General features: G+C 62.6%; 34 protein-coding genes (2 of these 34 cut by a window edge). 7 read left to right on the top strand and 27 right to left on the bottom strand.

The window, feature by feature from the left end; genetic code table 11:
* Together dinB and ACILSR_RS04445 are read left to right on the top strand one after the other, a co-directional pair.
* On the top strand, positions 1-959 hold the 3' portion of the coding sequence (dinB, locus tag ACILSR_RS04450; RefSeq protein WP_395748519.1) for a DNA polymerase IV. It extends 127 nt beyond the left edge of the window; the window shows 959 of its 1,086 coding nt (coding positions 128-1,086); its start codon lies off the left edge, out of view; its stop codon occupies positions 957-959.
* A gap of 248 nt (positions 960-1,207) precedes the next feature.
* Positions 1,208-1,927, top strand: coding sequence for a choice-of-anchor R domain-containing protein (locus ACILSR_RS04445; protein WP_395748518.1), 720 nt, complete (start codon positions 1,208-1,210; stop codon positions 1,925-1,927).
* Between the two features lie 532 nt (positions 1,928-2,459).
* Here the strand turns inward: ACILSR_RS04445 and ACILSR_RS04440 are convergent.
* The 7 genes from ACILSR_RS04440 to ACILSR_RS04410 form a co-directional block, all read right to left on the bottom strand.
* Complete coding sequence (locus tag ACILSR_RS04440; protein WP_395748517.1) at positions 2,460-2,882, bottom strand: ExbD/TolR family protein; 423 nt, start codon at positions 2,880-2,882, stop codon at positions 2,460-2,462.
* Positions 2,883-2,934: 52 nt separating this feature from the next.
* The gene (locus ACILSR_RS04435) at positions 2,935-3,690 is read right to left on the bottom strand and encodes a MotA/TolQ/ExbB proton channel family protein (protein ID WP_395748516.1); all 756 of its coding nucleotides are present in this window, start codon (positions 3,688-3,690) and stop codon (positions 2,935-2,937) included.
* Positions 3,691-3,699: 9 nt separating this feature from the next.
* On the bottom strand, positions 3,700-3,978 hold the full coding sequence (locus tag ACILSR_RS04430) for a hypothetical protein (protein WP_395748515.1): 279 nt from the start codon (positions 3,976-3,978) through the stop codon (positions 3,700-3,702).
* Positions 3,962-5,239 (bottom strand): hypothetical protein, encoded by a 1,278-nt coding sequence (locus tag ACILSR_RS04425; RefSeq protein WP_395748514.1) that lies wholly within the window; start codon positions 5,237-5,239, stop codon positions 3,962-3,964. The genes ACILSR_RS04430 and ACILSR_RS04425 overlap by 17 nt, the downstream gene beginning before the upstream one ends.
* 400 nt (positions 5,240-5,639) lie before the next feature.
* Positions 5,640-7,703: a sodium-translocating pyrophosphatase gene (locus ACILSR_RS04420; protein ID WP_395748513.1), complete on the bottom strand. Its 2,064-nt coding sequence runs from the start codon at positions 7,701-7,703 to the stop codon at positions 5,640-5,642.
* 380 nt (positions 7,704-8,083) lie between these two features.
* On the bottom strand, positions 8,084-8,536 hold the full coding sequence (tnpA, locus tag ACILSR_RS04415; RefSeq protein WP_395748512.1) for an IS200/IS605 family transposase: 453 nt from the start codon (positions 8,534-8,536) through the stop codon (positions 8,084-8,086).
* 936 nt (positions 8,537-9,472) lie between these two features.
* Entirely contained in the window at positions 9,473-10,912 is a 1,440-nt protein-coding gene (locus ACILSR_RS04410) for a DUF1080 domain-containing protein (RefSeq protein WP_395748511.1), read from the bottom strand.
* A gap of 118 nt (positions 10,913-11,030) precedes the next feature.
* Between ACILSR_RS04410 and ACILSR_RS04405 the strand changes: the two genes are divergently transcribed.
* The 3 genes from ACILSR_RS04405 to ACILSR_RS04395 all read left to right on the top strand — a co-directional run bounded on the left by ACILSR_RS04405 (position 11,031) and on the right by ACILSR_RS04395 (position 14,167).
* Entirely contained in the window at positions 11,031-11,978 is a 948-nt protein-coding gene (locus ACILSR_RS04405; protein ID WP_395748510.1) for a TlpA family protein disulfide reductase, read from the top strand.
* Between the two features lie 228 nt (positions 11,979-12,206).
* Entirely contained in the window at positions 12,207-12,740 is a 534-nt protein-coding gene (locus tag ACILSR_RS04400) for a sigma-70 family RNA polymerase sigma factor (RefSeq protein WP_395748509.1), read from the top strand.
* Complete coding sequence (locus tag ACILSR_RS04395) at positions 12,737-14,167, top strand: DNRLRE domain-containing protein (RefSeq protein ID WP_395748508.1); 1,431 nt, start codon at positions 12,737-12,739, stop codon at positions 14,165-14,167. The genes ACILSR_RS04400 and ACILSR_RS04395 overlap by 4 nt, the downstream gene beginning before the upstream one ends.
* A gap of 78 nt (positions 14,168-14,245) precedes the next feature.
* Here the strand turns inward: ACILSR_RS04395 and ACILSR_RS04390 are convergent, their stop codons facing one another.
* Complete coding sequence (locus tag ACILSR_RS04390) at positions 14,246-15,499, bottom strand: NAD(P)/FAD-dependent oxidoreductase (protein ID WP_395748507.1); 1,254 nt, start codon at positions 15,497-15,499, stop codon at positions 14,246-14,248.
* A gap of 134 nt (positions 15,500-15,633) precedes the next feature.
* Here ACILSR_RS04390 and ACILSR_RS04385 point away from each other — a divergent pair, with 134 nt between their 5' ends.
* Entirely contained in the window at positions 15,634-16,101 is a 468-nt protein-coding gene (locus ACILSR_RS04385) for a hypothetical protein (RefSeq protein ID WP_395748506.1), read from the top strand.
* A 205-nt stretch (positions 16,102-16,306) separates the two neighbouring features.
* Here ACILSR_RS04385 and vccD read toward each other — a convergent pair whose 3' ends face one another.
* The 5 genes from vccD to ACILSR_RS04360 form a co-directional block, all read right to left on the bottom strand.
* The gene (gene vccD / locus ACILSR_RS04380) at positions 16,307-16,975 is read right to left on the bottom strand and encodes a Verru_Chthon cassette protein D (RefSeq protein ID WP_395748505.1); all 669 of its coding nucleotides are present in this window, start codon (positions 16,973-16,975) and stop codon (positions 16,307-16,309) included.
* Complete coding sequence (gene vccC, locus ACILSR_RS04375; RefSeq protein WP_395748504.1) at positions 16,972-18,039, bottom strand: Verru_Chthon cassette protein C; 1,068 nt, start codon at positions 18,037-18,039, stop codon at positions 16,972-16,974. Before vccC ends, vccD begins: the two co-directional genes overlap by 4 nt.
* 33 nt (positions 18,040-18,072) lie before the next feature.
* Positions 18,073-18,621: a Verru_Chthon cassette protein B gene (gene vccB / locus ACILSR_RS04370; protein WP_395748503.1), complete on the bottom strand. Its 549-nt coding sequence runs from the start codon at positions 18,619-18,621 to the stop codon at positions 18,073-18,075.
* Positions 18,622-18,645: 24 nt separating this feature from the next.
* Complete coding sequence (gene vccA / locus ACILSR_RS04365; RefSeq protein ID WP_395748502.1) at positions 18,646-23,211, bottom strand: Verru_Chthon cassette protein A; 4,566 nt, start codon at positions 23,209-23,211, stop codon at positions 18,646-18,648.
* Between the two features lie 301 nt (positions 23,212-23,512).
* Complete coding sequence (locus ACILSR_RS04360) at positions 23,513-41,014, bottom strand: autotransporter-associated beta strand repeat-containing protein (protein ID WP_395748501.1); 17,502 nt, start codon at positions 41,012-41,014, stop codon at positions 23,513-23,515.
* 376 nt (positions 41,015-41,390) lie between these two features.
* Here ACILSR_RS04360 and ACILSR_RS04355 point away from each other — a divergent pair, with 376 nt between their 5' ends.
* A complete protein-coding gene (locus tag ACILSR_RS04355; protein ID WP_395748500.1) occupies positions 41,391-42,575 on the top strand; it encodes a hypothetical protein in 1,185 nt (394 codons plus the stop codon).
* A gap of 7 nt (positions 42,576-42,582) precedes the next feature.
* Here ACILSR_RS04355 and ACILSR_RS04350 read toward each other — a convergent pair whose 3' ends face one another.
* The 14 genes from ACILSR_RS04350 to ACILSR_RS04285 all read right to left on the bottom strand — a co-directional run.
* On the bottom strand, positions 42,583-43,275 hold the full coding sequence (locus ACILSR_RS04350; protein WP_395748499.1) for a response regulator: 693 nt from the start codon (positions 43,273-43,275) through the stop codon (positions 42,583-42,585).
* Positions 43,276-43,298: 23 nt separating this feature from the next.
* A complete protein-coding gene (locus tag ACILSR_RS04345; protein ID WP_395748498.1) occupies positions 43,299-45,047 on the bottom strand; it encodes a histidine kinase in 1,749 nt (582 codons plus the stop codon).
* Complete coding sequence (locus tag ACILSR_RS04340; protein WP_395748497.1) at positions 45,044-46,024, bottom strand: ABC transporter substrate-binding protein; 981 nt, start codon at positions 46,022-46,024, stop codon at positions 45,044-45,046. The genes ACILSR_RS04345 and ACILSR_RS04340 overlap by 4 nt, the downstream gene beginning before the upstream one ends.
* Before the next feature lie 227 nt (positions 46,025-46,251).
* Positions 46,252-48,666 (bottom strand): phosphoenolpyruvate synthase, encoded by a 2,415-nt coding sequence (gene ppsA, locus ACILSR_RS04335; protein WP_395748496.1) that lies wholly within the window; start codon positions 48,664-48,666, stop codon positions 46,252-46,254.
* 91 nt (positions 48,667-48,757) lie between these two features.
* Positions 48,758-50,077 (bottom strand): universal stress protein, encoded by a 1,320-nt coding sequence (locus tag ACILSR_RS04330; RefSeq protein WP_395748495.1) that lies wholly within the window; start codon positions 50,075-50,077, stop codon positions 48,758-48,760.
* Positions 50,078-50,134: 57 nt separating this feature from the next.
* Positions 50,135-50,257 carry a hypothetical protein gene (locus tag ACILSR_RS04325; protein ID WP_395748494.1) on the bottom strand — a complete coding sequence of 41 codons (123 nt, stop codon included), beginning with the start codon at positions 50,255-50,257 and terminating at the stop codon, positions 50,135-50,137.
* Between the two features lie 900 nt (positions 50,258-51,157).
* Positions 51,158-51,859 carry a dienelactone hydrolase family protein gene (locus ACILSR_RS04320; protein WP_395748493.1) on the bottom strand — a complete coding sequence of 234 codons (702 nt, stop codon included), beginning with the start codon at positions 51,857-51,859 and terminating at the stop codon, positions 51,158-51,160.
* 159 nt (positions 51,860-52,018) lie between these two features.
* Complete coding sequence (locus ACILSR_RS04315) at positions 52,019-52,471, bottom strand: Hsp20/alpha crystallin family protein (protein ID WP_395748492.1); 453 nt, start codon at positions 52,469-52,471, stop codon at positions 52,019-52,021.
* An 87-nt stretch (positions 52,472-52,558) separates the two neighbouring features.
* On the bottom strand, positions 52,559-52,882 hold the full coding sequence (locus ACILSR_RS04310; protein WP_395748491.1) for a DUF2934 domain-containing protein: 324 nt from the start codon (positions 52,880-52,882) through the stop codon (positions 52,559-52,561).
* 42 nt (positions 52,883-52,924) lie between these two features.
* The gene (locus ACILSR_RS04305; RefSeq protein ID WP_395748490.1) at positions 52,925-53,512 is read right to left on the bottom strand and encodes a hypothetical protein; all 588 of its coding nucleotides are present in this window, start codon (positions 53,510-53,512) and stop codon (positions 52,925-52,927) included.
* Positions 53,513-53,570: 58 nt separating this feature from the next.
* On the bottom strand, positions 53,571-53,744 hold the full coding sequence (locus ACILSR_RS04300; protein ID WP_395748489.1) for a hypothetical protein: 174 nt from the start codon (positions 53,742-53,744) through the stop codon (positions 53,571-53,573).
* A 290-nt stretch (positions 53,745-54,034) separates the two neighbouring features.
* Positions 54,035-54,766, bottom strand: a complete 732-nt coding sequence (locus ACILSR_RS04295) for a L,D-transpeptidase (RefSeq protein ID WP_395748488.1) — start codon at positions 54,764-54,766, stop codon at positions 54,035-54,037.
* A gap of 17 nt (positions 54,767-54,783) precedes the next feature.
* Positions 54,784-55,455, bottom strand: a complete 672-nt coding sequence (locus tag ACILSR_RS04290; RefSeq protein WP_395748487.1) for a response regulator — start codon at positions 55,453-55,455, stop codon at positions 54,784-54,786.
* Positions 55,448-57,671, bottom strand: the 3' portion of a protein-coding gene (locus tag ACILSR_RS04285) for a PAS domain S-box protein (protein WP_395748486.1). 311 nt of this gene lie beyond the right edge of the window; only the last 2,224 of its 2,535 coding nucleotides appear in the window; its start codon lies beyond the right edge, outside the window — the gene reads right to left on this strand; its stop codon occupies positions 55,448-55,450. Before ACILSR_RS04285 ends, ACILSR_RS04290 begins: the two co-directional genes overlap by 8 nt.

Below are 57,671 nucleotides of genomic sequence, written 5' to 3'. Positions count from 1 at the left end.
GCGCCGCCAGTTATGAGGCCCGCAAGTTCAAAGTCCGCTCCGCCATGCCCTCCCGCACCGCCGGCAGGCTCTGTCCCGAGGGCATCTTCGTCCGCCCGCGCATGGACGTTTATCGTGCGGAATCCGCCCGCATCATGGCCATCCTGCACGAGTTCACCCCGCTCATCGAGCGCGTCTCCGTGGACGAGGCCTACCTCGATGTCAGCTCCCACTTCGAAGCCTGCGCCGATGCCGACTCCGCCATCGAAGCCGCCCGCCCCATGGCCGCCGAAATCAAGCGCCGCATCCGCCACGAGATCCAGCTCACCGCCAGCGTCGGCATCAGCTCCAACAAATTCCTCGCCAAGCTCGCCAGCGACTTCGAAAAGCCCGACGGCCTCACCGCCATTAAAGACAGCGCCAAGATCGCCTTCCTCCGTCCCCTCCCCGTCGGTGCCATCCACGGCGTCGGCCCCGTCACCGCCCAGGGGCTCCAGGCCCTCGGCCTCATGACCATCGGCGATCTCCAGGACGCCCCCAGCGCCCAATCCCTCGAAGCCGTCGCCGGCTCCTTCGCCACCCGCCTGCGCGAGCGCGCCTTCGGCAATGACGACCGCCCCGTCGATACCAGCGACGAGCGCAAAAGCATCAGCGCCGAAAACACCTTCCTCAACGACACCGACTCCCGCCCCATCCTCCGCGCCGCCCTCAAGGAAATGGCCCTCGATGTTTCCCAAACCCTCGCCAAGCACGGCCTCGGCGCCCTCACCGTCCAGGTCAAAGTCCGCTACAGCGACTTCACCACCCTCACCCGCCAGATCCGCGTCGAGGAGCCCGTCACCACAGAGCAGGACATCTACCGCCTCGCCTGCTTCCTCCTCGCCCGCCACCGCCTCGTCACCGGCCCCCTCCGCCTCATCGGCATCGGCCTCTCCACCCTCGTCGATCCCCTCCAAAAACAGCTCCGGCTCCCCATCTGACCCCGAATGGGGCCTCTGCCTAGTTTTGAACTTGGTCCGTTTTTTCGAACGTCACATTTTGTCCCTGTTTGGTTTACGCGGATAAATCATGTCCCTGCTCTGGATGTTTATCCAAACGAATGACGGAGCCATCAGCGCCAAGTTGGATGAATTAACAGAAAGAGCCTTACTAGACATGGTAAGAAAAAGTTTGATTTCATTGGAAATTCAGTCCAAAAATCCCGTGTAATTGGTGTCCTCTCAAAGGCATGCATTGGCTTGCATCATCTAAAAAACATCACGCCATGAATTCTTCTGTGCTCAAAACCATCTTTCTGGGCTCCTGGCTGGCCATCTGTGGCGCATCTTCCGCCGCCACCACTTATTTCAGTAATCTGGGGCAGGCTTCGGACGGCATAGGCTGGGCTCAGTTTGGCAACATCCCTGACTACAATGCTTCGGACTTCCTCACTGGAGCTTCGGCGGTCACCATCACCAGCGCGACATTTCCACTCTCCAATTGGGATGCCGTCGCACATGTGCTGACGCCTATGATTTACACCAACAGCGGGGGCACTCCTGGCACCCTGGTCGGAAGTTTTTCAGACATCACCATCAACGCTGATCCGGGCGGTCCTGGAGCAGGCACATACAGCAATTACTCCGCGACCGCAGCCGGTATCAACCTCGCAGCTAACACGACTTACTGGATGGTGCTAAAGAACGGAACAGCGCCGGACCTGCCTTTTCCCGTGCTCTGGAACACCACGGCCAGCAACACTATGGACGGTGGCAGCACCTTCTCGGAAGTGGCCGCCACAAAGTTGAAATACAGCACCGACGCAGCTTCATGGGCTGATGCCACCGCTAACACCGCTAACGCCATGTTTTCATTGTCCGGGAACTTGGCAGCGGCTCCAGAGCCTTCGCGTGTCTTGCTTTTGTTCGCTGGCGCAGCCGGCTTCCTTTTGCGCCGTCGTCGTATCTGACGCGGGCGTGTCAAACACGCGCGGCTTTGCTCACTGGAAAATCAGATCCATCGATTGAAAGCACTCGATGCCGTGGCTCCGACACTGGCAACCGAGCACCCCGCCTGGGAAACCAGTCGAAACGCCGGAACTCACGACCGGGCAATTTTTTCGCCTGGGGTCAGGCCGCTTTGATTCTAGACCAGTTCTCGAAAAGATTGTCATATTGAACCGGCGAGCACAGCGGCCCCAGTGGCAAGGCGGGAGCGCCGTCTGCTATTTGAAAATAACAGGCAAGCGACCAACGCATCCAATGGGGCCGCTCCGCCGCCCGGGCAATGTGACAAGATTTTTGAGAGTTGGTCTAAAATGCTCTAAACCACAGACGCAGCGCACACCCAGGACTGGTAGGGATGCGCTGCGCGCGTCCCTGGAATCCCTCGTCCCAGAGTTGCCTGCCACCCAACCATGCTCCCCCATTCCCAAAACTCCCGCCACCCAACGCCTCCCGCCTCCCGCCACCCGCCTCAGCATCCAGCCCCCAGCCCGCACCTCACGGCGCCGCCCGCTGAATCCTCGTCGGCATGTCGCTGATGTTGTACCCCGCCTCCCTTAGCGCATCATACACCTTCACCAGCACCCCCAGCGCCGCCGTCGTGTCCGCCTGCAGCTCCAGCTTCACACCGGGGTCCTTCTGCTTCAGCGCACCGATCGCCGCCGCCATCTTCTCCAGCTCCACCGGCTTCCCATCCAGAAAGATGTTCTGCTTCTCGTCGATGCTGATCGCCACGCGCGTGTCCGCCGCCGACGCCGAGCCGCCCAGGGACTTCGACTCAGGCAGCTTGATCTTCATCTGCGTCTTGTCCTTTTTAAACGTCGTCGTCGCCACAAAGAAGATCAGCAAAATCACCATGATGTCGATCAGCGACACGATGGGGATCATCGGTACCGGGCGGCGTTTCGGGCGTAGATTCATGGCCATGGCGTGCAGTGGGGTGAGGGATCTCTCGTCGTCGCTTCACACACACTCACGCCGCCGGGCGCTGCACCTCAAAGTGCTGGTAGAAATGCTGGATCGTCTCCTGCATGATCGACTCCACCCGCACCGCCAGCGCATCCAGCCGGCGCGTAAAATACGTGTGCGCCAGCACCGACGGCACCGCCACAAACAAACCCGCGATCGTACACCGCAGCGCCACGCCGATCTCCATGGCCACCTTCGCCGTGTCCGGCCCGCCTTCACCCACGCCAAACTCCGAGAACATCCCCACCAGGCCCACCGTCGTCCCCAGCAGCCCCAGCAGCGGCGCCACCGAGATCATCACCTCCAGCAGCGGGATCCCGCTCTCCAGCCGGTGGATCTCCTCCCGCGCCTTGATCGCGCACGCGTCATGGCACTCCTGCTTGCTCGTGAACGCACCGCTGATCGCCATGCTCCCCAGGCGCGAGAGCATCGAGCCGTCCGTGTTTAAAAAATCCTGCAGCGGCCGGATGTCTCCCCGCAGCGCGTAGTTCGGGATGGACCTCAGCTGGCTGATCACCGCGTTCGGCATGATCACATGCGCCCGCAGGTTCAGCCACGCCATGATCGCCGCGCCGATCGCCGCCATCGAGCAGATGACGATCAGCCCCATCGTAAACCCGCCCGTGGAAAGAAAGTTATACAGCAGCTGGCCGGCGGAAGGCGCCGTCTTGGTGGCAGCGGCGGGAGCAGCAGCCGCTGCTTCAGCTAGCAGGGGCGAAACGGCGGCGGAGGCGAGGAGGTCGGTAAACGATGGCATCATAGTCAAATTTTAGGAGCTGCGGGTCAATTCTTTGGGCGCAAAGGGGAGCACGGCAGCAGGCACCCGTGGTATTTCAGCATCCACGGCAGCCTGCAAGGCAAATGCCGCGGGCAAAGAGGGAGAGCGCGCCGCATTCTCGCTCCGCAGGTCCGTCACCCGGCACTTCCTGCTGGCGTAAAAGGACACCCGCCTCACGCGCCGCTCCGTTCCCGGCGCAGTTAATGCGCCCGGCAGACTGAGCCCCGTCAGGAAGCCCCCACTGGCGGTCAGGTCAGTAAATGAGGACATCGTATTCCACTTTCAGGCGCTCCTGGTCGTTCATCGGGAGAGACGGGATCACTTCTTTCGGCATCGGCGGGATCTCCGCGTCCTTGATCGCCTGCAGCGTGATCGCCGTGAGCACCGGATTGGACTCCTTGTCGTTCACCACACGCAGGCTTTCCACCTTGCCCTTTTTGTTCACGTAAAAGACGATCTTCAGGCTTCCATACGTCACCCCGTCACCGCGCAGCGTGCGGTAGATGTGCCATTTCTTTTCCACCTGGCCCGTCACCTGCCGGATGTAGCGCCCCTTCGGCGTCTCCTCCGCATCCACAGAGGCCTCCGTGCCACGGTTGGCGATCGTTCCCTTCGTCTGCGTCGTCCGCGTGAACGGCGTGAACGCATTCGGGTCCTGGTTCCGCGTCGTTTTGGTGATCGGTTCGTCCTCCATCACCGGCAGCGCCTTCGGCACGGGCTGCTCCGGCTTTGCCTCCGGAGGCGTGGCCACGGCCATCTCCGGTTTCGGCGTCGCGTTGTCCGGCGTCGGCTCCTTCGGCAGAGTCTTCGGCGGCGCTTCCGCTTCATCCTTCACCTTCTCCGGCTTCTTCACCTCCAGCGGCAGCCGGTTCTTGTCCACCTTGGCCAGCTCCTTGTCCGCCTCCTCCATCATCTTCGTCAGCGGCGTGGACTCAGCCACGGCCTTCGCCACATTCTGCTGCGGCGGCACCACCGGGGTCGGCGGCGGCGCGTTCTTCACCGGCGGCAGCATTGAGGGTGGGGTGGGCGGCACTGGCGGCTGCGGCTGCATCATCGCCAGGTCCTTCGGCGGCGTCTTCGGCCGTGCATCATCCTTCAGTTCGCCATTCCTGTAATCCCGGTCCGCCAGCTCCATCGTGGGAATCTTCAGCCCGTCCGTCGTCGGCAGCGGCTCCGTCGCGTCTGGAGACGGCGCCTTCACCGTCGCCGCATTCGTGTTCCGGTCCGCAATGAACTTCGGATCCTTCGGCGCGTTTTCCACCGCCTGATTCTGCGAGGTGCGGATGTACACCTCCCGCTTCGGCGGCGGGGGTGGCAGCGGCTTCGGCGGTGGCGGCGGCATGATCTGGTCTGGAAACAGCAGCGTCACCTCCTTCTCTGGCGGCGGCGGCCTGTGCGTCTCGTCCCACAGCCTGCGCGCAGCATCCACCATGGACATCCACACCAGCAGCACCAGCAGCAGCGCGTGCACCACCACCGTGCCGGTGATGGCGATCCCCAGGTTGTTGTTGCTTTGCGTTTGAGCAGTCACGTGCTGAATCAATTACCCCCTTATAGTGCTTCCCCCCACCCACAGAATCAAATGCTCATTCACCCTCAATCCCTCCCACTCCTCGTCACCTCATAATCCCCCCGCCTACCCTCACCCTCCCCGGACTCGCCGCACCCCGATGCCCCCCCCACCTCTGCAAACCCACACCACCCCGCTCTCCTCACACCCTCTGCCTCCTCTGAAGAAAACCATCAGCCACTTCCCACTCACACCCTTCCTCCAGCATCATCCCTCGCCATCCCACCACCAATCCTCGCCCCCTCTTCAAAAATCATAAATCATAAATCATAAATCATAACCCCCCCCTCTCCCCACACGCAAAAAGGCCCCCGGTCACCCGGGGGCCTCTTCCAAAAAAACTCTCAGCTCACTCAGCAGCTCACTTCACCGCCGCCTTGAACACGATCGGGATGATCAAAATCGCCAGAATGTTCACCACCTTGATCATCGGGTTCACCGCCGGGCCCGCCGTGTCCTTATACGGATCGCCCACGGTATCGCCCGTCACAGCCGCCTGGTGCGCAAAGCTGCCCTTGCCGCCGTGGCTGCCTTCTTCGATGAACTTCTTCGCATTGTCCCACGCACCGCCCGCGCTCGTCATCGAAATGCCCACAAACAGGCCCGTCACGATCGTGCCGATCAGCACCCCGCCCAGCGCCTGCATGCCCAGGTAGGACACCCCCACCACAAAGATCAGCGGCAGCAGCGCCGGCACGATCATCTGCCCCAGCGCAGCCTTCGTCACGATGTCCACGCACTGCGCATAGTCCGGCGTTTCCGTTCCATTCAAAATCCCCGGCTTAGCCGTGATCTGCCGGCGCACTTCCAGCACCACCGCACCCGCCGCATTGCCCACAGCGCTCATGCAGAAAGACGTAAACAGGAATGGCAGCAGCCCGCCGATGAACATGCCGATCACCACCTTCGGGTCCATCAGGTCAAAGCTCACCTTCGCACCCACAAACGACTGCAGGTCTTCCACATACGAGCCAAACAGCACCATCGCCGCCAGTCCCGCGCTCGCGATCGCATAGCCCTTCGTCACCGCCTTCATCGTGTTGCCCACGGCATCCAGCTCGTCCGTGATCTTGCGCACGCTCTCCGGCAGACCGGACATCACCGCGATGCCGCCCGCGTTGTCCGTGATCGGCCCAAACGCATCCAAAGAAATCACAATGCCCGAAAGCGAAAGCATGGACACCACCGCGATCGCGATGCCATACAGCCCCGCCAGATCATAGCAGCACCAGATCGAGGCCGCGATCGCCAGCACCGGCAGCAGCGTCGCCTGGTTCCCGATGCTGATCCCCGCGATGATGTTCGTCGCGTGCCCCGTTTCCGAAGCCTTCGCAATCTTCCGCACCGGCGCGTGGTGCGTGCTCGTGTAGTAGTTCGTGATCCACACCACCAGCAGCGTCATCACCAGACCCACCACCGCGCAGTAAAAGAGGTTCGTGCTCGTCACGCTCAGGCCGCTCGTCAGCTTCAGCCCCTCAGGGAACATCGCCGCCGTGCACCACCAGAACAGCCCCGCCGCCACCGCGCCGGACACCGCCACCCCGCACACCAGGGACGTCGTCGCCTCCTGCTTCACAAAATTCACCCAGCCGATCCCGATCAGCGACGCAATGATCGCCAGACCGCACAGCACAAACGGGTAGATCACCGCCGGGCCGTCGCCCACCGTCAGGTGGCCCACCAGCACGCCGCCGATCAGGCTCACCGCATACGTTTCGAAAACGTCCGCCGCCATCCCCGCGCAGTCGCCCACATTGTCACCCACGTTGTCCGCGATCGTCGCCGGATTCCGCGGATCATCCTCGTTCAGGTTCTGCTCGTTCTTGCCCACCAGGTCCGCGCCCACGTCCGCCGCCTTCGTATAAATACCGCCGCCCAGACGCGCAAACACACTGATCAGCGAGCTGCCCAGCGCCAGCCCCACCAGAGAATCGATCGCATGCTTCGCGTGTTCCGCATACTTCAGCACCACCAGATAAAACACACCCACGGACAGCAGTCCCAGCGCCACCACCAGCAGCCCCGTCACCGCACCGCCGTTAAAGGCCACCTTCAGCGCCGGGTGCGCGCCCACAGAGGCCGCCTGCGCCGTGCGCACATTCGCCCGCACCGCGATCATCATCCCGATATAACCCGCCGCCATCGAGCACACCGCGCCCACCACAAATCCCGCCGCTGTGAGGCCGCCGCGCAGCCACCACACCGCCGCCAGCATCACCACCGCGATCAGGCTCACCGCCATGATCTGCCGGTTCAGGTAGGCCTTCGCCCCCTGCTGGATCGCGCCCGCAATTTGAGCCATCTTCTCATTCCCCGCATCCGCTCCCACCACCTTGCGGATCAGGATGAAAGCAAACACCAGTCCCACAATGGCAAGAGCGATCGAGAGGGTGATTCCGTTTTGCAGCAAAAAAGAAGGAGGCATGAGTCTGTTCTAGGTAGGTCGGGTGGTTGGTCCGTGGCGGGTAAAGCCGCGCACTTTAGCAAGTCGCATTTTAGAGGCAACAACTTGCTCACAGATTTCTACAATATTCGTTTCCTCCTCCTAACCCCCGCCCCATCCCCCTCCCTACACAAAACCCCTCACAATCCCCTCCCCCTCTCCGCGCCCCCCCTGCCTCAAAAGATGCTCCCCGGCCTGAAGGGCCGCAGGAGTCAGCCCTTCCTCAAAAGATGCTCCCCGGCCTGAAGGGCCGCAGGAGTCAGCCCAGGGCAAGATGGCGAAGCCATCGCCGCCCTGGGTTCACGCAATCACCCACCGTTTCCAATATCGTCGCGCACCAACGGTGCGCGGGAGATGCCGATTCAATCCCAAACATACCTCTCATCGAATTCGACCTCGTACTTCGCCAGAAAGCGCCGGAACTCCTCCTGAAAACTCATGCCTTGATGATGCTTTTGCTGATTGCGGACATACTCCTTCACATCCTCCAAGTTCGACTGGCTGACCGAAAACGCCCCGTAGCCATTTTGCCAATGAAAATTCCGCAGGATCGGCATCTGACGTTGCAACCATTCCGTCGATCCCGTTTTCACCTGCCGCACGATGTCACTCAATGGCTCTGTGCGTGACAGCAGAAACAACACATGCGCATGATCCGGCTCCGTGTTGATCTCCACCGCCGTGCAGCCGAGATCACGCAAAACGCCACCCATGTAGGCATGCATTTCAGGATACAGATGCCTCGGTATCACCTTCTCGCGTTCCTTCGTCGAGAAAATGAGATGAACATAAATCTTGGCAAGTGATTGAGGCATGCAGACGAGGATGAAAGTGTTCCCGCGCTCCGTTGGAGCGCCACCTTGATGAAACAATACGCGAGTCATATCCGCAACCCAGGGCTTGCTCGTTCCTCGCAGCGCCCTGGGCTGACTCCTGCGGCCCCTTGGGCCGACGATGCTGTCCGCAGTCTGTTCGGATGAAGAACTCTCACAGTGTTGGCGGAGTTGCAGGTTTGAATTTGCGGCGTTTGCTTCCTCAAAAGATCCTCCCCGGCCTGAAGGGCCGCAGGAGTCAGCCCAGGGTGCAGTCGCGCAGCGACAAACCCTGGGTCCATACACACCCACCATGTCCGCGATCGTCGCGCACCAAAGGTGCGCGGGAGACGCGCCTGCCCCCCCCAGACACATCCTTCGGTTTTTTGCCTATCCCCGGCCTGAAGGGCCGCAGGAGTCAGCCCAGGGTGCAGTCGCGCAGCGACAAACCCTGGGTCCATACACACCCACCATGTCCGCAATCGTCGCGCACCAAAGGTGCGCGGGAGACGCGGCTGTCCCCCCAGACACATCCTTCGTTTTTTTGCCTATCCCCCGGCCTGAAGGGCCGCAGGAGTCAGCCCAGGGTGCTGTCGCGCAGCGACAAACCCTGGGTCCATACACACCCACCGTCTCCGCAATCGTCGCGCACCAAAGGTGCGCGGGAGACGCGGCTGTACCCCCAGACACATCCTTCGTTTTTTTGCCCATCCCCGGCCTGAAGGGCCGCAGGAGTCAGCCCAGGGTGCAGTCGCGCAGCGACAAACCCTGGGTCCAAACACACCCACCGCGTCCCCAATCGTCGCGCGCCAAAGGTGCGCGGGAGACGCGGCTGCCCCCCCAGACACATCCTTCGCCCCCCCTTCCCCCACCCCCACAAAAAACCCGCCAGACCTCTCGGCCCGGCGGGTGTGTTAAATCAAACGCTCGTCTCGCCCCTTATTTCGCCTTCACCTTGAAATTCCGGAACACCACCGGATCACTGTGCCCGGCAAAACCGATGAAGCCCTTCGTGTGGTCCAGACCTTTCGGCGGATGCGGGATCTGGCTGCGGTCCAGCTGATCGATATCCACATCGAGAATCTTCGTGCCGTTCAGGATGACCTTGATCTTCTGGCCATCGACCTGGATTTCCTCAAAGTTCCACTCGCCCACCGGACGCAGGTACCCGTGCTTGGCGCCCACGCAATGGTACAGAGAGCCATGATACTGATAAGGCTCCAGGCCCTTCTTGCCGGCAGCCGCCTGCTTGGCGTTGTAGCCGTCGCTGTCGATCACCTGCAGCTCCAGCCCGTCAGAAGCGGAGTGCCCGCCCAGCGGCGTGCGCAGCGCGATGCCGTTGTTCCCGGCAGGCGGCAGCTTGAACTCCACGCGGATCGTGCCGTTTTCAAATTCGTCCTTGATGAGCAGGTCGCCGCCTTTGCCCGGCTTGCAGGTGATCGCGCCGTCCACCACTTCGTAGCTTTCCACCGCACCCTGCCAGTTGCTGAGGTCCTTGCCGTTCACATACTCCTTGAAGCCCTCTTCGGCCCAGTTGCCTTCCAGCTCCTTGTTGGCCTCTTCAGCGGGGATTTCGCGGATGTACACATTCTTCCAGCGGATCTCGCTGCCATGCGTCTGCAGCTGGATCGGGCCTTTCGCAAAGGCAGGATCGGGGAACCAGCCGTTCGGTGCTTTTTCAGCAGGCTTGTCCGTCGCCTTGGCGTCCTTTTTGCCGTAGGCCAGGTAGCCCGCCTTGCGGTTCGCAAAGAAGTTTTCCAGCACCGCGTTCTTCACCACCACTTCACCATTGAAGGTCACCGTCACACGCTCGCCGATCATGCGGATCAGGAAGGTGTTCCATTCGCCAAAGGGCTTGTCCATCCGCTTGGTCGGGAACTTGCCCTCCTCGTTCTTATTGTTCCAGAGCGCGCCGGAGCCCTTGTCCGCGCCCAGCTTGAACTTCGCCTCTTCCGTGAAGTCCCAGATCTGCACCTGCGGGATGCCGCGCAGGTAGATGCCGCTGTCTCCCAGCGGCAGCATCTTGTAGTCCACCATCAGCTCAAAGTCGCCGTAGTCCTTGTCCGTGGTCAGGTACAAGCCTTTGCCGTCATTCACCAGCTCGCCGTTCTCCACCTTCCAGTGCGCATTCACGTGGTCGCCCTTGTCATTGCCCTTCGCGTCCACCAGACCGCCGTCGATGGACTTCTTCTTGTAGGCGGCCTGCTCCTCCGGGCTCATCTTCCACAGGTCCGTGGGGTCCTGCGTGCCCCAGCCGTACCAGCCGGAAAGATCCTTCCCGTTGAAGAGGGCCGTGAAGCCCGGCGGTGGGGTGTTGTCAGCAGCACCGGCGAACGTGGCCGCAGCGAGGAGTAAGGTCAGGATCTGTGTTGGTTTCATGTGTGAGATTGTGCGAAGCACAGGAGTCGGCCCACCTCGCAGCCATCTTTCACTGGACCCGGCCGAAGGTCACTTTCCGCTCGACATTGGTCACAAAAATCGGGACGCTTTGCCCATCATGAAATTTTTCCTCTGCGCCTCGTTCCTCTGCCTGGGCCACCTCTCTCTCCACGCCCAGGCCCCGGCCCAGGGCGCCGCTGAGCAGGCCGCCGCCGATGGCAAGGCCCTGCTGCAAAAGCTCTTCACTCAAAACACCACCCAGGAGGAGCTCCTCGCTCTCGCCAAAGACGCCAACAAAGCCGGCGTGCCACGCCAGCAGATCATCGAGGCAAAGCTCATCTGGGGCCTCCGCCATCAGGAGATTCCCTTCCTCGTCAAAATCCTCCCCGAGGTGGAAATCCTCGCCACCAGCTTTGACCCCGCCCTCGCCGCCGCCTTGCCAAACGTGGACACCGCCAAGTCCTTCATCGCCTACATCAAGGCCATGAAAGCCGCCGGCGCAAAAGATGACGAAGGCTTTAAATCCAACATCCTCGAGGCCATCTGGCTCAATCCCCAGCAGGCCTCCGTCTTCCTCCAGTCCATCGAGCAGGTCCGCCGCGAATCCAAGATGGCCGCCCTCACCGCCGATCTGAACATCCCCCTCACAAACTCCGCCGGAGAAGCCACCACCCTCAGCGACCAGCTCGGCACCAAAAAAGCCCTCCTGCTCGACTTCTGGGCCTCCTGGTGCGGCCCCTGCATGAAGCTCATGCCCAGGCTTCAGGAAAAGGCCAAGCTGCTCTCCGCCCACGGCATCGTCGTCGCCGCCGTGAACAAGGACGACTCAACTCCAGACGCCACCGCCGAGGCCAAGGCCGAAAAAATCCGCGTCGAACTCAACACCACCATCCCCTGGCTCGTCGAGCCCCAGGACCGCCCCTACACCAAGGCCTTCGACCTCGAAAGCATCCCCCGCATGGTCCTCCTCAGCCCCGAAGGCAAAGTCCTCTTCAACGGCCACCCCGAAGACCCCGCCCTCTGGACCGCCCTCAAAAAGCTGGACCCCACCATCGAAGCTCATTGAACAGACTCGCCGGAAGTTGACGATGGTTGACGGTAGCTGAAGGCCCGCTCCGCGGGCGTTGACTATTGTTGGCTCAACCCTCCGCTACGCGAATCTGGAAAAACAACCGTCAACCACCGTCAACGCTTGCGCAGCAAGCCTTCAGCCACCGTCAACTCCGGCTCACCCTGCCCTCCCCAAAATTCCCTGTCCAACTCCCCGCCCCAGCAGCCTCAAGGAGATACCGCCATGTCCGCCGCCCCAGACAGAACCCAGGAATTCCTCGAACTGCTCACCAGCCACGACCGTGCGCTCGGCGTTTACGTCCACAGCATGGTGCCCGCCCCGCATGATGCGGACGACATCCTGCAGCAGACCAAGATGATCCTCTGGCGCTGCTTTGACCAGTTTGAGACCGGCACCAATTTCCTCGCCTGGGCACGCAAGACCGCCTTCCATCAGGTCCTCACCCACCGCCGCCAGAAGAAGCGCGAGGCCACGCCGCTGAGCGATGAAATGCTCGAACTCCTCCACGACGAAGTCTCCAAGCTCAGCGACACCACCGACCGCCGTGGCGATGCCCTCCGCGCCTGCGTTTCCAAACTCCCCGCCGCACACAAGCAGCTCGTGACCCTGCGCTACTATGAGGACATGGAGATCGACGGCGTCGCAGAGCGCATCCGCAGCACTGCCGGCGCGGTCTATCGCGCCCTCAGCCGCATCCGCATGAGCCTCATGACCTGCGTCGAAAAAGAACTCCAGCTCGAAGGAGGCCAGCCATGAAGCCTGCCGATCAATTTCGTCTCCTGGAACTCTCCGAACGCTACGCCGATGAAAAACTCAGCGCGGAGGAAACCGCCTCTCTCGAAGCCGAGCTGCGCGCCAGTCCGGAGGCACGCGCCTTTTTTGCCAAGGCGCTCTACCAGCGCGCCGAGCTGACCTTTGACGACTCCTGGCACTCGCAGCCCACGGCAGCGACGACGGAAGTCAAATCAACCAGCCGCCCCTCATGGTGGCGGCATGGCATCACCGCAGCCGCCGCCGCCTGTGTCACCTTTGCCTTCGTCTGGCTGCAAAACAGCCGCGATGGCACCGTGGCCACCCTCGTCCGCGCTCAGCAGTGCCAGTGGGCCGCCAGCAGCCTGCCCACCGTGGAAGGCGCCCGCCTGAAGCCCGGCATGCTCGATCTCACCGAAGGCCTCGCCGTGCTCCGCTTTGACAGCGGTGCCGAGCTCGTGCTCGAAGCCCCCGCCACCGTGGAAGTGCTCGATGGCATGAACTGCAAGCTCCGCCGTGGCACCCTCGTCGCCGAAGTCCCCCCGCAGGCCAAAGGTTTCAGCATCGATACCAAGGACGCCAAAGTCATCGACTGGGGCACCAAGTTCGGCCTCAGCGCCGGAGAAGACGGCAAGTACCTCGTGCAGGTGCTCGAAGGCCTCGTGGAAGTGGACGACAAATCCGGCGCTGCCACCAAGAAGCTCGAAAAAGGCCAGCGCGTGGACCGCGGCTGGTCCCACAGCCAGATGCATCCCGCCACCGATCTCGATGACGCCGAGCCCAGCCTCGGGCAGACCGCCGTCGTCATGGACACCGGAGACGGCTGGCAGGCCATCACCACCGCCTTCGGCCATGGCAGGGACACCTACATCCAGTCCTCCGAGAAAACCCCGAACGGCTTCGGCTCGCATCCCTTCTTCCGCGTGAAGCACAGCCGTGACAGCAAGCCTGACCTCAATCGCAAAGGCTACATCGCCTTTGACCTCAGCAAGTTCAGCGGTCGCCAGATCGAAGAAGCGGAGCTCGTGCTCACCATCGAGCCCAGCGAACTCGGCTTCGCCAGCTTCGTCCCGGACAGCACCTTCGCCGTCTATGGCGTCACGGATGAATCCGAAGACGCCTGGGAGGAGGCCGGCCTCAGCTGGCAGCACGCCCCCGCGCACGATCCCGCGCAGCCCGAGCGCCACCTGCCCGCCGCCGCCAAAGTCAAACTCCTCGGCAGATTTGAAATCGCCCAGGGCATCAACCGCGGCACCCGCAAGCTGCGCGGCAAAGACCTCGCTGATTTCCTCAAGTCAGACACCAATCAGATCGCCACCCTCATCATCTGCCGCGAGACCGCCGAGACCCAGGACAGCGGCCTCGTCCACGCCTTCGCCACCAAGGAAAACAGCACCCGCTCCGCCCCCATGCTCCGCGTCAAGCTGCGCTAAGTTGTCCAGTTGCGCCGCAACTGGTCCGTAAAAGCTGGTCCGTAAAAGCGCTCCACCTGCCCACGGCCCGCTCCCCCATCACTGAATCCGGATCGGCTTCGCGATCTTGTACCGCTTTTGCAGCCAGACGAAGATGAAGAAAAGCTTCAGCCGCCACCAGGTGCCGAAGGTCATCTGCGTGCGCCCTGCCAGCGCGCAGTTGATGGCGCACAGGATGCGGTGCTTGTTGGTAGGCTGAAAGAAAAGCTGCGCGAAGGCCTTGGTGTAAAACCCTTCAATGAACTGCCAGAAGCGGCTCACATGCCTGCGCGTGGTCCATTCATAGCGCTTCATGGCAAAGGTCATGGCCCTGCCCGCCGCGATGGCTCCGTGCACTGCTTTCGCCCCGTTGCGGCCGCTGATCATCGCCAGCATCACACCACTCGAAAAAACCGGGTCAATGAAGCCGGACGCATCTCCCACACGCACCAGCCGCTTGGAGACGAGCTTGCGGTTGGTGTACGAAAAGTCCGTCAGCACGTGCCCTTGGGTGATGGCCTTGGCGTTGATCATTCGCTCTCCCACCGTCCGGGTGCTGAGCACCGCATCATCAAAGGCCTGCTGCGGCTCCTGCTTGAGCGCCTTGAAGTCGGCCTGGTCCAGCACCAGCCCCACGCTCGTCCTGTCGTCTGCCAGAGGAATCATCCAAAACCACGAATTCTCCCGGCGGACCACGAGGATGTCCCCCTTCTCTTCGCCCTCCGGCATCTGCACACCGCTGTAATGCCCGAAGATGGCCAGCTTCTTGTGCCCCGGATAGTATTCGCGCAGGTTTTCACGGTTCGCGGTGAAATTCCCCAGACCGCTCGCATCCATCAAAAACGCAGCCTGCACTTCGTGGTCCGCCCCGTCCTTGTCACGGTACTTCACCGTCACGTGGTCTTTCCCCACGTTGTATTCATTCACCACCGCCTCCTCCCGCACTTCAGCGCCCAGCTCCTCCGCGTAGCGCAGCAGGATGTCGTCAAACTTCGCCCGCTCCACCTGGATCGCATCCGGAAACTCCGTGAACGATCCCTTGGAGAAATTCATGCGCGTGTGCATCGCGCCGTTGCCCATCCAAAACTGCGCACCGCGCTTCGTCATGAATCCACCCGCCTGAATCCGCGGCCACACGCCCATTTCATCAAAGATGGCGCGATTGTAGGGCAGCAAAGATTCGCCGATGTGAAAGCGCGGAAACTTCGCCTTCTCCAGCACCAGGACCGAACGCCCCTCCTTTCGCAGGGTGGTTGCCGCCGTGGACCCCGCGGGTCCTCCGCCAATGATGATGACATCCCAAGTTTTGATCATGAATAGCGATGAATGCTAGCTCTCTACGTCCCCCGCAAGAAAAAGTCCGCCATTCAGTGATTCACCGGAATTTTTTTGACTCAATGACGATGAAGCACTGGCAAAAGAGTACCTCCCTGCCTGATTGGCCGGCCATGGACGACCCCTCCCTCCCGCTTTTCACCTCCCGCACCTGGGCGGTCGCGGGCGCACCCCTGACCCGCAGCACGCCCCCGCCCGATGTCACTGCGGGGCTGGACCTTTTTCAAGCCGGTCCCGACACAGCCACCGATGGCTACGCCGCCTGGAAAGCCGCCATGGCCGCTGAAAAAGCAGCCGCCGAGGCCAGCCGCCGCAGCGCCGAGCTCCCCGTGCAGTCAGACGCAGACGGCTTCTCCCGCTGGAAGCAGGAAGCCGAGGACGCACGCCGCGCCTTCGAAAAACGCTGGGGCATCCCCCTTGGCAAACTCGTCCGCCTGCAGCTCCGCGGCGAAGCCCGCGAGCGCGAAGGCATCCTCCGCCTCGTCGAAGAACCACCCGGCACCTCCTCCAAACACCTCCGCCTCACCCTCTCCGGCCACACCTTCCCCGCCTCCCAAATCGAAAGCCTCGTCCGGGCCTAGAGGGCGAAGGTCGCGCCCGCATCCTGAAGTGCGGTCGCGCAGACAATAACAGGCAAGCGACCAACGCAGCCAATGGGGCAGCTCCGCCGTCCGGGCAATGTGACAAGATTTTTGAGAGTTGGTCTAAGCAGCAAGGGTCAGCTACCGCGGCGAACCTCCAGTGACCCCGGAGCAGCCGGGCAGACCGCTTCACTCACCTCCGGCCTCACGGGCGGTAGGAGTGGCCGCGGCCCGTCACGGGATCGATCTGCACGGTGTAGTAATTCGGCGGCGGGGTGGCCAGATCCTTCTGGTAGTTTTTGGTGGCGACCAGGGTGAGGTACGCGGTGCGCAAAGGAATCCTCAGGTTGGTCGAGCCATCGGGATAAAACACGACGCGGTAGAAGGTGGCGCCGAGTTTTTTGAACGGCTCCTGCGCGGCCGCCCCGGTGTAGATCGGCTGCACATTGGTGGAAAACATCGGGGACAGCACGCCTTCCAGCAGCACCACGCGGCCCTCGCTCCAGTACACAGGCGGCTCGATGGGCGTGGCCATGTTTGCAGCGGCATCATAGGAGACGAGCTGGATCGCATGGCAGCCCTGGATCTCGTCCTTGCTGTAGTAGAAGAAGTCCAGGCCGATGGGGCGGTTTTCAGACGTGGCCCTCTGCTGCGCCTGGGAGATCTTTTGCATGAGCGTGTCTCCGGAGGAGGAGAGGCTGGCGGCCTGAATCACCGAGAAGGTGTAGGGCGCGGCCACGGCAAACAGCATGCTCACGATCGCGACGACGACGATCATCTCCACCATGCTGAACGCGGCGCGTTCGCGGCATGGCGGCAGGCACCGGCGTGAGCCGTGTGCGAAGGAAGGCGTGGAGGAGGAGATAGTTTTCATCGAAGGAGACCCCATTTGGAATTGCGCATGCTGATCGTGTTGGAAAAGACCTGGTAGTTGAGCTGCTCGGAGCGCATTTTGGCCTCGAGCGCCTTGAGATCCTTCTGCCGGTTCTCACAGAGCGTGAAGGCTCCGTCGGGAATGAGCTGCGGCATGGTGTCCGGATATTTCTCCGCGAGCTTGCGGGCGGAGGCCTCGTCGATGGCCACCATGGTCACCTCCACGCGCGGCGGCAGCATGTGCTGGGTCCCCTGCGGGTTGTCGTTGCTGGTGAAAACCAGCGCGGTGGAGTCATAGGCGTACTTCGGCGCGATCCACCATGGCGTGGTATTTTTCAGCGCCGCGTCATCCGTCGTCACCTGCGGCGAGATGATCAGCGCGACGACGTTTTCGGCGATCGGCCGGGAGTCCGCCGGAGTGGCGATGGTCTCGGTCGTGGTGATCACGTTGGCAGGCGCCTTGATGAACCACTGGCCGGGCTTGTCCGAGTAGATGGTGTTCTCCTCGGCGGTGGGGCGGTACTCCCACAGCCTGAAGCGCGAGCTCTGGGCGGTGACGTGCTTCGGGCGGAAGGCGTCATTGCCGCTGTACATCACGAAGTAGCCCCGGCCGCACAGCAGGCGGCTCAGCGCCTCGTACCCGGTGCGGTCGCTCAGCCCCAGTCGGGCCTGGAAAAACATGCCGTGGGTCACGAGGGATGACGCCTGCGGTCCGGGCAGCAGCGTGGCCACAGGTCCGGTGATGAACTGCAGCTCCGACTGCCGGATGTACTTGGACGGCGCCTGGGTTTTCGAGGTGGGAATCGTGGGCGTGTCCCCGGTGTTGTACTGGTAGGCCTGGTAGGTGTTGAGGATCGCCTGCCGCAGATTTTCAGTGATGCTCTCGAAGGCCGTACGGGCTTCGCGAAACTGCTCCACGCGGGTGACGCCGCGTTTCCAGGCACGCTGCGTCTGATTGAGCACCTGCACGGAAACCAGCAGGATGATGGAAAGGATGGCCATGGAAAGGGCCACCTCGACGAGGGTGAAGCCCCGCCGGCGATGTCTGTCACATGAATGAGTCATAAGTGTTGTGGGTGGGTCACGGCTGGCGCCGGATCAGTTGGCCATTTTGGCGATGTAGGAGGCTGCCGAGGTGATGCGCATGGGATTCGCGCTGCTGAAGCTGAAGGCGGGATCGTTCGAAGTGGCCACGCAGATCTTCACGCGGCGCACGTACGTTTCGGGATTGCCGGCATTGGAGCCGCCGGTGGTGCCGGCGGGCAGCACCACATCCAGCGGCTTCGGCGGCACGTACACGGACGCCACAAAGGCCAGCGAGGCCGTCATGTCCTCTGGCGTGGTGTCCGCTGGGGTGAGCTCCCGCCCTTCGTTGGTAAAGTAGCGCAGCGGGCCGTACCCCGTCCACGTGATGCGGTCCCAGGCGATGGACTGCATGTCCCCGTTGAGCTTGTGAATGATGCGGGAGCCGACGGACATCTCCGCCGAATTGCGCGCCATGGTGATGCTCTGCGGCAGGAGGCCGAGCAGCGTGACAAATCCCAGGGCGGCGACGGCGACGGCGATGGTGACCTCCACCAGGGAGAAAGCACCCTGATGGCGTGACTGGCGCCGCTGACGGCGCAGGTTGGTGAGCGAGGTTTTCATGCTGGGTTGGTGGCGTGGGTGAGATCAGGGATTGAAGCGCTTCTGCGAGAGGACGCGGAAGCGGTGAAGTGATTCCAGAGACGTTTTGGTCAGGGGATTGCCGGCGGCGTAATCAAGGTTCTTCTTCGGGTCCAGGGCCGGGTCATTGAAGTCGAGGTAGCGCTCGATCACCGCCGATCCGCGGTACTCAGAGCCCGTGCTGTCCACACCGGAGACAAACTTCGCAGGGTCCGAAGAGCGCTTTTTCCGCAGCGTCTGCACGCGCATGTGCACCTGGAAGGTGTTGGAGCGCGTGGTCAGGCGCGGATACATGTTGGTGTAGGGCCGCTCTTTGAGATTGTCCGCGGTCAGCGCGTGGTTTTCCCAGAAGGTGAGGATGCTGTTCGCGCCGGTTTTGAGCAGGGAGTTGATGCTCGTTGGCCAGCTGGCGGGCACCAGTGTGTCCGAGCTGTTCGCCGGCTTGGGCAGGAGATACATCTCGCAGATCTGCGCGGGGGAGACGAAGGCGAAGCCGGAGCTGAAGCGCTCGTCGAAGAGCTTCAGCGTCGCGTCGGTGTCGATCTGCCGGTGCCAGTATTTGCCGCCCTGCGCGCTGGTGTCATCCCTCCAGAACCAGGACTCGCCCTGGTTCGTCGGTGCGCCCGAAGGGCGGCGCAGGTAATCCGGCGCATCTTTCGTGGCGACTGCGGTCAGCATTTCGCTCTTCATCACGGCGGCGAGTCCCGTGGCGCGGCGGATGTGGCGGAAGGGGGCCATCTGGTAGTTCAGGTTGATCTTCCCCGCCGTGGATCCCGGCTGGCTGATGACGTACGGCTCCACCACGGGCATCCAGAAGAAGTCCATGAAGAGATAGTCCGGCGGGTCGATCCCCTGGATGGCCAGCCCGGACTTGCCGTAGCCTTTCAGCACCTTCGGCGCGCCGATGTGGAACTGCTGCCCCTGCTTGCTGCTCCAGGTCTGGGGGCGGAAGAGCAGCGTGCGCCAGGGCTCGCGCCGCTGGCCGCCGGAGCCGCCCGCATTGTGCACTCCGGTGGGCAGGGAGCCAAACATACCAGGAGATGCCACCTGGCGGTTGGGCGAAAAGTACGTGGAGCCGCCCATCCACGTGACCCAGGAGTTGGAGAAGTACGGCACGAGCTGCTGCCCCGTGGTCGAGGTCACGCTGTAGGTGTTTCCTTCGTCCGGCTTGTTGATGTAGGCGCCGTCGGTCTGGTTGGCGATGCCGCGGTCAAAGTCGCCATACTTCTGCAGCCCCGCGCCCGTGGCGGCGGTGTAGGGATGGTCCGGGAGGAAGGAGGCGTTGTAGTTCGCGTCCTTCACCAGACGCCAGCCTTTCTTGTCGTCGCCGGTGTCCAGTCCCGGGCCTTCGCTCCAGTTCAGCAGCACGATGTTGTGCGCGAGGCGCTGGATGCCGTAGAGCCGGTGCTGCTCAAACTCCGTGGCGGGCACCACATACTGGCCCATGGTCAGGCGCGGGTCTCCATGCCGGAGCACGAGCGACTGCACAGTGTCCTCATTGACGGAGAGATTCCCCCGGTTGTGGAAGTTTGAGGCATAGCTGCCGATCTCGTTGCCGATGTAGCGGAACCTGCCGCCCATGCGCGTGGAGGGCACCGCCGCCACTTTGGTGATCTTGCCAGTCTGATCACGTCCGAGCGCGCCGTCTGAATGGAAGGACCACCAGTAGGGCGCCGGCACAGGCTCATACACATGCCAGGTGCCGTCGGCATTCTGCGTCCAGCGGGTGTCCTCGCTTTTCTGCACCAGCAGGGGCGAAGGGAACTGCGCCGCGGGGAAGGAGAAATTGAAGGTCTGCAGCAGCTGCGGGGTGCTTTCGTTGCTGAGGATCTTCACCACGACGGTGCCACCGCCGAAGGGGATCTTGCCCGCGTCACCTCCCGGGATGTCGATGAAGTCGCTCACCAGATTGTACTGGTTGCAGTTCTGCAGCGCGCCGGAGCGGCTGGAGTAGCTGGTGTAGTTGACCCCGCCGTTGTACGGAGACTGGCTGTCGTTCGCTGGGATGTTCGTGTCCGGATAAAGAATGCTGCCGGAGGTGTAGCCGTTCACCCCTTTGGCCACCGCGGGGAGCTTGCGCTCCTGCAGGAAGGCGCGGTAGGAGGTGGTGCCTCCGCGCTGATACACGCCATTGGCGCTGCTCATGTGCTTGAAGGGACGGATGAGTGTCTTGCCGCCGTTGACGGGAAACATTTTTTTGCCGCCGACCGAGAGTGCGCTGGCGTCCACCTCGATGCAGATGTCCGGATTGATCAGGGTCCATCCTGCGGAGGGGGAGAACCATTCCAGCAGGAAGGTGGCCTGCACGCGCTTCACGCCCGGATCCAGCGGCGTGTCTGTGTCCAGCGTCCAGTTCCAGTTCAGGGGGTTGTAGCCCGGATAGTTGGGATTGTCTCCATCAATGCCTTCGAGCTGATGCGTGGTGGGGTACTTCGTCTTGTAGAAGCCCTTCTTCGGGTCCTGATTGGCGGCGCTCAGCGGCGGGAAGTTGGAGTACCAGTAGTTGGAGTTGTCCCAGCCCAGCACGGTGGCGCTGCCGCTGCCTTTCCACGTCGGCGGCACGTAGCCGTTGGGCGCGGGGCCGCTGGCCTTCAGCTTCACCGCATTCACACCACCCGGCACCGCCCCTTTGGGACCGGCGTCTCCCTGCGCGCAGGCGATGAACTGCAGCCCTGCCTCGCTGATGGTCAGGAAGCGCCCCATGCCGCGATACACCTCGCCTTTGCCTTTCGGCAGCACCGTGGGCGTGACCTGGCCATGGCCGGGAAAGCTGCTGCCGGTGGAGTTGCGCATGGGGGTGAAGGTGCCCGCCGCCATGCCGGCAGAGGTGGCGGTGGTCCGCGCGTCCGGCAGGCCGGTGATCGAAGGTGTCAGGCCGATGTTCCGCTCCGCGATGGTGTCATCATAGAGATTGGTGCAGCGGATGTAGTCAAAGAGCTCCACCAGGATCTGCTGGAGATTGTCACCGTATTTGGTGGTGAAGGTGGCGTTCGAGGCGCCGAAGCCCGGGATGGGCTGGTCCGTGAGCGTCATGAGATAGTCAAAGAGCTGCTTGTTCCGCGGAATGCCGGACAGCTCCGTCTCGCTGGTGCAGTCCTGGCGCGTGAAGAAGTAGTCCTTTCCCGCGATCTGGGAGCAGTTCACAATCGTGTTGTCAAAGGCCGTGCGGTAGCGCGAGGAGTTCGTGCGGTTCACCGGCCACATGCTGATCTTGGGAAGGCCGAAGGGATTCATCTCTGAAGATCTGCTGCGTGTGGTGAGGAAGGAGCGCAGTCGCTCCACCACTTCGTAGTTCTGCAGTCCGGACCAGATCTGGTTCACGCCGAGATTGATCTCGCTGCGCTGACCATCTTTTTGCGCGGCGGGACGCAGCAGAAACTCATCCACGCTGGGAAACAGGCGCTCCGCCAGAGCGGCCTGCACGGCCTGAAAATTCGTGGGGGAGAAGTCCTGGTTTGGCGGCACGAGCACGGAGCCGGCCTTGGATCCGCCGGGAAGTATCTTCGGCATGAGATCATAGATGGCCTCCTTGTAGGTGAGCGCCTTGTTGAAGGCAGACGAGTCGGCCAGGCGCGGGTTCATGTCCTGCCCCGGAAAGAGAACCGTGCTCATGCACACCGTGGCGGGGTGCCCGGGATAGCGCTGGTATTCATACATCATGGGCTGGTACTGCGCCCACCCGCCGTCGCGCTCATGGAAGAGGCGCGGCGTGTCCCAGGGCGTGCCTTCGCCCGCGGTGTTGATGTTGATCTTCGTGGACTCGTCATCCGTCCAGAACGCCACGCGTGAGATCATGGGATTGTCCCGCGTGGGCACCTCGCCGTTCGGGCCCACGAACTTGCCGGTGTTGTCCAGGCAGCCCAGCGTGCCGTCCTTCAGCATGTACAGCCACTCCACCGGCATGGGCAGGCGCTGCTTGTCCTCACTGCCACCGCTGGAGGGTGCCACCACGCCGTCCAGTGCCTGGCCGGAGGCGCCGTTCACATAGGTGGAATAAGTGAAGCCCTCCACCGAGCGGCTGGAGGTCTGCGAATACGCCCTCGGATCAATGATCGGGAAAAACAGACGCGGCGCGCCGGCGGGATCGGTCACGTTCGCGCGCACCACCGGTTCATTGAGATCCACATACTGGTCCGGCTTTTTGTCCCAGTCAGCAGGCGGCGTGTCAGCGGCGATCTCAGCGTCCGTCTTGGCCACCATCGTGCTGTCTGAGTAGAGCTTCAGCCCCCGCAGCAGCGTGCCGTCCTGTTTGTACTGGCGGATCATGCCGGGCTGCGAGGCCCAGATTTCCGTGCCGGAGTTCGCGGTGTCCTGGTGCGTGCCCTGCTGGATCTGGCTGATGGCCAGATTGATCACCGAATCAGCATGCAGCCTTGTCTGCGCGCCATCCACCTGCGCCACGGTGGAGTTGAATTCAATGCGTGTGGCGCTGAGCAGCGCGGTCATCAGCACCAGCGAGAGCGCCAGCACTCCGAGCACGGTGATGAGGGCGACAGCACGGCGGCGGCGTCTGCCGCGAAGCACCTTCAAACTGCGGCCCGAAGGCATGTCTGGTATGGATGATGTATTCATGATGTGGATGCAATGGCGGCACAAAAAGCACCGCGGTTTTTTTAATTTCCGATATTGTGACCTTCCGCATCGTTTTTGCCTATGAGGCTGCGGTTGGCGCATGAATGCAGCATGAGTGTGCCAGGACCCCGTCCTTCATTTCAGCGGCGGCTGAAGGTTATGCTTAGCCCTCACATTTCCCCTGCGGAGACGGCCGCATGCGAAAACAAAACTGCGGGCGCATTGCCGTGCAATGCGCCCGCAGCTTCTGTCTCAGCCCCAACAACGGCCCGGACGGCTGGGCAAAAACGCGCCCCTTTTTTTAACAACTGCGACGACGGCGGCGGCGGAACACCAGCAAGGCCAGCCCGGAGAGCAGCAGAGCCGCGCGCCCCGGCTCCGGCACCACGACGATGATGCCGTAGTTGGCAAACAGGCTCGTGTCATACAGCAGCCCAGAGAGATTGAGATCCGGCAGCTCCAGATCTCCCAGCAGGCCGCCGGCGCGGAAATTGCCGCCCACACTGAAGCCATTGCCCGTGACGGAGGACCAGTCGATGAGATTGAACACATCCCCCATGGCGGGCTGGTAGCTGGTGCCGCCATTGCCGACGAACGAGATGTGTCCGCCGCTGTTCATCGTGAAGGATCCGGTGACCACCAGGTGATCATGATTTCCGCCGTGCTGCGTGTCAAAGAAGCTGGCCTGCGAGGTGAGATAGGAGGCAAAGTTTCCGGCGGCGAGGTGCGTGGCAAAGTTGGCCGAATCATTGTAGTCCGCACCATTGGCAGCACCCATCTGCAGCGTGAGGCGGTCCACACCGGTGCTGTCTCCCGTGAGCACCACATTGCCGTTCACCGTGAGAAGTCCGATGCCGTCTCCCGCAGTGGCGCTGTTCGTGGGATCCGAGGACATGCCCGGAAGCAGGACACCCGCACCACCGTCTGTGCCGACGATGAGGCTGCCCGCGCCGGTGACCACCGTGCCGGAGCCGCTCAGAGGACGGTCAAAGACGAAGTCTCCCGCAGTGCTGTTGGAGAAATCAAACGAGGCGCCGTTGTTGACCTCGATCCAGCTCGTGCCGGACACCGCGCCCGCGCCTGCCAGAGCCAGCGTGCCTTGCGTCACGGTGGTCTTGCCGGTGTAGGTGTTGTCATTGGTGAAGGTCACCGTGCCGGAGCCCTGCTTGTTGACGCTGAGCACGTCTCCCGGTGTGGACTCTGAGATGACACCGGTGAACACCACACCTTTCTCTCCGGGGGTCACTTCTCCATTGGAGGAGGACACCAGGGTGATCTCGCGGATGTTGTCCACGCCGGGCAGGAAGGAATGCTGCAGCGTCACATTGCCATTGAAGTAGCTGCTGCCGCTGGTGAAGCTGCCGCCGAGCATGGTGCTTCCGGTGCCGTTGGTGTCATTGACGTCGATGTCGTTGAGGATGGTCATGCCTCCGTTCGCGGCGATGAGGGCGACATTGGCGTTCGGAATGTCCTGCAGCCAGTGCACGGGATCGGTGGAGGCCGTGTTCACGCTGTTCACGTCTGAAGAAGCCTGGAAGAACTGCAGGCCCGCCTGGGTTGCCCCGCTGGTGATCGCGATGCTTGAGCCGTACTTCATTTCTCCGGACGCATCGAAGTCGGCCACGCGCACCAGGTTCATCTGGCCGCAGGAGGCGTCCACGCTCACCACCTGGTACACGCCGTTGTATTCGGGGTGCTCGCTTTCATTCTTGACCAGGATGCGCTTGCCCACGTCCGCGGCGGTGATGGTCACTCCGTCCACCACGGCCTTCACATTCAGGAAGGCGCCGCTGCCCGCACCGCTGGCCCCGTTGCCCGCTGGATCGTAGCTGCCGGAGGTCTTGGTGATGAGCGCGCTGGTGGTGGCGAGGTAGGCGCTGTTCAGGTCATAGCGGGTGTCGCCAAGCTCCACGACCGTGGAGGAAAGCGCGCTGTCATCAAACACGCTCAGAGTGCCGCTGCGGATGACGGTGCCGCCGTCAATGGGGGAGCCGGCGCTGCCGGAGATGCCGTAGCTGTTGGCCGCTCTCAGCTCCACCGTGCCCGCGCCGATCTTCACCACATTGGTCATGGGAGAGAAGCCGCCGCTGGAGATGGCATCGCCAAACGTGAAGGTGGAGGATCCGTCGGCCTCGAAAAACACATTGGTGGAAATGTCCTGGTACAATGAGACCGTGCCGCCGATGCCGAAGCCATAATTCCCGCTGGTCTGCCGTGTGCCGATGACCGTGATGCCTTCGTCATTGCCGTCAAACGTGTTCATGGAAACCGGATTGGTCACGGCGGAGGCGGTGCCGGAGAGAAGAAGCTCCACGCGAGCATCGATGGGATGCGTGCCCACGAACGGCTGGCCGCCGAGGTAGATGCCATTGAAAGGATCGCCAAAGGCCTGGTTGCTGGCGCCGATGAGCGTTCCCTGCAGGACGGACACATCTCCGGAGAACGTGTTCGCGCCGGAGAGAGTCTGGACACCTCCACCCACTTTGACCAGCCGGCCGTTGCCGCTGATGACGCCGGAGAAATCGGCGTCCAGGGTGGCATCACCTCCCACATTGAAGGTGGACTGGTCGATATTGAGCGCTGCGCCTGCCCCCCCTGCAAGCGAGCCGACCGTGACGTCAAATCCGGTGCCGGCTTCCGTCCAATACGAGCTGAGGATGGCGCCATCGCTGATGATGAAGCGCGAGTAAGGAGAGAAGGCATTGTTTGACCCGGCGAACAGGGTCCCCTGCTGCACGAGCGTGCTGCCGGTGTAGCTGCTGAAGGAGTCGGCGATGGCGCCGCCGCCCGTGCTGGCGCCGAACACCGTCTCACCCGCGCCAGTTTTCACCACCGTGAGGGCCGCGGTGCCGCTGCCAAAGATGCCGGTGGCCACGCCATCGCGCAGGCCCACGCCCACATCCTGGTAGGTGGGCCCGGATTTCGTGCCCGAGTCAAAGGTGATGGTCGCGGCGGTGTCAGATGCATTTTCAATGCCTGCGGTCTTGGCGAGCCCCGTGCCTCCGGTGAAGACGAAGTTCTTCGTGAAGGTCATGCTGTTCCCGCCGAGCTGGAGGGTGCCGTAGTTGCGGAAGGCCACGATGTTGTTCGTGCCCAGCGCATTCACATTGCCGATGCGCAGCGTGGCGTTGCGGCCCGGATTGACAGCGGTGCCGTTGTCCCCGCCGATGGTGAGAAGGCCGCTGTAGCCGGAATTGTCCCCGCGCATCCAGACAGTGAAGAGCGCGCCGTTGCCCTGCGTGCCGCCGCTGTTGTTGCCGTCGATGTAAACGCTGTTGCTGCCGATGATGCTGCCGGTGACGTCAAACACCGCCTGCTGCACATGGCCGACGAGGGCGGCATCGAGGTTGCTGTTGTCCTCGTAGTAGAGGCGCACCAGGCTGCTGGAGCCGGAGCCCACGTTGATCTGATTGGTGAAGTGGGTGACGGAGCTTTGCGGCAGGTAGCCCACGGCGATTCGCACTTCCTGGTGAAGATTGTCCCTCACAACGATGTCGCGGTTGACCGTGAGGTCGATGTTCGCGGAATCAAGACCGGTGGTGTTGTTGCCAAAGAAGCGGTTTTCAATTCGCATCTGAATGGTGGAGGTCTGTGCGCCGGTGGGATCGCCGAAGTAAATCTTGCCGGTCGGATTGAAGATGGCGCCGCTGTTCATCTGCAGCCCCACGAAGCCGTCCTGGATGTCCAGATCGCCGGTCCACTCGTGCAGGGAGGAGTAGAAGCGCAGATTGCCATCCCCCAGCTTGATGATCTTGCCGGAGCCCATGATGCCGCCTTCATTGGGATTGATGAGGAATTCGGAGTTGCCCGTGCCGCCGGCGTCCGCATAGCGGTTCCCCTGCGTCTGGAAGGTGAGGTCTCCGATGATGTTGAGGATGCCGTCCAGCGTGGGCTGGCGCTGGGTGCTGCCGTCAAAGAGGATCTGGTCTCCGGCATTTTCGCCGATCTGGAACCACTCCCTGAAACGGATCTGGTTGTCACGGCTGCCGTCCCCGCGCTTCATCGCAAATTCAATGATGGCATTGTTCTTCACGATGGTGGCGTCCGCCCACGACTGCGTGGTGCCAAAGACGGAATACTGGTCGTTGTCGTTCCCCTGGCCCTGGATGTTCACGCGGACGGCATTGACGCCGTCGCCGATGATGGTGAGGCCGGTGTAGTTGTTCACGACGCCGAGCAGGTCCTGCGTGGCGGTGGTGGCGGCGCTGCGGTTGCCAAACTGCACCGTGCCCGAGCCGAGGATCTGCAGACCGCCGGCATTGGGATTGTTGGTGCCGTAGGCGGTGATGATGTTGTTCGTCTCCGAGGAGATCTGGTTCGTGGCCGAGCCGCGGACGACCAGCACGCTGCCTGCATCCGCCACATTGAGGATGCCATTGCCTCCGCCGAGCGTGATGTGCTGCGTGAGGTCCGTGCTGGTGGCGCCGACGGCCGAGAAGTTCAGCGTGCCGCCATTGAGGAAGAAGCCGGAGGTGGTGCCAAAGCGCGAGAGCGCGTCCACGGACACCACGGCGGAGCCGGTGATGTGAGTGGCGCCGGTGTAGTTGTTCGCGCCGCCGAGCACCGTTTCGCCAGTGCCGGTGAAGACCACATTCTGCGCACCCGTGATGCCCGCGTCCAGATTCACCAGACCGGTGGCGTAGTTGTGAATGAGGAGATCGACGCTGCTGCTGCTGGTGTTCAGCGCCACGCTGCTGCTGAGAGGCGTGCCGGTGGTGTAGTTGCTGGTGATCAGCAGGCCGCCGTCATTGAGCGTGAGAGTGCCGCTGGCGATGGAGCCGGCCGCTGTATTGAAACGAACCGAGTTCGTCGTGGCTGCGGTGAGACCGGCGCCGATCACATCCGTCTGGACGCCCGCGCCAAAGATGTTGTTTGAATAACCCGTGTAGGCGATGACGTTGCCTGCGGCGTCCGTCGCGGCCCAGTCGGTGGCGTAGCCGCTTGCGGATGCATTCGCGCCAAAGGTGGCGTAGGAGCCGATGCGCGCCAGGCCCTTCATCCCTGCATTGGAGAAATTAATCACACCGCCCGCAATGGACTGGAAGTGCAGGGTGCCGGCCGCAGCGCGGGTGATGGAGGCGCCTGCGATGCTGACCGTGCCAGTATTTCCGAGCCCGTTGCCGAGCACGGCGATGGCATTGCCTCCCTGGTTGACCTTGAGGCTGCCGAAATTTTCCGTGAAGGATGCGCCGCTGCCATCCATGACGAGCACACCGCCTGCGAGGGTGAGGCTGGCACCGTTGCCCACGCGACGGTTCAGATTCACATCGTAGCCGGTCAGCGCCAGCACACCGCCCATCACGTTCACACCTTCTACCGTGCTGTCGCCTGCGCTGGAGCCCAGGAGATTCACACGGCCGCCGCCCTGCTTGGTGATGGAGGAGGTCACCAGGCCGCCGCCGTCCACAAAGTTCACCTTCAGATCCACCGTGCCGCCGCTCGCGGCAAACAGGCCCAGGTCACGCGTGTAAGCCGCGGTGGCCTGGGTGAAGGTGATGCTGCCCGCGCCCGTGCCGAATGTCACGCTGCCGTTCGTGTTCACGCCGCCGAGCGTGGTGTTGCCCGTGGTGTTGCCCAGCCCGTAGTTGCCATTGCCGGAGGCGTTGTTGGGATCGTGCGTTTCCACGCCGACCTCCCAGGAGCTCAGATTGAAAACGGAGCCGCCGTTCAGCAGGAAGAAGGCCAGATTGGCCGCGCCCGTGCCGTTGCCGGAAAGCACATCCCTGCCGCCCATCTGCAGGCCGATCATCGGATTGGTGGCATAGGCATTCACCGTGGCCGCCGCGGCGTCGGTGTAGAAATTGCCCGTGCCGCCATAGTAGAGGGTGCCGCGAATGATGCGGATGCGGCCGGCGGCGTCATACTGCTGACCGATCTGCACGGCGGACTCGTCATTGTTCGCCGTGACCTCCATGCGCAGCACCTGGCTCTGATTGTAGATGTCCACCGGGCCTGTGAGAGCGCCTGCGGCTGAATCGCGCACGATGCCGTTCAGGTAGAACAGGCCTAAGGCGCCCGTGTAGGTGCTGAACATGCGCGAGTCCGTGAGCGCTCCGGAGCCGATGGCCGTGCTGCCGCCATAGATGTTCCCCTCGATGGTGCCGAGTCCGGTCGTGTTGTTAAACACACGCGGGACAAACGTGCGGGCATAGGCCGTGGCTCCGCCGGAGTCCACATTGTCCACGATGACATTGCCCGCCCACACGGAGTTGTTTTCGATCTGCAGCGCGGTGTTGGCGCCGGAGATCTTGCCAATGTAGAGATCCACACCGGTGATGCGCGCACCGAGGCCGATTCCCAGACCGCCTGCGGCTGTGACATTGACCTGCGTGCTGGCGCCCAGAGACCGGTCATGCCGGGCAAAGAGCATGCCCTGGTTCACGCTGGTGAGACCGGTGTAGTAGTTCACGGCGTCCAGGTACAGGGAGGCGCCGCCAGTCTTCGTGAGGCCGTTCGCGTTCACGATGCTGGAGTTCATGTAGAAGTAGTTGTTGTCAAAGTCGGTCGCGCGGTAGGCGTTCGCGGCGTCTGTGGTGTTGTAATGCGCCCAGATGCTGCCGATGAAGAAGTTTGCCTCCATGCTGTTGAAGTCCGTGGAGCCGCCGTTGAGCGAGCTGCGGATGTCCAGGTTCGCGTTCGCATTGAAGGCGGCCCCCTTCATGTTCTGAATCCCCAGGTTGGCCATCTGGATCATGCCGGAATTGATTTTAAGCGTGCCCCCGTCCGAAATGATGAGGCTGGTCCAGTTGCCGGCACCATTGACTCCCGCGGCATACGACTCCGAGGCAAAGGTGAGAGAATTGACCTCCAGATTGATGCCGGCAGGCAGCGCGCAGTCCGCCGCCACCGAGCCCAGGGTGAGGATGGAGTTTTGACGGTTGGTGAATTCTCCAGAGCCGAGGCTGTCGCTGACGACGCCGACGATCTTGAGGTTCTGATCCGCGCTGAGGCCCTGGTCTTCGAGACGAAGAGTCGTCGTCTGCGCAGTGCTGAGGCTGGACACCTCCTTGTATTCGGAGTCCAGCAGCGGGCGCAGGAAGTGCTCTCCGGCGCTGTTCGTCACGGCCGTCACCAGCCGTGTGGCCACATAGTCTTCATTGAAGATGTTGCCGGTGCCTGCCGCATTGTACCAGTTTGGACGGACACCGCCAAAGAAGCCCGGCAGGATGGCGGCGTTGCCATTGCTGCCATCGCCCGTGCCGACCAGCGTGGGCATCACATCCACCTGGACCACGGCCAGGTTGGCATTCGCATTCGAAGGGATGCTGGCATTGAAGCCCGCACCGGCGAAGTCGAGGCCGGCGTCAAACAGGCGAAGCTGCACGCTCGCTCCGGTGGCGCGGATGATGTCGTTGTAGTGCCAGCCGATGTACTCGCCTTTCAGCACAGGCACGCCGCCCGCAAGAGTGGCTCCCATGTCAAACTCGATGCCGAGCTGGCCCGCCTGCACGGTGGCGGTTCCGAGTTTTTCAATGCCGGAGTAAACGCCGCCCGTGGACTCCATGCGCATGCGGACATAGCCATCGGTGACAAGCGCCATGTTGTCGCCCAGACGGCTGCGGGTTTCATCCGCCGTGGTGCTGTCGCCATTCAGGCCGAGGAAGCTGTTGCGCTCCAGGGTCATCGTGCCGATCCCCAGCACGCGGCCGGCGTCATACACGCGGGTGGTGCCGGAGGCGGCGATGTAGTTGCCGGTGAAGTTGGACTCGTTGGAATAGAAGCGGAATTCGCCGTTGCCGATCTTGATGATGTCCGCGGTGCCATAGGTCTCGCCGCCGCCGCTGTTGAGGTAGATGTTGCTGCCGTTGCGCAGATTGAAAACGGCATCGCTGAGGATGTTGATCTGGCCGCGCAGGTAGTAGGCGCGCACGGTGCCCGTGCCGCTCACGGCCTGGAAGGTGCCGCCGCCCTGGTAGCCCTGGCCTTCCAGCGTCAGCCATTCATAGAAGCCCACATCCGCATTCGTCACATTCATGAGCAGCGTCCCGTTCGGGCCGATGTAGGTGCTGTCCGCCCAGCCGCTGTAGGTGCCCAGCGCATTGGAGGCGGAGGAGGCCTGCCCGGCGATCTTGATGGTGCCGTTGTTGATCAGTGTCAGCGAGTTGTAGCCGTTGTACATGTTCTCGCGGGTCGTGTTGTCCGGTGCGCCGGTGAGCACCAGCGTGCCGCCGCCTTCCACCGCCAGACCGCCGATCAGCGGACGGGTGAAGTCGATCGGCGTGTCTCCCGCCGGCACATCGGTGACATCGCTGGTGATGTAGCCGTTGATGGTGAGGGAATTCCCCGCAGCCACGTTGAAGGTGGCGCCGCTGGCACCAATGAAGACGGTGCGTGCTCCGTTCAGCGTGATGTTGTCCGTCACCGCCAGCGTGCCGCCGTCGATGTGGAGATTGCCGCTGTCCAGGATCGCCCAGAGTCCGGCGTTGTTGGTGCCCCCCGCATTGGTGCTCACATAGACGCCGCTGGTGTAGCCGGAGCCGCCGCTGGTGAGCGTGGTGGTGGTGATGTTCTGGGTGCTGTTGGAGGAGTAGGTGCCTGCCGCGCCCGTGCCGCCGCCGCCGCCGAGGAAGAACAGCGGGACATTGTTCTGGCTCACGCCGGTGTTCGTGCCGTTGTACTCACGCACCAGCCGGGCGATGGAGCCGCTGATGCTGCCCAGTGCCGACTCGCTGGAAATCTGCAGCGTGCCGCCATTGATGTAGGTGTCTCCGGTGTAGCTGTTGTTTGCCGTCAGCACCGTGGTGCCCACACCGCCCGTGACCAGATTCACCACGCCCGCGCCGCTGTTGGTGATGGTGGCGGAGATCGTGGTGACACCCGTTCCGTAATTGTGCAGCAGGATGTCCCCTGCCCCGTCGCGCGTGAGAATGCCGTTGCTGATGTTCACGTCGCCGCCGGCGGCGTAGCTGACCAGCATGCCGCCGTTCTCCACGGTCAGCGTGCTGCCGCCGAGGTTCAGATCCGCCGCCGCGCCAAACTTGATGGAGTTCGTTGCGGTGGGTCCGGCCAGCGTGGTGGAGGTGGTCACCTCCGTGTTGTTCCCGGTGGCAAAGGCGTTCAAATCATAGCCGGTGAAGGCCTTCACACCGGTGGTGCCTTCACGTGCCGCCCAGTCCGTCACCTGGCCCAGCGCATTGCCATACACAGCCCAGTAGCCCAGACGGGCGCCATCCGTGGTGGTGAGGCCGGGAGCGGTGAGATTGATGACACCGCCGGCGTTTTCGACGAAGGCCATCGTGACTCCGGACGCAGGATTGAGCGCGATGGTGGAGTCGATGGTCACCGTGGCGCCGCCCCTCACCGCAAGGCGTGAGCCTCCGGAGTTCAGCGTGAAGTCGCTGAAGTTTTCCTGCGCGCTGCCCGCCGTGGCATCCACGATCAGGTAGCCGCCGCTCAGGGTGAGCTTCGCACCATTGCCCACGCGGCGTCCGCCATTCACGTCGTAACCGGTGAGGATCAGGGTGCCACCCAGCATCTTGAGAGATTCCACCGTGCTGTCTCCGGCCGTGGACCCCAGCAGGCGCACCGTGCCGGCGCCCACCTTGGTGATGGAGGAGTTCACCAGATCGCCGCCATCGAGGAAATTCACCCGCATGTCCACGGTGCCGCCGCGTGCGGCGTACAGGTTCAGATTGCGGTCATACAGCGTGGTGCCCTGCGTGAAGCGAATGCTGCCCGTGCCGGTGCCATAGGTGATGGTGCCGCTGATGTTTTCGCCGCCGAGGCTCGTGTTGCCCGTGGTGTTGCCCAGTCCGTAGTTGCCATTGCCCGTGCTGTTGTCCGGATCGGCGGTGTCCACGCCCACGTTCCAGCTGGAGAGATTGAAAACAGTGCCCGCATTGTGCAGGAAGAAGCTCACGTCCGAGGAGCCGGTGCCGTCTCCGGAGATGATCGAGCGCCCGCCCATCTGCAGGCCGGAGAAATCATTGTCCGGATTCTGCGCCAGTGCGGCCGCGTCCGTGTAGAAGTTTCCCGTGCCCATGTAGCGCAGCACGCCGCGCACGATGCTGATGCGCCCCGCGGAGTCATACTGCTGGTAGAGGTGCACATTCGCCGTGTCCGTGCTGGCGGCCACTTCCATCCGCAGCACGTCGTTGTAACTGTCCCCAGCTGCGAGATTGATCGCACCGGTGGACTTGTCCCGGATCTGCCCCATGAAGTCCAGCGTGGTCAGAGATGCGCCGGTGAGCGTGGTGAAGATGCGCGCGGTGGCCTCATTGCCACGTGAGACGGCGGTGTCTCCGCCGTAGATGTTGCCGTCGATCTTGAAGACGGTGTTGGAAGTGCCCGCAAGAATGCGCGGGACAAAGTTGCGTGTATACCCGCCCGCGCTGCCGGTGGAGTCCACGTTGTCGATGATGATGTTGCCTCCCCATTCGGCGGCATCCCCTTCCCCATAGACCGCATAGTTGTTTGCGTTCATCGGGCCGACGTAGATGTCCATGCCGCGGATGAAGGAGTTGTAGCCCAGCACGAAGCCGCCACCGCCGGTCACATTCAGGCGCGTGCTCTGGCCCAGCGCCAGGTCATGCCTTCCATACAGCAGGCCGTAGTTCACCGTCGTGTCTCCGGTGTAGTAGTTCGCCGCTTCCAGCGTCACGCTGGAGGCGCCGGTTTTGGTCAGCCCGTTGCCACCCGTGTTGTAGATGCTGCTGCGGATGATGGCGGTGGTGTTGTCACCGTCCGTGTTGGCATACGCGCTGTTGCCGGAGATGTTGTACTGCGCCCACTCGCTGCCGGCGTAGATGATCGCCTCTTTGCCGTTGAAGTTGAGATTCCCCCCGATGATGTAGTTGTTCATGTCAAGGTTCACACCGGTGTTGGAGGAGTTGCCCAGGCGGTCCATCGTGCCGATGTTCGCAAACATCAGCACGCCCGAGTTGATCTTCAGCGTGCCGCCGAGTGTCATCAGCAGGTTCACGTTGTTGCCTGCTCCGTTGACATTGCTGCCCGTGGCGTCCGTGGCAAAGGTCACGGAGTTTGCCTCCAGCGTGGAGTCCAGCGTGAGGATGGAATTGATGCGCGAGGTAAATCCGCTTCCGATGGCGTCCGCGGTGACGCCCACGAATCGCAGGTTCTGGTCCGCGCTGCTGCCCGCTGCGGCGAGATCCAGAGGCCCGGCGCTCGCGGTCACGCTGCCCGCGTCGCTGATGATCTTGTAATCCGTGGAGCCCGGCGCATCCGAAAGCGGACGCAGGTAGTTCACCGCTGCTCCAGTGGTGGGATCGATGCCCGCCACGGAGGTCATGAGGTAGCGCGTCGTGCGGTCTTCGTCCCAGATGACGCCCGTGGTGGTGTTCAGGAAATTCGACGGGCGGGTGCCGCCGAAAAATCCGGGCAGGATGGCGGTGTTGCCATTGCTGCCATCTCCCGCGCCAATGAGCACCGGCGCATTGTCCACCAGCACCAGCGCACGGTTGGAAAGGTCGGTCACTCCGGTGGAGATGTCCGTGCCCGGGTCAAAATTGCGCACCATCACCACGGTGCCCGGGTTGCGGACGATGTCGGTGAAGCGCCAGCCGGCGTAGTCTCCCACGAGCTGCGGTGCGCCGTTCACGATGGTGCCCGCCAGGTCAAACTCGATGTTGAACACGCCGCTGTTGACGGTCGCGATGCCGACTTTCTCGACGCCCGAGAACACGCCGCCGGTCGCCTCCATGCGCAACTTTGAGTAGCCATTGATCGCCACACTCAGGTTGTCATTCAGGCGGTCGCGGAATTCATCCGTCGTGGTGCTGCCGGCGCCGTAGCCGAAGTAAGTATTGCGGTCCAGGGACATGGAGGTCATCCCCTGCAGGTTGCCCGCGCCATACATGCGCGTGTTGCCGCTGCCATTGAGAAAGCGCCCGGTCCAGTCCGGAGCGTTTTCGTAGAACTGGAATTCACCATTGCCGATGCGGGAGATGTCTCCCGTGCCGTACATGGCTCCGCCCTGCTCCCCGAAGCGAATGGTGCTGCTGTTGCTGTTGTTGACCAGCATGGCCGCGTCCACAAACAACTGGCCGTTGAGACGCACGGTGCGTGCGGTGCCGGTGGTGATGAGGCTGCCGCGTCCCTGATAGCCGCGACCACGGAAGGTGATCCATTCATTCAAAGTGGGATCTGACGTGGCCGCCAGTTCCAGGCTGCCGTCCGCACCGATGATGGTGCCGTCTATCCAGGAGCGGTTTGAACCGAGAATGCCCGTGGCGGAAGTACCTGCGCTGGCGATCTTCAGCGTTCCTTCCGTGATCCACGTGATGCCACCATAGCTGTTCATCATGTTGGAGCGGATGACATTGTCCGGCGCGCCGGTGAGCACCACGGTGCCTCCGCCCAGGATGAGGAGGTCGCCGATGTCTGGATTGCCATTGATGGCGGGATCATCCACCGCGCCGAGATGGTTTGCGGTGAATCCATTGGTCGAATTGATGTGGCTGTAGTCGCTGGTGATGTAGCCGTTGATGGTCAGGGTCTTGCCAGCCGCAACATCGAGAGAGGCGCCGTTCGGGCCCAGGAAAATCGTGCGCGCGCCATCCAGCGTGACGTCCTGCGTCACCGCGAGCGTGCCGCCGTCGAAGTGGAGATTTCCGCTGTCGAGGATGGCCCACACACCGGCCGGGTTTTCAGTGGTGCGTGTGGTGTCGTCCAGGTTGGCCCACACACCCGTGGTGTAGCCGGAGCCGCCGCCCGTCAGGGAGGTGGCGGTGACCACGGTGCCATTGGAGTTGAAGGTGCCGGTGGCGGCCGTGATGGGTGCGCTGGCCGTCGTGAACACGATGGGCGCATTGCTCAGGCTCGTGTAGGCGGCCGTACTGGAGGAGGATCCGTTGCCGCCATTGTTCACGCGGACCAGGGAGGCGATGCTGCCGTTGATGGTGCCGAGATTGGCCTCGCTGGAAATGCTGAGCACGCCGTTGTTGATGTAGATCTCCCCGGTGTTCGTGTTGGCAGCCGTGAGAGCGGTGGTGCCGGTGCCGCCGAGCACGAGGTTCACTTTCGTGCCGCCATTGTCCGCGAGTGTGGCGCCGATGGTCAGCACGCCCGTGCCAAAGTTGTGAATCATGAGATCATTGGACGTGCCGGTTCCCGTGAGGTCGCCGTCAAAGCCGCTGGTGAGCACACCACCGCTGATGCTGCTGGCGCCGGCACTGTTGGAAGTGACGAGCATTGCGCCACCGCCCAGCGTCAGGGTCTGGCCGTCCAGCGAGAGGTTGGCCGGCGCATTGAAGCGCAGATTGTCCGGTGCGGCCGCGGCGCTGAAGCTGACATCTCCGCTGACGTCCACCGTATTTCCGCTCACGAAGTCGCTCTCGGCCGCACCGTTCACGTAGCCGGTGAAGGCACTGATGGCTCCTGCCGCGCCGTTGCTGGCAAAGTCGGTGATCTGCCCGGGCGCGGTGCCGTAGGTGGCATAGGACATGATGCCGGAACTGGTAAGGCCCGTGGCCTGCAGCGTGATGACCGCCGTGCCCGCGCCGCCTTCGATGAAGCTCATCGTCGCACCATCTTCCTTGGTGAAGTTTGCTGCGGCCGCGCCAAAGGCCAGCGTGTCCGTGCGGCCCGCACCTGCCAGCACGGAGATGGTGGACTCACCCGTCAGCAGACGGAAGGTGCCCGTGAGGCTCTCCGTGCGGTTGGCGATCGTGTCTCCGATGTAGATGAGTGCGCCGCCACCAAACATGGCCTGCGCAGAGGAGACGCTGAAGCGGTTGTTTCCCAGCAGGCTGCCGCTGGTGGGATTTCCCTGCCAGACGGCGGTGCCGCCCATGAAATTCCAGCGCTCCACGGTGGAGGCGCCGACCGCATTGGCATTGAACACGATCGTGCCCGGCCCCGTGATGTTGGCGATGGAGTTCACGCCCGTTCCGTTGTCCAGCAGACGTGCATTCACCACCATGGTGCCGCCGCGCGTCTGCGTGAATCGCAGATCCCGGTCTCCGCCCTGGTTTTCAAAGATGATGGAGTAGTTGGACGCTCCATCCACGGAGCCGATGTAAACCGTGCCGCTTTCGTTTTCACCACCGAGGCTGATCGTGCCGTCCCGGTTGTTGTTGTACACATACATCTGGCTGGACCAGTTCAGCACCTGGCCGTCCCGTGTCAGCATGAGGTGGGTGTCGTAGGTGCCGGTGCCGGCGCCGTCCGCGCCCAGGGCCAGGCGTGTGAAATAATCGTTGGCCTGGGTGAGGGCGTTCGCGCCATTGGTCTGGAAACCGGTGCCGTCATTTCCCGCGGCGTTCGGGTCATACATGATGCGGAAGTAGCCGCGGTTCAGGTCCAGTCGCCCCGTGGCATCCCACTGCTGGAAGACGTTCACATTGCCTTCATCGCTGCCGGTCATCTGGAAACGCAGGGAATGATTCGCGTCCAGCCGCGTGGCGGAATCGCCGGTGCGGAAGATGGAGGTGATGGCCGCGTTAAGCGGGTCGGTGCCCAGATTGCCCGTGGCCACGTCGCGGAACTGGCCGCGCAGATTCACGGTGTAGTTTTCGGCAATGTTGGTGGTGACGATGGGCGGGTCCATATAGGCGTCGCTGTCGCCAAAGTTGCGGTTGTTGTCCGTGTACAAATTCCCGTAAAGGGAGAGCGTGCCCTCGTTGCGTGAGGTGATGGTGTAGCTCTGGGACTCGGAGCTGCCTCCTGCATCGGCCACGTCCAGGATCACATCTCCGCCCCAGGTGCTGTGCGTCGCGCCTTCCGCGCGGAGCAGCGTCGGAGACCCCTGAAAGGTGTTGGTCGCCCGCAAATTAATGCCGGAGATGTTGGTGCCGTATTCCAGCAGAAACGCGGAAGCACCGCCAAGCTGCACCTCCCGGCCGGGAGCGCCCACGCCCAATGCCAGCGGATGGCGCGCGTCCAGCGCGCCCTGGTCGCTGCTGTAAATGTTGCCCGTGAAGCGGTTCGAAGTGTCCAGATACAGCGAGCCGCGTCCGGTGCGCACCAGATCCGTGGCATTGATGATGTGGGAGCGGATGTAGGAGCTGTTTCCCACGATGAAGTCGTACCAGTTCGTCGAGTCGCGGTCCAGATCATGCCAGGTGGCGCTGGAATTGATCAGCGCCGCTCGTCCGTTCATGTCCAGGGAGCCGCCGCGGATGACGCCTTCCAGGTTCGCATTGGTCGTCTCAACAAAGCTGGCAATATTGATGACGCCGGAATTGATCTTCAGGGTGACGCCCTGGCCGATGATGATCGTGTCCTTCGTCGCAGTGCCCACCACCTGCGCGGAGGCCACGGGGTCAAAGGCGATGGTGAGGGAATTGATGGCCGTGTCCGTGGTCACATTGCGCGCGGCGTAGTTGTTGCGGTCGCCATAGTTTTCCACACCGGTGATCGGCGCGATGTAGCGGTTCACCAGCCAGTTCGTGCCGGCGGTGGGGTTCAGCCCCGTGTCATATTCCGCTGCTGTCAGCGGGCGCAGATAGCCGCCGTCCAATGTCATGAGGCCCAGTCCCGCTCCGCCCATCATGTAGCTTCCCTGAACGGTCTCCAGCGGACGCGTGTAGGCGCCGATGGTGGGCGTCTGCAGCGTGGGCAGCACGCCGCCAAACATGCCCACCACGATGTTTTGGGAAGTCGTGCCCGGCGCGCTGTCGCCCACGGTGACGAGCCCCGTGGTGTCATGAATGGCCACCCGGTCATCCGTGACTCCGGTTCCCCAGGTGTGGCCGGGGTTCGTGTCGTAGATCTTGAGCACGCCGTTGTTGGTGCTCGTGAAGCTCTGCACCGCGCCGTCAAAGCGGCCGCCTGCGCGCGTGTCCAGGTAGAGCATGTTCGTGCCGAATCCGGCGACGACATTGCCGAAGTTTTCCTGGTTGGTCACCGTGCTGTCCGTCTCCAGCAGGAGATTGCCATCGCGCAGGATGAGCGTGCCGCTGTCATTGAGGCGGTTGTCATTGTTCACGCTGGCATACACGGAGTTTGCCGAATTGTTCAGCAGCGCCAGCGATCCCCAGCGGGTGATGGTGACCGTGCCTGCCTGATTGAATCCGCCATTGGCTCCCGCCAGCGACATGTTGAAATACACCGACGCAGCCTGGCCTCCGTTCCCCCGGTCAAAGCTGTTGGTGATCCACCGCCCCGTGGACTGCTTGATGAGGATGTCGCCGTCGAACGCGCCGTTGCTGCCGGTGATGCGCAGCTCGCGGGAGCCGCGCACGGTGAAGCCCGTGCCGTTGTTGCCCGGGCTGGTGTTGTCAAACGAGCCCTGAATTTCCGTCACACCCGGATGATCAAACGCACCCAGCGTGGAGTTGTAAACTCCCGAGCCGCCCTGCATGTCAAACAGGTTGCCGCTGCCGGTTGCGTTCGGACCGATGCCGGCTCCCACAAGATTGATCACCACGCCGGTGCCAAAAATCTGGTCAAACGACTGCCCGGCGCCGGTGCTGCCTTCACGGCCCCACACGCCGTTGTTCAGATTGACGGTGACGTTGTCAAAGTTGTCCGTGACCTTCACGTTGAGCGGGAAGGTGTTGGCGCCGGACCAGTAGGTGCCGAATGCCAGACGCGCGTCGGAGACGGAATTGCCCACGGTGGCGCTTGCGGTGCTGTTGACGCCATAAGGGTCAGAAGTGCGGCTGCCCAGCGTGGGGTCCACTCCGTCATACGCGTTCTTGTTGTAGCTCACATTGATCGTGACGCCGTCGAGTTTGTTGCCGTAGGTGGTCCCGCCGATGAGCGCGCCGCCCAGCAGGGCGCCATTGTTTTCAAACTTCAGCTTGCCCTCGTAAATGTTGATCGTTGCGCCGGCGCCGTTCTGAATGTCCGCATTGTGAAAGCGCCACTCGTTGGCGCCGAGCTTGCTCAGCGCGAACCCGCCGAGATCGAGCACAGGCGCGATCTCCGCCGTGGCCCCGGCGTTCAGGTGGCGCATGAGGGTGGCGGTGCTGTAGCCGCCCACGTTGGCGTCTCCATCGAGCGCGAGCCAGGAGATCACCGAAGTGCCGCTGGTGTTGCGCATGGCCCCCAGTCCGTCTGTACCTGCACCGCTGATGCGGAAGATCTCTGTGTCGTCCGCCTGCTGGGCGGTGTTGATGCCACGCAGGTCAATGGTGCCACCATTGCGTGCGATGGTTTCATTGCCCAGCCCCACCGCACCGGCGGCGTAGCTGTTGGACTCAAGTCGGATCAGGCCGGAGTTCGCCACCAGCTGCCCCAGGAAGGTGTTGTGGTTGTTGAGGATGACCCAGTTCACACTCGGGCTGCCCGAGGAAAGATCATCAAACACCAGCGTCTGCGCACCGTTGGTCCCGCCGCTGATGACGCCGCTCAGGGTGATGCCCTGGTTGTTCGAAACATCGAAGACGGACACGTCCAGCTCATTGTTCAGCACCAGGGCGGAGGAGATGGTGTCATTGCCGCCGCCGTCGGTTTTCACCAGGGTGGACACACCGCCGGAGGACTGGAAAGTGAGCGTGCCGCCCTGAATGGTGTAGCTGTTGCCGCCGGTGGTGTCGCCGATGCTGAGGTCCCCGAGAGTCACCGGAACATCCAGCGTGATCGTGGTCGTGCTGGTGATGTTGATCGTGCTGAAATTGGCAAACGCATCCACGCCGCTCGGGTAGTCGCTGCCGGCATCGAGGTTCCCCCAGTTCGCGGTGGCGCTCCAGGTGCCGCTGCCGTTCTTGGTCCAGTTGCCAATGGTGCTGTGCACGGCCTGTGCGCGGGCGCTGCTCAGAAGCGCGGAGATGAGCAGAATCCCAATGAGCAGGGCCAGCACGGTCCGCCCTGTGCGCAGGCATTTTCCTCTTTCGAATGCACGGGTGGGGAAAAGGTCTCGCGCGTAGGGGTTCGATGACGAAGTTAGGTTGGGTGGCATGATGGCTGGGGCGGTTTGCAGGGCTGCCGGGCACGGCCCTTGTGGTTGCCAGTCATTGTGCCTGATCGAAAATTTCTGCCTATCGGGACGCGGCTTGCATGTGAATGCAGGTTGGCCGTGCGGCGGACTACACTTTATGCAAAAACGCCTCTGAACTTTTTGCTTAGCCAGATCTAAGGCTGTGCATTTTGCCTTGGTATTCGGAAAAGATTGAACCCTTGTGCGTTTCTGAACACTGCGTCTGGATGCTGCCGCGCCCCGCGGTTTTCATCCCTCTCATTCACTTACGCCCTACATGTTTTCATTTTTTAACCGTCCCTCGCCGCGCCCCTGCTGTCCGAGTCCTCTTTCGTTTATATTCAAAAAAAACGCCCCCTTGTTCACGGCGCTCGTTCTCGCCGCGACTTACGCAAACGCCGGCGAGACCGTTCATGCGGAGGCATCCTCCTCCCATGAAAAAATCGAAAACACCGTGCACGAATGCACGCCCGGTCCCTGGGGCCGGCTCAGCTACTACTACTTTTTTCTCGAAGCTCCGGACCATGTGGTGGAGCAGATCCCCCTGCCCAGCACGACCACGAAGTGGGCTTTCAACCTGAAGGATCTCAGCCACATCGAGACGCTGTTGAAAAACGCGGGCATGTCACGCGGGCAGACGGAGCGCCTTCTGGCGCCGGGCCATGTGGTGCGGGACGAGCATCACGTACATCTCTTTCCCACCAACGCCGATGTCGAAGGCCTCACCCGGGAGGGACGCGCGCTGATCTACAATGATCTCGCCCGCGATCCCGCCAACGCCTTCCAGTATTCACCGGTGTTTTTTCTCACGGACTCCGTCGAGGAATGGGCCGCGGAATCCGGGCTGCCCTCCGCCATCGTCACCAAGATCTCCAGCTGGGCCTACAAGCAGGGAAGCGCCCTCGTCTTCTCGGACGTGCCGCTGCTGCTCAGCCAGGCCGAAAACGTGAGCGAGGCGCGCTTCATCATGCGCAAGCTCACGCGCGTGCGCACCCTGATGGCCCAGCTCGAGATCACGAAGGACGACTCCATTTCCGACCTCGTGGGCTACTGGTCCACCGGTCTCGGCCTGCGCAGAAAGGAACTCGAGCCGCTGATGAACGCCATCACTCACACCCGCGGCATTTCGCACCTGGACATTCTCCACCTCCTGCCTCCCGTGCCGCGAAAGGTGCTCTACACCTATCCGGACCTCAGCTACGCCGCGGAAGGCCCCCTGCCCGACTGCCACTGGACCAGCCTGAATTTTTTCAATCTCACACCGCAGCCCATTCTGCTGGACACACGGCTGGCCTCCAGCCTGGTGAAGCAGGATTTTGACAAGGTGGAGGCTCCCTACCGCTACGGAGATGTGCTCATGTTCATCGATGCAGACGGCCGCGCCGTGCACTCGGCCACCTACCTGGCGGACGACATCCTCTACACCAAAAACGGCTCCAATCTTCTCACGCCCTGGGTGCTCATGCGTCTCCCGGACCTTTCCAAGCTGTATGACACCGGACCCGGCAAAACCCGCATCGTGGGCTTCCGCCACAAAAAGTAGTCCCCGCTTACGAGTGCCCCAGTTTGCGCGACTCCATCCAGCGGATCGCAAAGCGCGTCACCGCCGCGCCATCCTCCAGCTTGAGCTTCTGCCGCATGTTCATTCGGTGCACGTCCACCGTCTTCGGGCTGATGCGCAGCGCGGCCGCGATCTCATGCGTCCCGCGCCCGTCCCCCATCATCTGGAAGATTTCAAACTCCCGGTCGCTCAGCTCGTCCAGCCCGCCTTCGAGGCGCGGCTTCGCTCCGCTGGTGTAGGCCTGGAAGATCTGCTCCGCGATGGTGTCGCTGAGCCAGCGCCCGCCGGCCGCCACTTTGCGCAGCGCGGCCTCATAGAGGTCGTAGCCCATGTTCTTCATCATGTAGCCCTTCGCTCCGGCCTTCAGCGCACGGTGCGCATAGTACGCCTCGTCATGCATTGAGATGACCAGCATCGAGAGATTGGGGTGCAGGGAATGCACGTCCTTGATGAATTCCAGGCCGTTGCGGTCCGGCAGCGTGATGTCAACCAGCATGATGTCTGGCAGGTCGGTCTCGATCTTTTCAAAGGCGGTTTTGCAGTCCCCCGCCTCCCAGCAGCATTCAAAGTCTGGCAGGCTGTCGATGAAGACCTTCATGCCGCCTCGCATCATGGTGTGGTCGTCGAGCAGCGCCACGCGCTTGCGCTGGGCGGGTGCTTTGGGGTTGGGAGTGGTGCTCATGGTTTTTGGAACTTGAATTTGAATCATGATGCAAGCGGCATTTCGCACACTGCGAGCGTCCCGCCCTCCGCTACGTCGCGTGGCTGGAAGGTCAGCGTGGCTCCCAGCGCGTCAGCACGCTGTCGGAGCATGAAGAGGCCCATGCCGTTCTGTTTTGCCCCCTCGGCGGGCACGAAGCGCACACCGTCATTCGCCACCTCCAGCCGCAGGATGTCCCGGTCACGGATCAAACTGATGGCGATCCACGTCCCGCGCCCATGCTTGGCGGCGTTCGTCGCCAGCTCCTGCGCGATGCGGAAGATCAACGCGGCCTCCTCGGTCTTCAGCACACCGCTGACATCCTCGCATGAAACACGGCATTGCAGTGCAAACGCACGCTCCAGGAACTTGCGCAGATCATCCAGCGCATCAGGCAGCTCCTGCGGCCCCACCGCCACGGGTGCCAGCCCGCGCGCATAGGCACGCGCCAGTTCGGACGTCTCCGCCAGCTCACGCGCCACATCCATCGCCAGTACAGACTGCGGGTGCCCGTCTCGCTTCAGGCTGCTGCCGAGCACGCCGCTTTTGAGCTGCGTGGCCGCCAGGCGCTGGCACACATCATCGTGCAGATCCTGGCCGATTCGCCTGCGCTCGTTCTCGGCCGCTTCCGTCTGCAGCTTGGCCATCTCCTTTTCCCCGGTGATCACGCTCGCCATGCCCGCCACCTGCACCTTCCCCGCCCGGTCATGCGCACGTGCGGTGGAAAAGGCGCGGCACCGCAGCCACTCGATCTTTTCCCCCGCATGCACGCGGATCTCCGCCTCGGCCTCCCCCGGTGCCGCGCGCAGGGAGCGCAGCATTTTCAGCGCCGCCTTGCGGTCCTGCCGCACCACCGCGCGCAGCCAGTCCCAGCGCCGCAAGCGCAGCTTCGAAGCCCTGCGCCCGAAGATCTCCTCGTAAGCCCTGTTGACATAGATCTGCTCTGCAAGCTCCGGCGGCGCCACCCAGAAAATGTCCCTCATGTTGGACGCGATCTGCCGGAACCTCCACTCAGACTCCTGCAGCTGGTGCGCGGCATCCGCGATGCTCTTTGAGATGGTCTCCAGTTCATCGCCGCCATCGATGGGGGGCGGCACCACCGCGTCCGGCCCGATGTGCCGCGTCTGCTCCACGATCAGCGCCACACGCTCGGTGATGAGCCATTGCAGCAGGCTCCACAGCAGAAGGCAGATGCCCAGCAGCACGCACACCTGGGACAGCATCTCACGCACCGCGTGGTTGACCGCCGAAGCGATGAACCAGTTCAGGTCATACTCCAGCACCACCAGCCCTTTGCGGGACTCCGCGCTCACGTCCATGAATGGAAACACCGCGATGAGATGCCCGCGCTCCAGGTCCTCCTGCATCAGGCCTTCGCTCGTGTCCTTGGCCTGCTGCACCATCGCCGGCGTGAGCGGCAGCGGGCATTCCCAGATGGAGACGCCACGCCACTGCTTGCGCGTCGCGTTGCGGATGATGTCATTGCCATCGGAGATCACTCCCAGGTGCAGGTCCGGATTGACCGATGCATAGCTGATGGCCAGGTCCGCCGACTGGGCGAGACGCCGCCGGAGGAAATGCTGCGCAAAGCTCGAAAGGCGCGTGCCCTCTTCATACGCCTGCAGCCGCATCTCACGGAAGCGGCGGTCCACGTCATGCTTGTACTGCCGTGAGATGTTCAGCACGATCATGAGCAGGCTGAAGACCATCACCAGCGCCGAGACACGGAACTGCAGTGTGAAAAAACGCTTCATGGCGCGCCCTCCAGAAATTTCGGAACAAACAGCCCCCTCGCTTTGATCTCCCGGTACAGCAGCCCGTCCAGCAGCATGTTTTGGATCATGTCGTTCACGCACTCCACCAGTCCGCCCTTGCCCGGCCTCATCAGCCGCAGGTTCTCCGCCGCATCCGGCAGATGAACCCTCGTCAAAGATCGCCGCCACTGCCCCTGGTCGAAACCCTCGCGCCGCAGCGCCGCATCCCGCCCCGCGTTCTCCGGGAGCTTCAGCTCCGCATTGTGCGCCAGGCATGCGGACACCAGAAAGCGCAGCTCCCGCTCATAGGTCTTCAGCGCCTCCTCACGCACCACCAGCACCCGGCTGAGCTTCAGGTCCATCCCGCTGCTGTCATGCAGCACCGCCGCGCCTTTCTCCTTCAGCCGCAGGCACCAGGGGTCCGAAGTCACCACCGCATCCAGATCCTTCTCGTCGTACGCATCCTCAGACTCCGCCAGGTTCAGCGGCACCACATGCACATCATTGAAGGACATCCCCTGCCCCCGCAGCGCCTCCCAGAGAAGGTACTCACCCGCGGACTTGAGCTCCACCCCCACGTTCTTTCCACGCAGGCTCCTCATGGACTCCAGCCCCGCGTGTCCCACCACGGCGTCTCCTCCCCGCGAGATGCCCAGCACGAGGATCGCCCGTGGCTTCGCCCCGTCCGCCTCCAGCCGGATCATTTCATCCAGCGTCACCACCGCCGCATCCACCACTCGTTTTCGAAACGCCCCCATCACCGCCGTGGGCCATGACATTTCCACGGTATTAATTCGCTGCTCGCTCGTGTTGCCTTCGTCACAGGCCATCACCAGACCTTCCGCGCCGGGCCAGATGTTCACCGCGATCGAAAGCGGGCGCTGGTAGCCAGATTCAGGCCACAGCAGCCCGGCCAGGCACAGCAAGGTGCCCAGTACAATGAGCGGCAGGAGACGTATCTGGACGGTTCTGTTCATGCATCTTTAGATTGTGCGCATCGTCAAACCGTCCACCACCTGACGGGACATTGCTGGCGACGATCTTTATACGTCCTACCGCCCCCTGACGGCCAGCTTTAATTAAATGGGCACGCATCCTGCCGCATCGCATCACCGGCTCAAAGCTTCGCCCAGGCTCACATGCGGCGCCAATGCCCCTCCACCCAGACCATGCCGCAGACGCCTGCTCAGCCACGGTGGAGTGTTCACGAATCGGCACCCGATTCCTGCTCCTTTTCCAAGATCGCGAGCGTGGTCTTCAAGACCGTGTCGGGATTGAGCGAAATGCTGTCGATCCCCTGCTCGACGAGAAACTGCGCGAACTCAGGGTAGTCGCTCGGGGCCTGCCCGCAGATGCCAATCTTGCGCTGCTTCTCGCGGCAGACTTTGATGACCTGCGCGATCATCGTCTTCACGGCGGCGTTCCGTTCGTTGAAGATGGGCGCGACGATCTCGCTGTCTCGATCCACACCGAGGATGAGCTGCGTGAGATCATTGGAGCCGATGCTGAAGCCGTCGAAGATCTCCGCGAATTCAGCGGCAAGGATGACGTTGCTGGGGATCTCGCACATGACATAGATCTCCAGTCCGTTCACGCCGCGGGTGAGCCCGTGCTTCTCCATCTCCGCCTGCACGCGCCGGCCTTCCTCAAGAGTGCGGCAGAAGGGGATCATCACCTTGAGATTGGTCAGCCCCATCTCTTCACGCACGCGGCGCACGGCCTGGCACTCGAGTGCAAAGCCCGCCTGATAGCGCGGGTGGTAGTAGCGTGACGCCCCACGGAAGCCGATCATCGGATTCTCTTCCACCGGCTCATAAGCCTTGCCGCCGATGAGGTTGGCATACTCGTTGGATTTGAAATCACTGAGGCGCAGGATCACGTCCTTCGGATAAAACGCCGCCGCCAGCATGGCCACGCCCTGCGCCAGGCGATCCACAAAGTACTGCGGCTTGTCGCTGTAGGTGCTGGTGAGCTTCTCGATCTCGGCTTTCGCGGCGGGATCTGCGAGCCTTTCAAAGTCCAGCAGCGCGAGCGGATGCACCTTGATGTAGGTGTTGATGATGAATTCCATGCGTGCGAGGCCGACGCCGTCATTCGGCAGAAAGGAGAGTGCAAAGGCTTCCTCGGGATTGGCAAGATTCATCATCACCTTGGTGCGCGGGCGCTGCAGGTCTTTGATGTTGGTCTGCTGCACATCAAAGGGGAGGCTGCCCTCATACACGAGGCCGGTGTCCCCTTCGGCGCACGAGACCGTGACGACCTGGCCTTCCTTGAGCAGGTCCGTGCCGTGCTCGGTGCCCACGACGGCGGGCACGCCAAGTTCACGGCTGACAATGGCGGCATGGCAGGTGCGCCCACCGCGATTGGTGACAATGGCGGCGGCTTTTTTCATCACCGGCTCCCAGTCGGGATCGGTCTTGTCGGCCACGAGGATGTCGCCCTCGCGGAACTCGCGCAGAAACTCCACGCTCTTCACCACGCGCACCGGGCCGCTGGCGATCTTCTCGCCCACGCTGCGACCTGTGACGAGCACCTTGCCGCGTTGCTTGAGCTTGAAAGTCTGGATGACGTCCCGGTTCTTCTGCGCCTGCACCGTTTCCGGCCTGGCTTGAACGATGAACAGCTCGCCCGTGCGGCCATCCTTGGCCCACTCGATGTCCATCGGCGTCGGCTGGCCGCGCCTGGCGGAGTAGTGGTCCTCAATGATGCAGGCCCAGCGCGCAAGCTGCAGGATGTCGTCATCGCTGAGCGCGAAGCGCGCACGGTCACCGGGAGAGACAGGCACGTTTTTCACCATGCGGCCGCCGCCGGTGTCATAGATGAGCTTGAACTCCTTCGAGCCCGCACGCTTCTGCAAAATCGGCTTGAAGCCCTGCTTGAGCGTCGGCTTGAAAACAGAGTACTCATCCGGATTCACGGACCCGAGCACGACGTTCTCACCCAGGCCATACGCGGCATTGATGAGCACGGCATCGCGAAATCCCGTCTCAGTGTCGATGGTGAACATGACCCCCGCAGATCCAAGATCCGAACGCACCATGCGCTGAACGCCGATGGAAAGCGCGATGGCGGTGTGTTCAAACCCCTGGTCCACGCGATACGAAATGGCGCGGTCGGTGAACAGCGAGGCAAACGAGCGCCTGCAGTGTTCCAGCAGCGAGGCATTGCCCTGCACATTGAGATAAGTCTCCTGCTGGCCCGCGAAACTCGCATCCGGCAGATCTTCCGCAGTGGCGCTGCTGCGCACCGCGACATCCAGCGGCGGCGTTCCCGTTCCGCCGAGATCCTCGTAGGCTTTGAGGATCTCATCCTGCAAGTCTGCGGGCAGTGCGGTGGCGAGGATGGCCTGACGAACCTCGCTGCCACGCTGCTGGAGGTTGTCCATGTCCGCAGTGTTCAGACCGCCGAGGATCTCCTGGATGCGTGCATCCAGCCCCGTGCTGCGCAGGAAATGACGATAGCCCTCCGCCGTGACGGCAAAGCCATTCGGCACCTTCACCCCCTGGCTGCTCAGCTCACGATACATCTCGCCGAGCGAGGCATTCTTGCCGCCTACGAGCGGGATGTCGTCAATGCTGGTGTCGGCATACCAGCGGATTAATTGAGGAGAAGTTTTCATGATGATGCAGCATTTCACGCCCGGAGGCCGGTGCTCGGCCTGCTTTGTCGAAAGCTGGGCTGATCGTGTGGCTGGAGCGCCCGCGGCAGGCTCATACCAGAGGAGGCGTGACCACGAAGACGGGTTTGTGCGCACGTGCGAGCACCGCCTGCACCGTGGAGCCGAGCAGCGCGGCGCCGGCTCGTGAATGCCCCTTCGTGCCCATGCAGATGACGTCTGCGCCCTTGCGCTCTGCGGCTTCGCAGATGGCGGCGGAGAAATCACTATTCGCCAGCACCTCGGAGGTGATGACGACCCCCGGTGCCTGCGGAAATGTTGCGGCCAGAGACTGAAATTTTTCCACCGCCTTCCGTTTATCCTCCGCTGTTGCGAGGCTGTGGTCGAAGTAAACTTCGGAGGCGATGACAGGATTGATGCCTCGCGTGGGCTCATGGCAGACGTGCACCAGATGGATGGCTCCTCCGGCAGGCAGCAGGCTGCAGGCGTGCCTCAGCGCATGCCCGCAGGTCTCCGTGAAGTCCGTCGCCAGCAGCACGCGGCGGATGGGAGGAATGCGGCCCTCCGTCTCCACCGCGCTGGCAGGCACGCAGAGCACGTTCGTCACAGCATGGGCCAGCACACTGCGTGAGAAGGACGGCGCCTTCAGCCTCTGCCAGCCATGCCGCTGGTGCGTGCCCACCACCACCAGTGCCGCTCTCTGCTCATCCGCCGTGCGCAAAAAATCCGCTGCAGGCCGGCCGTCCTCATCTTGCACATGCACGTTCATCGGCAGGTCCCCCAGAATCGCGTGCAGTCGCTCCCACACATCGCGCCGCCGCACATCCTGCAGTTCCGGCCCGGAGATCGGATCCTCAGGCGGGCGCACATACACAGCCTCCACTTCCACCTTGCCGAGCGGCACAAACGTTTTCAGCGCACCGATCGCCGCATCCGCGGAAGCGGTGAAATCCACGCCGCAGAGCAGCCGCAGCGCGCTCTCACCTTTCATCCATTCCAGCAGCAGCTCGCCCTGCCGCACCACCAGCGTCGGAACTGCGGCCTCTTCAGCCACACGCTCCGCCACGCTGCCGATCAGCCAGCGTTCCGCCATCCCTTTGCCAAGGGAGCCGAGCACGATCAGTCGCGTCGGCTTCTCTGCTGCCGCATCCACCACCTCAAAGCTCGCGCTGCCATGCCGCAGCTCCTCGGCCACGGGAATGCCCGTGTCGCGCAGCCGCGCGGCTTCCTTCTTGAGCTGCTCACGGAAGTGATTTTCGTCCGGCACCACCACCGGCAGGTCGCCCATCACAATGTAATCCTGCACGACATGGACGAGCCGCAGGGAAATCTGGAGTTTTTTTGCCAGCGCCGCCGCGACGTCGGCAGCCGCCATGGCGGCCAGGGAAAAATCAGTGGCACAGAGGATTTGCATGATAGGTCTGGGTTTGGGGTGGTGGGAGTGATGGAAAAAAACAGCGAATGATGCGGCTCACCTGCCGGAGGGAAAAGCTTCAGGCACTTCGCCTGCCACCAAGGATGCGCTTTGTTCCAGCGTCTCGGCATCGGCATGGCCGCCCGTCGCGCGACTGGGGAACTGCGTGGATGTTTTCATGGAGATGAAAGGTGGGAGTTGAACGAGTGGCCATGCTGCGGTGCGGCACCTTGCGCCCGGCTGCTGCAAAACTGGCCAATGGCCTTCCCCTCTCAATGAGCAGGACTTCCCGCTTGTTCTCAGGCGGTGGATGAGTCGCTCTCAGCATCTCCCGCAGGCGCAGATGTCTCGGCGGCCCGCACGGCATCGGAGAACGTCAGCCCACGTTATGGCCGCGCTCCGCGTAAGTCAGCGATGACGTGAGTGCAGCCGTGGAAAGGATGCTGCTCAAAGCAGGCTTTGATCACGCATTGGCAGATCGTGCGTTGAGTGTTGCAGAAGGAGACGTTGATCGGGAGATGCGGTGGCGCCTGTTGAGGGTTGCACAATAGACTGACGTGCATAGCGAAGGGTTGCCGAGCCTCGGCGAGGCTACCCTGGTACGTGGTGCATCCTTCAGGAAAGCAAACCCAGCGCCTTCTTTACACACCGCGCCCTCCAGCAGCGTCTGCCTCGCCATTCCGCCACGCAGTCGCTGCCTTCCCGCATCATCCCCCTCAAGCGAATTCCGATCGTGTCAGCTTATTGCGCAAGCCTCAATAAGTTGGGTTATCGTGGCTTTGCCTCCAGCTTTTAGCACCGAAGGTGCGGCCTAGCGTAGCCCAGGGCCAGCGAGCCTTGGCGAGCGCCGCCCTGGGTTCAGCACCAGCAGCAGGGCAGCAAAGCCAGCGCCTTCTTCACACACCGCGTCCCCCAGCAGCGTCCTCCCGCCACGCCGCAGCAGGCAGCCTGTGTCTCCGCCGCACGCAACGCCCCGGCTCCTCCATGCACTTGCGCTCCATGCGTGTCAGTCGATTGCGCAATCCTCAATAAGCCTTTCCCCGCCCCGCACACGCACACGCTTGCAGAAATCGGGCGGCTTCATGCGGCCATGCTCCAGTCGTCACAGCCGCCCATGTGCGCGCGAAACCAGTGGGCGCTTATTTGCGCCACCTGCTCCAGCTTGCCCGGTTCCTCAAACAGGTGCGAGGCGGACGGCACCACCCGAAACTCCTTTTTGCAGCGCAGCTTTTCGAAGGCTTCACTGTTCAGGCACAGCACCAGTTCATCACAGCCGCCCACCACAAACAGCGTTGGAGAGCGGACCTCGCGCAGTGCGTTGCCCGCAAGATCCGGACGCCCGCCGCGCGAGACCACCGCGGCGATTTGGTCGCCCAGCTGTGCCGCCGCCATCAGCGCCGCGGCACCACCAGTGCAGGCCCCAAAGTAGCCCAGCTTCAGACCGCGCGTCTCCGGCTGCTGCTCCAGCCACCGTGTCACGCTGACCAGCCGCTGCGCCAGCGTGTCGATTTCAAAGCGCAGCCCGCTGGTTCTGGCGTCCTGCTGCTCCTCCGCGGGCGTCAGCAGATCAAACAGCAGCGTCCCCAGGCCGGCTTCACGCATCATCTGGGCGACGTATTGATTGCGCGGGCTGTGCCGGCTGCTGCCGCTGCCATGCACGAAGATCACCACACCCGGCGCATCCGCGGGCAGCTCCAGTTCGCCTTTGAGCTCCACATAACCGGCGGGGATCTTCACCGTGGTGGGCAGCACTTTATCAGCAAGCCTGTGAGCGATTTTCATACCAGCGTAACTTCGGTTGAAGTGGTTGTTTTTTCCCCGCTGCTTCCCCGGCCGCGGGTAAATGATGGGGCACGGAATGCCTGGAGGATCAGCAGCCGGCGACCGTGAACCCGGCTGCCTCCAGTCCATGGCCCCATCATTTGGCCTTTCAGCGCGGGCTTACTGCACCTTCACTTCGATGCTCTTGGGCTTCGCCTTCTCATCCTTGGGCAGGTGCACGCTCAGCATTCCGTCTTTGAATTCGGCGCTGACCTTGTCCGCATTCACGGTTTCAGGCAGCGAGAAGCTGCGCAGGAAGCTGCCGTAGGAGCGCTCGATGCGGTGGAATTTCCTGCCCTTCTCCTCCTTCTCGCCTTTGCGCTCGCCGGAGATGGTGAGCTCGCCGTTCTCCACGCTGACCTTCACTTCCTCCTTCTTCAGTTCGGGAAGCTCGGCTTTCACGAGGTACTCATGGCTGTCTTCGCTGATGTCCACCAGCGGTGTCCATTGGGCCACGGTCATGGCCTCTTTCTCCCCATTTCTGGATGGCCAGTTCAGGCCAAAGAGACGGTCCAGACGGCTTTCCAGGCTGTTGAGTTCACGGAGAGGATTCCAGGATGTTAACGCACTCATGTTGGTTTGATTTTTGGGGTTCACCCGGCGGAGGGGTGTTGATGTGCCGGTGCAGCCTGTCCGCCGGAGGCAGACCGCACAGGAAATTCATCGCGCTCGCGCCTGCTGCTGTTGCGTCCCTGTCTTGGCCGCCGTCCGGGCCTGCGTCTTGCCGGCGGTGGTTGTGGTGGTGGTGGTAAGGCGTTTCGTGGCGGCTTTTCCATTGCCAGGGGTTTTGGCCAGCGTCTGCGTCGGTGCTTTCTTTCCGGCGGCGGACTGCGGTTCACGTTTTCCAAAAAGCTGCTGCTCTGCCTGCAGCCAGAATTTCAGGTCTTCGCCAGGCGGGCACTGGGCCTTCTGCCACAGGTGGTAGGCCAGCAGGCTGATCTCTTCGTATCGGTGCTCGGTTCGGTGGGTGGGTATGGAGTTCATGGCGGTGTTGCGGTGGGTGGAAAACAGGTCTGCGTCATGGCCTCAGTCGTTGATGCCCCAGTAGCGCGGCGGTGGCGCGAACTCTCCGCCGAAGGGTTTCGCCCGTCGGTAGGAGGACGGGTTCTTGCTGGAGACGATCTGCATGGCAAAGTCGCAGTCCAGCCGGCGGTCAAAATCCGCATTGCAGATGAAGTCCGTGCGCCATGCGTCCGCCACCTCCTTGAGCTGGGAGCAGAACCATCCCCGCTCGCCGTTCAGTTCGCAGTTCTCCTCATGCAGTGCCACCACGATGGGCCGGGTGTCGCGCTGCTGTTTCGGAATCTCGTTGCACCATTTCCTGATATGTTCTGGCATCGGCCGGTCGTTCGTCGCGGACACAATCAGCAGATCCGCCGCTGCCGCCGCACGGGCCGCCGTGCTGCTCTCTTCATGCCGCTCCAGCTTGTCAAAGCTCCACGTGATCGGGCACACCCTCAGGTCCGGGCTCAGCGACTCCTTCAGCCATTCCAGCGCCTCCATCGCGCGCACATGCGCAAAAAAGCCGTCATGGAGCGCTACGACGGAAAAAGCGGGCGGGGTGTGGACAGCGCCGGCTTCACGGGATGTGGGGGAAGGAGCGGTTGCTTGCATGCCATGATGATGACGAGACCTTCTCAGCCGCACAATGAGCAGACTCACTCTCCCTGAATCAGCAAATGGCTGAGGCCCCCTCAGACTGCGGGTTCTCACCGTTCCCCGTGTGGGGCGGCACTTCCGCACCCATGAGATCATCACCGCCGGCGATCTCCTTCAGCAGCCTCTGCCGCAGAGAGTTTTCGTGCTCAGCATCCGGTTTCGACGGCTCGCCCTCATCAGTGTTCATGGTCTCCGAGGCTAGACCAGTTCTCGAAAAGATTGTCATTTTGACCGGCGAGCGCAGCGGCCCCAGTGGCAAGGCGGGAGCGCCGCCTGCTATTGGAACATAACAGGCAGGCGACCAACGCAGCCAATGGGGCTGCTCCGCCGTCCGGGCAATGTGACAAGATTTTTGAGAGCTGGTCTATAAAGCGCCGCCCTCGCGGACAATGGGAAGCCCCTCCCGATCCATCTCAGCCATTCGCTGAGACACCTGAGGCACTCGCTCTGTCAGCCCGCATGCCTCGCCCATGCCCCTCACTCCCGCACCACGTTCACCGGGCTGCCGTTGTCCACCCACTCATAAAAGAACTTGGCCGGGTTGCCGCCATCCAGAGGCACGCGGATGCAGCCATGCGAGGCCGGATAGTTCGGCACGGAGTCAAAGCCGTGAATGAAGACATTGCCATAAATCTGCACGCTCCACGGCATCGGCGCATTGTTAAAGAGCTTCGAGTAGTGCATGCGCGCACGGAAGGGCCCCGCGCTGAAGTTCCCTGCCGGCGTACGGTTGTTGCGTCCGGAGCTGATGTGCGTCCGCAGCACCAGCCGGTCGCCCTGCCAGGCGCGCAGCTCCTGCTTCGCCAGGCTCACCTCCACCCTCTTCGGACTCACCATCAGAGAGAAGCGGTGAAAGCCCCACCCAAACGTCATGCGCCCGTCCTCCACCCGCAGGCTCGCTCTTGCACCCGCCAGTTCCAGATCGCTCGTGCGGATCAGTTCCGTGCCGTCCACAAAGTGCCGCAGAGCGCCGGCGGGCACGGCCACATCGTGCAGCAGGATGCACCGCCCCGCTTCATCGCGCTGCGCTTTCCAGTGCAGCTGCGCCGCCGCCTCGTTCAGCGGCACGTAGATCACCCCGGGCTCCAGCGCAAAGGTCACAGCCTCCAGCGGCGCTTCCGCATGCAGCTTCGCCTGCCCCGGCCACGCCGCGCACAGCAGGCAGAGCACCATCACCAGCAGCCTGGCTCTGCCTTGGACAAAGGACATGGCGGCAGGCTCTCTCATCACACCTGCTCCCCCACCCAGCGCACCGCGTAGTGCACCAGTTCCGTGCCATTCTTCAGCCCCAGCTTTTCTTTGATGTGCCCGCGGTGCGTGTCCACCGTTTTGAGGCTGATGTGCAGCTCCGCCGCGATGGCCCGGTTGTCTTTCCCCTGGCCTGTGAGCCGCAGCACTTCCAGCTCGCGGTCCGTCAGCTTCCCCACCGTCGATGTGCTCGCGGAGGACCGCGGGCGTGACAGCGCATCGAGAATCGCCGCCGCGGTGCGCTCGCTGGCATATACCTGACCGTTGATGACCTTGTTGATCGCATCCCGCATCTTGTCCGGGCCCTCCTGCTTCATGATGTACCCGCGTCCTCCAGCCCGCAGCACGCGCTCCGCATAGAGCTGCTCGTCATGCATGGAGATCACCAGCACCGGCAGTTCCGGCTGCATCGCATGCACGTCCTGCAGCAGTTCCAGCCCGCTCTTCCCCGGCAGGTTGATGTCCATCAGCACCAGGTCCGGTTTCAGTTTTGAGATGGTGTCAAACGCGTCCCGCGCATTGTCCGCCTCGCCACACACGGCGATGCCGGGGATGGATGCCACGATTCGGACGAGGCCGTCGCGGAACACAGGATGATCATCGACGATGAACACTTTTTTGGCCGGTGGGCCGGATTCTTTTTTAGCCATGGGTGGGTTCGGTGTGAGCGGTTGCTGTTGATGGTGGCGTTGGAATGGTACAGACAACGGTCGTGCCGCCGCCCGTTTGACTGCGGCGGATGTCAAGAGTCCCGCCAATCATGTCCGCGCGGTAGCTCATGATGCGCAGGCCCATGCCACGGTGCTTGGGGTCCAGCCCTGCCCCTACGCCCCCGCCGCGCCTGCCGCGGCCTTGCCCTTGGTCTTTCACGGACAGCACGGTGTGGAGCGCATTGGTGGAAAGCTCAATATCAATTTCCTTTGCCTGCCCATGCTTCACCGCATTCGTCACCGCCTCCTGGGCGATCCGGTACAGATGTGTCGCCGTCGTGTTGTCCATCTCCATCGCAGGCGGGCATTTGCAGCGGCAGTCGATGCGGAACATCGTGCTCGTCCGCACCGCCAGTTCATCCAGCGCCGCGATCAGGCCTCCCGCCTGCACCGCCACCGGGTGCAGCCCCCGCGCCAGAGATCGCGTCAGCCCCAGCGCGTCCTTGAGCAGTCCGGCGATCTTTTCCGCATCCTCAGCCTCCGGTGCTTTCTTTTCCACCAGGCTGGCTTTCAGCAGGTCGCTCAGCAGCCAGATGCCCGCGAGCTGCTGCCCCAGGTCATCATGCAGATCCTGGCCGATGCGCTGCTTCTCATGCTCGCTGATGTGCAGGATCTCCTCCTCCAGTTTTTTGCGCGCCTCCACCTGCTCCTGCAGGTTGGCATTCACGTGCTGCAGCTGCCGCGTGCGCTCCTCCACACGCTTCTCCAGTTCATCATTCAGCCGCCGGATCACCTGCTCCGCGCGTTTGCGCTCGCTCACATCCACATGGGCGATCACCACCGAGTGCGGCCCGTTGCCCAGAAACGGCGTCACGTAGCCGACAAACCAGCGCTGCTGGCTCGGAGAGTGGCAGGCATACTCCATGCTGAAGCGCGTGACTTCGCCGCCCATCACCTCCCGAATGCCTGCCGCAAACCGTGCCGCATCCTCGTCTCCGTCTCCTGCGGCCGCATCACACACGGCCAGGTAGTTCGCCCCCACCCCGCAGGAGTTCACCTTCCCGCCGTTGGCCTTGGCAAAGGCGGTCCACGCCTCGTTCGTGCTGAGGATCTTGCCGGCTGAATCCAGCACCGCCAGACTCGCCGGAATGGCCTCCAGCGTGGACTCCGCAAAGCGCCGCGCTTGGAGAATCTCATCCTCCGCCTTCACCCGGTCATTGATCACTTCCGCAAACAGGATGATCCCGCCGATCTCTCCCAGCGCATCATGCCAGGGCCGGCATTCCCATTTCACCCAGTCCAGGCTGCCATCGGCGCGTGGAAACGGGTCCCTCTCGCAGCTTTCCGTGGCGCCGGCCAGGCACCGCTGGTGGACCTGCCTCACGCGTTCCGGAATCTCAGGAAAAACTTCATAGTGCGACCTCCCCGTGAGGTCTCCCACTTCCAGGCGGAAATCCTTCGCCCATCGGTCACTTACCACCAGGTATCGCATATCACGGTCAAACATCACCACCGGTGCCGGCGTGTGCTTGATGAAGAGCCGCAGCCTCTCCCCGCTGGCCGCCAGCGCCTGCTCGATCTCCTTGCGTTCGGTGATGTCTTCCGCAATCCCCACGATGCTCCGCACGCTTCCGTCATCGTTGTACAGAGTGGTGGCGGTGCCGCTCACCCAGATCATGCGGCCGTCTTTGCGCAGATATCGTCGCTCAGTCTCGTAGATCGGCAGCTCGCCATGCAGCACTTTTTCCACCCGTTCCTTGTTCGCTGCCTCATCATCCGGATGTGTCAGGTCTCTTGGCGTCATGCCCGCCGTCAGCTCCTCCCGGCTGTAGCCGGTGATGGTGCAGAAGCGGTCGTTCACCCGGGTAAAGCGTCCCTCCGCATCCAGTTCCACGGTGCCCACGCCGACATTCTCAAAAAAGCCCCGGAATCGCGCCTCGCTCTCCCTCAGGGCTGCCTGGGCCTGCTCCGCCTTTTGTCGCGCGGCGATGGCCTCTTCCATCAGATCCAGCGCCGCCATGCGTGACTCCCGCAGCGATTGATTCACCTCCGTCAGCTCCGCCGTGCGCTCCATCACCCGCCGCTCCAGCTCCGCATGGGAGCGTGCCAGCGCCTCTTCAGCCGCTGTCAGTTGCGCCTGCTCCTCCAGCCGCACCAGCGCGCGCTCCACCACCGTCGGCACCAGCGCGATGAAGTTCACGTCCTTCACCAGATAA

It is taken from the genome of Prosthecobacter sp., from assembly GCF_044222565.1.
GTDB lineage: Bacteria > Verrucomicrobiota > Verrucomicrobiia > Verrucomicrobiales > Verrucomicrobiaceae > Prosthecobacter.
Note: the sequence above shows the minus strand (reverse complement) of the source record. Positions and strands in the feature narration are given on the sequence as shown.

Coding starts and splice junctions, on each gene's coding strand:
- ACILSR_RS04445 (WP_395748518.1), top strand. CDS start 1,208: ATGCATTGGCTTGCATCATCTAAAAAACATCACGCCATGAATTCTTCT.
- ACILSR_RS04440 (WP_395748517.1), bottom strand. CDS start 2,882: ATGAATCTACGCCCGAAACGCCGCCCGGTACCGATGATCCCCATCGTG.
- ACILSR_RS04435 (WP_395748516.1), bottom strand. CDS start 3,690: ATGATGCCATCGTTTACCGACCTCCTCGCCTCCGCCGCCGTTTCGCCC.
- ACILSR_RS04430 (WP_395748515.1), bottom strand. CDS start 3,978: ATGTCCTCATTTACTGACCTGACCGCCAGTGGGGGCTTCCTGACGGGG.
- ACILSR_RS04420 (WP_395748513.1), bottom strand. CDS start 7,703: ATGCCTCCTTCTTTTTTGCTGCAAAACGGAATCACCCTCTCGATCGCT.
- tnpA (WP_395748512.1), bottom strand. CDS start 8,536: ATGCCTCAATCACTTGCCAAGATTTATGTTCATCTCATTTTCTCGACG.
- ACILSR_RS04410 (WP_395748511.1), bottom strand. CDS start 10,912: ATGAAACCAACACAGATCCTGACCTTACTCCTCGCTGCGGCCACGTTC.
- ACILSR_RS04405 (WP_395748510.1), top strand. CDS start 11,031: ATGAAATTTTTCCTCTGCGCCTCGTTCCTCTGCCTGGGCCACCTCTCT.
- ACILSR_RS04400 (WP_395748509.1), top strand. CDS start 12,207: ATGTCCGCCGCCCCAGACAGAACCCAGGAATTCCTCGAACTGCTCACC.
- ACILSR_RS04395 (WP_395748508.1), top strand. CDS start 12,737: ATGAAGCCTGCCGATCAATTTCGTCTCCTGGAACTCTCCGAACGCTAC.
- ACILSR_RS04390 (WP_395748507.1), bottom strand. CDS start 15,499: ATGATCAAAACTTGGGATGTCATCATCATTGGCGGAGGACCCGCGGGG.
- ACILSR_RS04385 (WP_395748506.1), top strand. CDS start 15,634: ATGGACGACCCCTCCCTCCCGCTTTTCACCTCCCGCACCTGGGCGGTC.
- vccD (WP_395748505.1), bottom strand. CDS start 16,975: ATGAAAACTATCTCCTCCTCCACGCCTTCCTTCGCACACGGCTCACGC.
- vccC (WP_395748504.1), bottom strand. CDS start 18,039: ATGACTCATTCATGTGACAGACATCGCCGGCGGGGCTTCACCCTCGTC.
- vccB (WP_395748503.1), bottom strand. CDS start 18,621: ATGAAAACCTCGCTCACCAACCTGCGCCGTCAGCGGCGCCAGTCACGC.
- vccA (WP_395748502.1), bottom strand. CDS start 23,211: ATGAATACATCATCCATACCAGACATGCCTTCGGGCCGCAGTTTGAAG.
- ACILSR_RS04360 (WP_395748501.1), bottom strand. CDS start 41,014: ATGCCACCCAACCTAACTTCGTCATCGAACCCCTACGCGCGAGACCTT.
- ACILSR_RS04350 (WP_395748499.1), bottom strand. CDS start 43,275: ATGAGCACCACTCCCAACCCCAAAGCACCCGCCCAGCGCAAGCGCGTG.
- ACILSR_RS04345 (WP_395748498.1), bottom strand. CDS start 45,047: ATGAAGCGTTTTTTCACACTGCAGTTCCGTGTCTCGGCGCTGGTGATG.
- ACILSR_RS04340 (WP_395748497.1), bottom strand. CDS start 46,024: ATGAACAGAACCGTCCAGATACGTCTCCTGCCGCTCATTGTACTGGGC.
- ppsA (WP_395748496.1), bottom strand. CDS start 48,666: ATGAAAACTTCTCCTCAATTAATCCGCTGGTATGCCGACACCAGCATT.
- ACILSR_RS04330 (WP_395748495.1), bottom strand. CDS start 50,077: ATGCAAATCCTCTGTGCCACTGATTTTTCCCTGGCCGCCATGGCGGCT.
- ACILSR_RS04325 (WP_395748494.1), bottom strand. CDS start 50,257: ATGAAAACATCCACGCAGTTCCCCAGTCGCGCGACGGGCGGCCATGCC.
- ACILSR_RS04320 (WP_395748493.1), bottom strand. CDS start 51,859: ATGAAAATCGCTCACAGGCTTGCTGATAAAGTGCTGCCCACCACGGTG.
- ACILSR_RS04315 (WP_395748492.1), bottom strand. CDS start 52,471: ATGAGTGCGTTAACATCCTGGAATCCTCTCCGTGAACTCAACAGCCTG.
- ACILSR_RS04310 (WP_395748491.1), bottom strand. CDS start 52,882: ATGAACTCCATACCCACCCACCGAACCGAGCACCGATACGAAGAGATC.
- ACILSR_RS04305 (WP_395748490.1), bottom strand. CDS start 53,512: ATGCAAGCAACCGCTCCTTCCCCCACATCCCGTGAAGCCGGCGCTGTC.
- ACILSR_RS04300 (WP_395748489.1), bottom strand. CDS start 53,744: ATGAACACTGATGAGGGCGAGCCGTCGAAACCGGATGCTGAGCACGAA.
- ACILSR_RS04295 (WP_395748488.1), bottom strand. CDS start 54,766: ATGTCCTTTGTCCAAGGCAGAGCCAGGCTGCTGGTGATGGTGCTCTGC.
- ACILSR_RS04290 (WP_395748487.1), bottom strand. CDS start 55,455: ATGGCTAAAAAAGAATCCGGCCCACCGGCCAAAAAAGTGTTCATCGTC.